47 protein-coding genes (1 of these 47 running past the window's edge) are annotated in these 57671 nt (G+C 62.2%); 27 read left to right on the forward strand and 20 right to left on the reverse strand.

The genetic code is table 11. From position 1 onward, the window contains the following. Positions 1 to 5133, reverse strand: partial view of a type I polyketide synthase gene (locus H0482_RS07335; protein WP_193729393.1) — the 5' portion only. It extends 1248 nt beyond the left edge of the window; 5133 of the gene's 6381 nt are visible here — the first part of the coding sequence; it begins with the start codon at positions 5131 to 5133; its stop codon lies beyond the left edge, outside the window. A 304-nt stretch (positions 5134 to 5437) separates the two neighbouring features. On the opposite strand from H0482_RS07335, the gene H0482_RS07340 reads away from it, so the two are divergent. Both H0482_RS07340 and H0482_RS07345 read left to right on the forward strand, forming a co-directional pair. Continuing rightward, on the forward strand, positions 5438 to 10027 hold the full coding sequence (locus H0482_RS07340; RefSeq protein ID WP_230989500.1) for a MupA/Atu3671 family FMN-dependent luciferase-like monooxygenase: 4590 nt from the start codon (positions 5438 to 5440) through the stop codon (positions 10025 to 10027). Positions 10028 to 10037: 10 nt separating this feature from the next. After that, positions 10038 to 10751: a 4'-phosphopantetheinyl transferase family protein gene (locus tag H0482_RS07345; protein WP_193729394.1), complete on the forward strand. Its 714-nt coding sequence runs from the start codon at positions 10038 to 10040 to the stop codon at positions 10749 to 10751. An 8-nt stretch (positions 10752 to 10759) separates the two neighbouring features. Here the strand turns inward: H0482_RS07345 and H0482_RS07350 are convergent, their stop codons facing one another. After that, positions 10760 to 11950 (reverse strand): glycosyltransferase family 2 protein, encoded by a 1191-nt coding sequence (locus H0482_RS07350; RefSeq protein WP_193729395.1) that lies wholly within the window; start codon positions 11948 to 11950, stop codon positions 10760 to 10762. Between the two features lie 195 nt (positions 11951 to 12145). Between H0482_RS07350 and H0482_RS07355 the strand changes: the two genes are divergently transcribed. After that, positions 12146 to 12946, forward strand: coding sequence for a WecB/TagA/CpsF family glycosyltransferase (locus H0482_RS07355; protein WP_193729396.1), 801 nt, complete (start codon positions 12146 to 12148; stop codon positions 12944 to 12946). Here the strand turns inward: H0482_RS07355 and H0482_RS07360 are convergent. Then, a complete protein-coding gene (locus tag H0482_RS07360; protein ID WP_193729397.1) occupies positions 12943 to 15675 on the reverse strand; it encodes a glycoside hydrolase family 9 protein in 2733 nt (910 codons plus the stop codon). The two genes, H0482_RS07355 and H0482_RS07360, sit on opposite strands and share 4 nt — an antisense overlap. A gap of 85 nt (positions 15676 to 15760) precedes the next feature. Here H0482_RS07360 and H0482_RS16885 point away from each other — a divergent pair, with 85 nt between their 5' ends. The 4 genes from H0482_RS16885 (at position 15761) to H0482_RS07380 (ending at position 21293) form a co-directional block, all read left to right on the forward strand. After that, entirely contained in the window at positions 15761 to 17152 is a 1392-nt protein-coding gene (locus tag H0482_RS16885; protein ID WP_193729398.1) for an O-antigen ligase family protein, read from the forward strand. A 122-nt stretch (positions 17153 to 17274) separates the two neighbouring features. Continuing rightward, positions 17275 to 18510, forward strand: a complete 1236-nt coding sequence (locus H0482_RS07370) for a polysaccharide biosynthesis/export family protein (RefSeq protein WP_193729399.1) — start codon at positions 17275 to 17277, stop codon at positions 18508 to 18510. Positions 18511 to 18532: 22 nt separating this feature from the next. Continuing rightward, complete coding sequence (locus H0482_RS07375) at positions 18533 to 20083, forward strand: tyrosine-protein kinase domain-containing protein (RefSeq protein ID WP_193729400.1); 1551 nt, start codon at positions 18533 to 18535, stop codon at positions 20081 to 20083. A 4-nt stretch (positions 20084 to 20087) separates the two neighbouring features. After that, on the forward strand, positions 20088 to 21293 hold the full coding sequence (locus H0482_RS07380) for a glycosyltransferase family 4 protein (protein WP_193729401.1): 1206 nt from the start codon (positions 20088 to 20090) through the stop codon (positions 21291 to 21293). A gap of 5 nt (positions 21294 to 21298) precedes the next feature. On the opposite strand, the gene H0482_RS07385 is transcribed toward H0482_RS07380, so the two are convergent. Then, a complete protein-coding gene (locus H0482_RS07385) occupies positions 21299 to 22279 on the reverse strand; it encodes a glycosyltransferase (RefSeq protein WP_193729402.1) in 981 nt (326 codons plus the stop codon). 237 nt (positions 22280 to 22516) lie between these two features. Between H0482_RS07385 and H0482_RS07390 the strand changes: the two genes are divergently transcribed. Continuing rightward, positions 22517 to 23563 (forward strand): hypothetical protein, encoded by a 1047-nt coding sequence (locus H0482_RS07390; protein WP_193729403.1) that lies wholly within the window; start codon positions 22517 to 22519, stop codon positions 23561 to 23563. Between the two features lie 137 nt (positions 23564 to 23700). Here the strand turns inward: H0482_RS07390 and H0482_RS07395 are convergent, their stop codons facing one another. Genes H0482_RS07395 through H0482_RS07410 form a run of 4 tightly spaced genes read right to left on the reverse strand, consistent with a single transcriptional unit; the run spans position 23701 to position 27033 of the window. Next, a complete protein-coding gene (locus H0482_RS07395; RefSeq protein WP_193729404.1) occupies positions 23701 to 24462 on the reverse strand; it encodes an ABC transporter permease in 762 nt (253 codons plus the stop codon). Further along, positions 24462 to 25259, reverse strand: coding sequence for an ABC transporter ATP-binding protein (locus tag H0482_RS07400; protein ID WP_193729405.1), 798 nt, complete (start codon positions 25257 to 25259; stop codon positions 24462 to 24464). Before H0482_RS07400 ends, H0482_RS07395 begins: the two co-directional genes overlap by 1 nt. Continuing rightward, on the reverse strand, positions 25256 to 26071 hold the full coding sequence (locus H0482_RS07405) for an ABC transporter permease (RefSeq protein ID WP_193729406.1): 816 nt from the start codon (positions 26069 to 26071) through the stop codon (positions 25256 to 25258). Before H0482_RS07405 ends, H0482_RS07400 begins: the two co-directional genes overlap by 4 nt. After that, on the reverse strand, positions 26071 to 27033 hold the full coding sequence (locus tag H0482_RS07410) for an ABC transporter substrate-binding protein (protein WP_193729407.1): 963 nt from the start codon (positions 27031 to 27033) through the stop codon (positions 26071 to 26073). The genes H0482_RS07405 and H0482_RS07410 overlap by 1 nt, the downstream gene beginning before the upstream one ends. 185 nt (positions 27034 to 27218) lie before the next feature. On the opposite strand from H0482_RS07410, the gene H0482_RS07415 reads away from it, so the two are divergent. Beyond that, a complete protein-coding gene (locus tag H0482_RS07415; protein WP_193729408.1) occupies positions 27219 to 27896 on the forward strand; it encodes a GntR family transcriptional regulator in 678 nt (225 codons plus the stop codon). Positions 27897 to 28037: 141 nt separating this feature from the next. Here the strand turns inward: H0482_RS07415 and H0482_RS07420 are convergent, their stop codons facing one another. From H0482_RS07420 to H0482_RS07470, 11 genes are all read right to left on the reverse strand, one after another. Next, positions 28038 to 28361, reverse strand: coding sequence for a cupin domain-containing protein (locus H0482_RS07420; protein WP_210319107.1), 324 nt, complete (start codon positions 28359 to 28361; stop codon positions 28038 to 28040). A gap of 4 nt (positions 28362 to 28365) precedes the next feature. Beyond that, positions 28366 to 29337 (reverse strand): amidohydrolase family protein, encoded by a 972-nt coding sequence (locus H0482_RS07425; RefSeq protein WP_193729409.1) that lies wholly within the window; start codon positions 29335 to 29337, stop codon positions 28366 to 28368. Then, complete coding sequence (locus tag H0482_RS07430; protein ID WP_193729410.1) at positions 29337 to 30908, reverse strand: FAD-dependent monooxygenase; 1572 nt, start codon at positions 30906 to 30908, stop codon at positions 29337 to 29339. The genes H0482_RS07425 and H0482_RS07430 overlap by 1 nt, the downstream gene beginning before the upstream one ends. 2 nt (positions 30909 to 30910) lie before the next feature. Next, positions 30911 to 31654 (reverse strand): SDR family NAD(P)-dependent oxidoreductase, encoded by a 744-nt coding sequence (locus H0482_RS07435; RefSeq protein ID WP_193729411.1) that lies wholly within the window; start codon positions 31652 to 31654, stop codon positions 30911 to 30913. Then, positions 31651 to 32559 carry a fumarylacetoacetate hydrolase family protein gene (locus H0482_RS07440; RefSeq protein WP_193729412.1) on the reverse strand — a complete coding sequence of 303 codons (909 nt, stop codon included), beginning with the start codon at positions 32557 to 32559 and terminating at the stop codon, positions 31651 to 31653. Before H0482_RS07440 ends, H0482_RS07435 begins: the two co-directional genes overlap by 4 nt. 7 nt (positions 32560 to 32566) lie before the next feature. Then, positions 32567 to 32965 (reverse strand): RidA family protein, encoded by a 399-nt coding sequence (locus H0482_RS07445; RefSeq protein ID WP_193729413.1) that lies wholly within the window; start codon positions 32963 to 32965, stop codon positions 32567 to 32569. A 13-nt stretch (positions 32966 to 32978) separates the two neighbouring features. Next, positions 32979 to 34034, reverse strand: coding sequence for an Ldh family oxidoreductase (locus H0482_RS07450; protein WP_193729414.1), 1056 nt, complete (start codon positions 34032 to 34034; stop codon positions 32979 to 32981). After that, entirely contained in the window at positions 34034 to 34444 is a 411-nt protein-coding gene (locus H0482_RS07455) for a cupin domain-containing protein (RefSeq protein WP_193729415.1), read from the reverse strand. Before H0482_RS07455 ends, H0482_RS07450 begins: the two co-directional genes overlap by 1 nt. A 312-nt stretch (positions 34445 to 34756) precedes the next feature. Then, the gene (locus tag H0482_RS07460; RefSeq protein WP_193729416.1) at positions 34757 to 35482 is read right to left on the reverse strand and encodes a GntR family transcriptional regulator; all 726 of its coding nucleotides are present in this window, start codon (positions 35480 to 35482) and stop codon (positions 34757 to 34759) included. Between the two features lie 97 nt (positions 35483 to 35579). Then, complete coding sequence (locus H0482_RS07465; protein ID WP_193729417.1) at positions 35580 to 36347, reverse strand: ABC transporter permease; 768 nt, start codon at positions 36345 to 36347, stop codon at positions 35580 to 35582. A 1-nt stretch (position 36348) separates the two neighbouring features. Further along, positions 36349 to 37110 (reverse strand): ABC transporter ATP-binding protein, encoded by a 762-nt coding sequence (locus H0482_RS07470; RefSeq protein WP_193729418.1) that lies wholly within the window; start codon positions 37108 to 37110, stop codon positions 36349 to 36351. Positions 37111 to 37261: 151 nt separating this feature from the next. Between H0482_RS07470 and H0482_RS07475 the strand changes: the two genes are divergently transcribed. The 5 genes from H0482_RS07475 to H0482_RS07495 all read left to right on the forward strand — a co-directional run bounded on the left by H0482_RS07475 (position 37262) and on the right by H0482_RS07495 (position 42944). Then, positions 37262 to 38260: an ABC transporter substrate-binding protein gene (locus tag H0482_RS07475; RefSeq protein WP_193729419.1), complete on the forward strand. Its 999-nt coding sequence runs from the start codon at positions 37262 to 37264 to the stop codon at positions 38258 to 38260. Between the two features lie 301 nt (positions 38261 to 38561). Further along, complete coding sequence (locus H0482_RS07480) at positions 38562 to 39560, forward strand: TRAP transporter substrate-binding protein (protein ID WP_193729420.1); 999 nt, start codon at positions 38562 to 38564, stop codon at positions 39558 to 39560. Positions 39561 to 39626: 66 nt separating this feature from the next. Then, positions 39627 to 40115, forward strand: coding sequence for a TRAP transporter small permease (locus H0482_RS07485; RefSeq protein WP_193729421.1), 489 nt, complete (start codon positions 39627 to 39629; stop codon positions 40113 to 40115). Then, entirely contained in the window at positions 40112 to 41398 is a 1287-nt protein-coding gene (locus tag H0482_RS07490) for a TRAP transporter large permease (protein ID WP_193729422.1), read from the forward strand. Before H0482_RS07485 ends, H0482_RS07490 begins: the two co-directional genes overlap by 4 nt. 49 nt (positions 41399 to 41447) lie before the next feature. Beyond that, on the forward strand, positions 41448 to 42944 hold the full coding sequence (locus H0482_RS07495; protein ID WP_193729423.1) for a 3-hydroxyacyl-CoA dehydrogenase: 1497 nt from the start codon (positions 41448 to 41450) through the stop codon (positions 42942 to 42944). Between the two features lie 117 nt (positions 42945 to 43061). Here H0482_RS07495 and H0482_RS07500 read toward each other — a convergent pair whose 3' ends face one another. Beyond that, positions 43062 to 43811, reverse strand: a complete 750-nt coding sequence (locus H0482_RS07500; RefSeq protein ID WP_193729424.1) for an IclR family transcriptional regulator — start codon at positions 43809 to 43811, stop codon at positions 43062 to 43064. A 164-nt stretch (positions 43812 to 43975) separates the two neighbouring features. Between H0482_RS07500 and H0482_RS07505 the strand changes: the two genes are divergently transcribed. From H0482_RS07505 to H0482_RS07565, 13 genes are all read left to right on the forward strand, one after another. Continuing rightward, positions 43976 to 45502, forward strand: coding sequence for a class I adenylate-forming enzyme family protein (locus H0482_RS07505; protein ID WP_193729425.1), 1527 nt, complete (start codon positions 43976 to 43978; stop codon positions 45500 to 45502). Next, positions 45499 to 46308: an enoyl-CoA hydratase/isomerase family protein gene (locus H0482_RS07510; RefSeq protein ID WP_193729426.1), complete on the forward strand. Its 810-nt coding sequence runs from the start codon at positions 45499 to 45501 to the stop codon at positions 46306 to 46308. The genes H0482_RS07505 and H0482_RS07510 overlap by 4 nt, the downstream gene beginning before the upstream one ends. 2 nt (positions 46309 to 46310) lie before the next feature. Then, complete coding sequence (gene pcaF, locus H0482_RS07515) at positions 46311 to 47516, forward strand: 3-oxoadipyl-CoA thiolase (RefSeq protein WP_193729427.1); 1206 nt, start codon at positions 46311 to 46313, stop codon at positions 47514 to 47516. After that, positions 47513 to 48283, forward strand: coding sequence for an enoyl-CoA hydratase-related protein (locus H0482_RS07520; RefSeq protein ID WP_193729428.1), 771 nt, complete (start codon positions 47513 to 47515; stop codon positions 48281 to 48283). The genes pcaF and H0482_RS07520 overlap by 4 nt, the downstream gene beginning before the upstream one ends. A 2-nt stretch (positions 48284 to 48285) precedes the next feature. Further along, on the forward strand, positions 48286 to 49062 hold the full coding sequence (locus H0482_RS07525) for an enoyl-CoA hydratase/isomerase family protein (protein WP_193729429.1): 777 nt from the start codon (positions 48286 to 48288) through the stop codon (positions 49060 to 49062). Positions 49063 to 49391: 329 nt separating this feature from the next. Beyond that, positions 49392 to 50606, forward strand: a complete 1215-nt coding sequence (locus H0482_RS07530) for an ROK family transcriptional regulator (RefSeq protein WP_193729430.1) — start codon at positions 49392 to 49394, stop codon at positions 50604 to 50606. Between the two features lie 72 nt (positions 50607 to 50678). Continuing rightward, the gene (locus H0482_RS07535) at positions 50679 to 51473 is read left to right on the forward strand and encodes an ABC transporter permease (RefSeq protein WP_193729431.1); all 795 of its coding nucleotides are present in this window, start codon (positions 50679 to 50681) and stop codon (positions 51471 to 51473) included. Between the two features lie 3 nt (positions 51474 to 51476). Then, positions 51477 to 52277 (forward strand): ABC transporter ATP-binding protein, encoded by an 801-nt coding sequence (locus H0482_RS07540; protein WP_193729432.1) that lies wholly within the window; start codon positions 51477 to 51479, stop codon positions 52275 to 52277. 6 nt (positions 52278 to 52283) lie between these two features. After that, positions 52284 to 53249 (forward strand): aliphatic sulfonate ABC transporter substrate-binding protein, encoded by a 966-nt coding sequence (locus H0482_RS07545; RefSeq protein ID WP_193729433.1) that lies wholly within the window; start codon positions 52284 to 52286, stop codon positions 53247 to 53249. A 74-nt stretch (positions 53250 to 53323) separates the two neighbouring features. After that, on the forward strand, positions 53324 to 54886 hold the full coding sequence (locus H0482_RS07550) for a sulfatase family protein (RefSeq protein ID WP_193729434.1): 1563 nt from the start codon (positions 53324 to 53326) through the stop codon (positions 54884 to 54886). 4 nt (positions 54887 to 54890) lie between these two features. After that, positions 54891 to 55853, forward strand: coding sequence for a formylglycine-generating enzyme family protein (locus H0482_RS07555; protein WP_193729435.1), 963 nt, complete (start codon positions 54891 to 54893; stop codon positions 55851 to 55853). Positions 55854 to 55911: 58 nt separating this feature from the next. Next, a complete protein-coding gene (locus tag H0482_RS07560) occupies positions 55912 to 56847 on the forward strand; it encodes a sulfite exporter TauE/SafE family protein (RefSeq protein ID WP_193729436.1) in 936 nt (311 codons plus the stop codon). Next, a complete protein-coding gene (locus H0482_RS07565; RefSeq protein ID WP_193729437.1) occupies positions 56847 to 57605 on the forward strand; it encodes a TIGR02186 family protein in 759 nt (252 codons plus the stop codon). The genes H0482_RS07560 and H0482_RS07565 overlap by 1 nt, the downstream gene beginning before the upstream one ends. Positions 57606 to 57671 lie beyond the last annotated feature (66 nt).

The following is a 57671-nucleotide window of genomic DNA, read 5'->3' on the forward strand; positions in this document are numbered from 1 at the left end:
CATGGCGTCGAAGCCGTCCTGTGGGCCGATGCCATTGCGCACCAGGGCAGCCAATTGCTGGGACGCCGGGCTGGACGTGGCCTCGTGCGGTTCGGCATGGCGCGCGCGCTGGGGGGCGGGAGCGGCGAAGCCGCCATCGAGGCGCTTCATGACGAAGCGGTCGGCCTCGAGCACGATTTTTCCCGCAGAATCGGTGATGGTGATGTCAAACGCGGCATAGCCATCTGCCGTGCCATTTGCGTCGAGCCGGACATGGCTCAGGATCGCCTCCGGCAAAGTGTCATGGACGCGGATGGCGCCATAGGACATGGGCACCCAAAGCGTGTCGGAAGAAGCATATTCGGGCACAAGGCCCATGGCGAAGCCGGTGGCGATATCGAGCAATGCCGGATGGAGCTGGACGCCGTTCTCAAGATCGGCGCGGAATGTCTCGGCGAGGCGGAGTTCGGCGGCGGCTTCGCTTGTGCCGATGGCTTGGGCGCGCAGCACCTGCCAGCGCGGGCCGAACTGGATTTTTCCATCCTGAACCGATTTCAACGCCGCCGACAATGGCGAGCGGATAATCGCACCGCCGGAAATTCCGGCGAGGTCGATCTTGGTGCTGCGCTCAGGCGCGATTCTGGTATCGAGGCGGGCCTCGGCATGGGTGACAAAAGCGCCTGCGCCGCTCCTGGCTTCGATCGCGACATCGTAGCCGGAGCCATTGCCGGTCATGCGCAGCCGCAGATTTGCGCTCTCGCCGTCGGCAATGGCCAGGGGCGCGAGGAAGACCAGATCGCTGATGACGAAGCCGGAGCCCAGGTCGCATTCATTGGCCGCCTGTGCGATCATCTCGATATAGCCGGTGCCCGGAATGACGGCCTGACCCGATGCGGTGCGATGTTCCGCCAGAAGCCAATGGGTCCGGGGGCTGATCTCGACTTCAAGCGCGGGAGCCGCGCCGCTGTCGCGCACCCAATGGGTAAAGAATGGCCCTTTGGCGGGCCAGCTTGTCGGCGCATTTTGCCGTGAGGTGTCCAGATTGGTGGCGCGGGCGGCAAGGCCGATCTCGTTCCAGATGCCCCAATGGATGGAAAGGATCTGACGATCCGTGCGGTGCGCCTGTGCCTCTGCATAGGCGTTGAGATAGGCGTTGGCGGCGACATAATCGACCTGGCCAGCCGGAGCGGTGTCAGTACTGGTCGAGGAGAAGAGCACGAAAAGATCGAGCGGAACGTCACGGAACAATTGGTCCAAAACCATGGTGCCGTGGAGCTTGGGGGTGAGCACGTTTTCGATCTGCGGCAGCGATTTCACCGCCATGAGCGCGTCATCGACGAGGCCGGCGGCGTGCAGGACGCCATTGATCGGGCCAAAAGAGGCATTGGCCGCCGCGACTACCCCGGCCATGTCCTCGGGATTGCCGACATCGCCAGACACATAAAGAACTTTATGGCCGGCTTGTTCCATCGCCTCGATCTGCTCGATGGCGCGGTAGCGCCGATCATTGCTGCCATGGGTCAGCTGATAGAGCGGCCAATCCGCCCGCTCGGGCAGGGTGGCACGTCCGGTCAGGACCACGTTCGCAGCGAAGCGTTCGGTCAAATGCCGGGCCATGGTCAGGGCGAGATCTCCGAGGCCACCGGTGATGAGATAGACGCCGTTGCGACGGAAGAGGGGATTTTGCGAGGACGGCTCTGGAAGGGCGAGCTTTTCGTGGTGCAGCGTCCAGCGCCGCCCCTGCCGATAGGTGAGCACTTCGGAGCCGTGCGGGGCCAGAAGGTCTTCCTCCAATTGCTCGATAAGGGCCGACTTTTGCTCTCTAAACTTGGAGAACGCAGTTTTTGTCTCGGCAAGGCCGAGGTCGATCAGGCGCACCGAAAGGCCGGCCATCTCCTTGGGAATGGTCAGGCCGGGGCCCAGAATCGTGGCTTTTTCCGGATAGGGCAGGGGCTCATCGCCGACCCGCTGCATGCCGTTGGTGACCACGTGCAGCTGGGTTTCCTCCGGCCTGCCGGCTTCATCGAGCGCCTGGGCGAGAAAGAGCAGGCTATAAAAGCCCTGTTCCTGCAGGCGATTGAAGAAAGTCGAGCCGGGGCGGTGGCTTTCCTCCCCAGTATTGAGCCAGAGATGGACTATGTTGGTCGGGAACTCGCCTTCGGCACCAATGGCGGCGATGAGCGCATCATAACCGGCGCGGCCGTCTTCGGGGCAGAGAACGTAATCTTCTGCCGAGTGCTGGGCGAATGTATCGCCGGGAGTGACGCTGATCACCTTATGGCCGTTGCGCCGCAGGCTGGCGATCAGTTCCGCACCAAGGCCAGTGTCGTCGCAAAAAATCAGGAAGGATCTTGGTTCGCTATGGGCATCGATAGCGATATCGGCCACCGAGCGTCGCCAGACCGGCCTGAATCCCCAATCGGCAATGTCCTTGATGCGGGCGATGTCGGTTTCGGTCGCCTGGTCATTGCCTGACGCTTGGCCGGGCGCGATGAAGAAGCGCTGATGGTTGAAGGCATAGGCAGGAAGCGACACGCGTCTTGCCCCGCTGCCCTGCCAGAGGGTGTCGAGCTCGGGTGAAAGGCCAAGTGCCCAGGCCCGGCCCAGCGCCGTCAGCAGATGGAGGCGGTCATCGGTGTCGTCATCAGCATGCGGCAGGCTGTTGAAAACCTGGTTGGCAGCGATGGCTGGCTGCAGCTTGACCAGCGAGGACAATGTCCGCCCCGGCCCAACTTCGATGAAGACACGATCGGGCTGTTGCGCCAGCAGCGCCGCGCCGCGCCCGAACTCCACAGTCGAGCGCAGATGGCGCGCCCAATAGGCCGGATCGCGCGCCTCTTTTTCCGTCAGCCAGTCGCCGGTCAGGTTGGAGATGATGGGGATCTTTGGCGCATTGAGCCTGATGCTGCGCAGGAAAGCTTCGAAGCGCGGCAGGATAGCGTCGAGCATACGCGAATGGGCTGCGATGTCGATCGGTACGCGAACGGCTTCGATACTCCGCTGTTCGAGGGAGAGCCGGAATGCGTCCAGATCCTCGTTTCGGCCCGAAACCACGCAGAGCTTGGGGGCATTGACCGAGGCGATGTCGAGGCTCGGGGGCAGCATGGCGCGCAGGGCGTCGGGCGCGAGGGCAATGCTCAGCATGCCGCCGGGGGGAATAGTGTCGAACAATTCGCCTCGTAGCCGCAGCAATTGCACTGCGTCGCGCAGGCTGATGACTCCGGCAACGCAGGCGGCGGCGTTCTCGCCCATGGAATGGCCCATCAGGGCATTGGGCATGATGCCGTGTCGCATCCAATGGCGGGCCACGGCCACTTCAACGATGAAGATGGCAGGCAATTGGATGGAGGGCTTGAGAAAACGCGCCGCCGCTTCGCCTTCGTCCAGTTGATCGTCAAGCCAGACATGGCGGATTTCAGCAGCGGCCGCCGGATCGAGGCCGGATAGGGCCTCTTCGACGATGGCGCGGAACTGGGCATCCTCTTTGTAGAGGCTGCGGGCCATGCCGGGATGCTGCGCGCCGCCGCCGGGAAACAGAAAGACCGCGCCGGCAGGGGCTTCGAGGGCCTGATGGGTGAATGCCCGCCTCGTCTCGGGCGTGGCCAGCAACGCTATCGCCTCGTCCCGATCCCGCGCCGCCAGTACCCGCCGGTGCTCGAAATGCTTGCGGCCGGAATAAAGCGTGTAACTGGCATCGGATATTTGCAGCGCCGGATCGGCGGCAAGGGCGGATGACAGGCGGACCATGCCCTGATCGAGCGGCTTGCGGTGCTTGGCGGAGAACATGAAAAGGTGCGGCCGATCGTCCGCCGTGGCGGCGCGGGCTGCGGGAAGAGGCGCTGCCTCGATCACCACATGGGCATTGGTGCCGCCCACGCCCAGCGAATTGACGGCGGCACGGCGGGGCGCAGAGGTTTGTGGCCATGGGGTGAGGCGATCATTCACCACGAAAGGAGTGTCGGCGAATTTAACCGCCGGATTGGGTTTTTCGAAGCCCAGCGTTGCGGGGATTTCCCCGTGCTTGAGTGCGAGCGTGGTCTTGATCAGGCTGACCACGCCGGCAGCGGTGTCGAGATGACCGATATTGGATTTGACCGAGCCGACGCGGCAGAACCCGCGCTTGTCGGTGCTCTGGCGAAACGCCTGGGTCAGGGCTTCAATCTCGATGGGGTCGCCCAGATATGTGCCGGTGCCGTGGCATTCGACATATTGGATACTGTCGGCGCTGACGCCGGCCAGACCCTGTGCTTCCAGGATCGCCTCGGCCTGTCCGGTGACGCTGGGCGCCAGATAGGTGGCTTTGCTGGCGCCGTCATTGTTGACGGCGGTGCCGCGCACGATGGCGTGAATGATGTCCCCGTTGTCCAGCGCATCGGACAGGCGCTTCAGCACGACGACGCCGACGCCGCTGCCAAAGACCGTCCCGGCGGCGCGATGGTCGAAGGCACGGCAATGACCGTCGGGGGAGAGGATTTCGCCCTCCTGGAACAGATAGCCCCGGCGATGCGGCAATTCGATGGTGACGCCGCCGGCAATTGCAGTCTCGCACTCACCGGCCAGAAGGCTCTGGCAGGCCATGTGCACCGCCACCAGCGAGGTCGAGCAGGCGGTCTGCACATTGACGCTGGGTCCGTGCAGGTCGAAGAGAAAGGAGGCGCGGGTCGCGAGAAAATCCTTGTCATTGCCGGTATGGCGCAACAGGAACATGCCGACCTGATCAACGAGCTGACGATTGCTGCAGACGTTGAAATAGAAATAGCTGCCCATGCCGCAGCCGGCAAAGACACCGACCGGCCCACGATCTTCATCCGCGGTGCAATTGGCGTCTTCCATGGCCTCCCAGGTGCATTCGAGGAATTGGCGATGCTGGGGGTCCATGATCGCCGCTTCCTTAGGGCTGAGCCCAAAAAAGTCGGCGTCGAACATTTCCATGGCCGGCAATTCAGCGGCGCGACGGACATAATTGGGGTGGTGCAGACGGGTGGCGGATTCGCCGGCGTCCAGCAATTCTTCTTCCGTCAGGTCACGGATGGATTCCACGCCATTGCGCAGATTGCTCCAGAACTCGTCCACATTGCGCGCGCCCGGCACGCGCAGGGCCATGCCGACGATGGCGATGTCGCTGGGGGAATATTGCTCTGAAGACGCGACCATGACCTGCCTTTATCCTTAGGTCTGGTCCAGATGATTTGCCGCTACGGAAAGAATATCGGTGCAGGCCAGACGCATCAGAGCAAATATCATCGCTGCCCGAGGCTTGCCGGAAAAACTCCGAATGTCGTTAAATTTTCCGGCTGCGCTGCAACGTGAGCAGAGAGTTAACCCTGTTGTCGCTCCGGGCACCCGGCTTAACCAAAGATTACATTGGCTCGCGCAATTCCCTTTCAAAAGATCATGATGGGCTAATCGCGGGGCCCTAGGGTGATGCGATGCGCCGCGCTGCTTTGGGGAGACGATCTTGGCAATAGGTTTGAACCACGTTCTCATTGGCGATGAATCCCTGCTGGTCCAGTGCGCGGAAATTCTTCGCGAGCGCGAGCACAATGTCGCTGCCATCGTCACGCAGAACCAGAACATTGCCGATTATGCGAGACAGAACGGGATCGTCGTGCTGGATTGGGACGAGCAGCTGGAGACGCGCCTTGGCAATATCGGTTTCGACTGGCTGTTCAGCATCGCCAATCTGCGCATCATTCCCGAAAAGCTGCTCGAACTCGCGCGTTCCGGAGCGATCAATTTTCATGATGGCCCCCTGCCGCGCTATGCGGGATTGAACGCGCCCGCCTGGGCACTCATCGAAGGCCAGAGCCAGCATGGCGTGACCTGGCATGGAATGGAAAAGGGCGTCGACGAAGGCGTCATCCATGCGCAAAAGCTTTTCGACATCAGCCCCGGCGAGACGGCGCTGACGCTCAACAGCAAGTGCTTTGAGGCTGGCATGGCGAGCTTTGCCGGGCTCATCGAGCGGATCGAAGCAGGCGCGTTGGAAGGACGAAGCCAAGATCTCGGCCAGCGCAGCTATTACGCCAAGGCCAAGCGTCCCGCAGCTGCCGGCACGCTGGCTTGGCACCAAAGCGCAGAAACTCTACTGCGTCTCGTCAATGGTCTCAATTTCGGCGCCGGCTATGCCAATCCGCTGGTGACGCCCAAATTGCGAGCGTCGGATGGACTTTATCGGATTACCGATTTCAAGATCGAGCCAATGATGTCGGGCGCAATGCCCGGAACCGTCTTGGCCATATCCTCAGATGGCGTCAGCGTCGCGACGGGCGACGCCAGTGTAATCGTCAGCGGCCAGCGGCTGGGCGACGATGCTCCGCTATTTGCGGCACTGATGATCGGTGTCATCTTGCCGACCCTGACAGCCGAGGACGATGCCGCGCTTTCGGCGCAGGTCGAACAGGCGGCGCGCCATGAAGGCACGTTCCGCAAGCGCTTGGTGGCGGCGCAGGATATCGACCTCATGGACATCGAACCGTTCTCGGAGGCACGGCCAGCTGATGTCGCCAGTGTGCCTCTCGCCTTGCCGGAGGCGGTTTCCAGCGACGAAAAGCTTCAGGCACTGGCCGTGCTGCTGGCGCGGTTGAGCGGCCAGGAGACCTTTTCGCTCGCCTATCGCTCGGCGAAGACGGCGCATTGCAATGTGCAATTCCCGGGCTATTTCGCTGGGGCGGCACCGCTTAATGTGGTGGTGCGGGACGGTCAGAGCCTGGGCGCCTTTGTCGCGGAATTGCAGGATGAGCTGGATAGGCTGCGCCAGCAAGGTCCGTATCTGTCGGACCTGCAATACCGCTTTGCCGACATCACTGCGCCACGATTGAGCGTGGGACTTCTCGATGGCGAACAGGCGCTTGTTCTGCCCGATGGCTGCGCCTTTGCCCTGGCGATCATGCCGGGCGGCGACCATCTGCTCTTCGACCGCAATCGCATCGATGGCGCCACGATGGAAGTGCTGGCAATTCGGCTTGGCCTCGTCGCGGCGGCCTTTGCCGATCGCTCGCAGGCGCTGGCCGAGGTCGCGGTGATGTCCGGTTCCGAACAGGACCAGGTGCTGCAGGGCTGGAACGATACGGCATTGGCCTATGAGCCGGCCTGCATGCATCAGCTGTTCGAGCGCCAGGCCGATCGCACGCCGGACGCCATTGCCATTGCCGCTGGCGGCGTTGAATTGAGCTATCGCCAACTCGAGCAGCGCGCCAATGTCCTCGCCAATAAGCTTGTTGCCGCCGGGGTGGGGCCAGACGTGCTGGTCGGTCTGCATGTCACCCGTTCCGTCGACCTGTTGGCCGGCGCCCTGGGCATTCTCAAAGCCGGTGGGGCCTATGTGCCGCTCGACCCAACTTTCCCCTCGGATCGCCTGGCCCTGATGGTGGACGATAGCGCCGCGCCCATCGTTCTGGCGGAGCGGGCATTGGCCGGGAGCCTAGACGTGCAAGGCGCACGCATGGTGGTGATCGAGGATCTGCTCGCGGGCGGTGGCTCTGACGCCCGCCCCGCCGTCGCCGCCGCACCCGATAATCTCGCCTATGTCATCTATACGTCAGGCTCCACCGGCCGGCCCAAGGGGGTGATGCTCGAGCATCGCAACGTGGCCAATTTCTTTGCCGGCATGGATCAGCGCATTGCGGTGCCGGAAACCGGCCAGCCGGTCTGGCTGGCGGTTACCAGCCTCTCCTTCGACATTTCCGTTCTGGAGCTGTTCTGGACGCTGGCTCGCGGCTTCAAGGTGGTGATCCACAATAGCGAATTGCAGGCGAACCGCGCTGTCACCCCCGCCGCGCCAATGGATTTTGGTCTGTTCTACTGGGGCAATGACGATGGTGTCGGTTCGGGGAAATATCGCCTGCTGCTGGAAGGCGCCAAATTTGCCGATCAGAACGGCTTTACGGCCATTTGGACGCCGGAGCGGCATTTTCATGCCTTCGGCGGGCCCTATCCTAATGCGGCGGTGACCGGAGCGGCGGTGGCCTCGATCACCAAAAACCTCTCTATCCGCGCCGGCAGTTGCGTTTTGCCCCTGCACCACCCGGCGCGCGTCGCCGAGGATTGGGCGGTTCTCGACAATCTCAGCGATGGCAGGGTGGGACTGGCAGTGGCGTCGGGTTGGATGCCGGAAGATTTCGTGCTGCGCCCAGAAAACGCGCCACCGAACAACAAGGCGGCGATGCTGCGCGACGTGGAAACGCTGCGGCAGCTATGGCGCGGCGAAAAGGTCGATTTCGCCTTTGGCGAGCGCAATGTCGGGGTGGTGACGCAACCGCGCCCGGTGCAGAAGGAATTGCCGATCTGGGTGACTACGGCCGGCAATCCCGAAACCTATCGCGACGCGGCGCGGCTCGGCGCCAATGTGCTGACCCATCTGTTGGGCCAGTCCATTGCCGAGCTCAAGGACAAAATCCAGATCTATCGCGACACGTTGGTGGAAGTCGGGCGCGATCCGGCCGATTACAAGGTCACGCTGATGCTGCACACGCTGCTCGGCGCCGATCGGGACGAAGTGCGGGAGCGCGCCCGCGAGCCGATGAAGGATTATCTGCGCAGCGCCACGGCGCTGATCAAGCAATATGCCTGGGCCTTCCCGGCATTCAAGAAGCCGCAGGGCCTTGCCAATCCCATGGACATCGACCTCCAGGGCCTGGCCCAGGAGGAGCTGGACGCCATCCTTGACTTCGCGTTCCAGCGCTATTTCGACGATAGCGGCCTGTTCGGAACGGTGGACGATGCGGCCAGCCGCATCAATGAAATTGCCGCTATCGGGGTCGACGAAGTGGCCTGCCTGATCGATTTCGGCGTCGCCACCGACCTCGTGCTAGAACGCATGGATGTGCTGGCCGAACTCGTCGCCCGGTGCAAGCCCGCTGCCGCGACCGGCGCGGAGACTGCACCTGCCAGTCTGGCGGATCAGATCGTCGACAATGGCGTCACCCATCTGCAATTTACGCCCTCGATGGCACGAATGTTCCTGATGGGGGAAGCCGACCGCAGGGCGCTGGCGCAGGTCAAGCATCTGTTCATCGGCGGCGAAGCCTTGCCGGGAAGCCTAGTCGCGGAATTGCGCGCGGCAACGCCGGCGACCATCGAGAACATGTATGGCCCGACCGAGACCACGATCTGGTCCTCGACCGTGGCGGTTGCGGCCTCCGAACCTGGCGTGGTGCCCTTGGGGCGGCCGATTGCCAATACGCAGCTCTATGTGCTGGACCAGCATCAGCGTCCCGTGCCGCCAGGCGTTCCGGGCGAGCTCTATATCGGTGGCGACGGGGTGGGCCGGGGCTATCACAACAGGCCTGATCTCACTGAAGAACGGTTTCTGAATAACCCCTTTGCCGGTGGGCGTATGTATCGCACCGGCGATTTGACTCGCTTCCTGCCGGACGGGCGACTGCAATTTCTCGGGCGGACCGACCATCAGGTCAAGGTGCGCGGCTATCGTATCGAACTGGGTGAGATCGAGGCGCGCATCTCCGAATTTCCGGGCGTGGCCGAGGCCGTGGTCGTGGCACGCGAGGATCGGGCCGATGACACGCGCCTCGTGGCCTATCTGCGCCAATCGGGCGCGGTCGATGAAGCCCTGCTGCGGGCGCATCTGGGCGAGAGCCTGCCGGGACATATGATTCCGGCGCATTTCGTTACCCTGCAAAGCTTCCCCCTGACCCCCAATGCCAAGGTGGACCGCAAGGCGCTGCCGGCGCCTGAACCGGTCCGGCTCGAGGCCGAAACCCTCGACTATGTGCAGCCGGACAATTCGATGGAGCGGGGAATAGCGGCAGTGTTCCAGCGCATTCTGGGGGTGGAGCGGGTGGGGCTGTCCGACAGTTTCTTCGCCCTTGGCGGACATTCCCTGCTCGCCGTCCAGGCCCACAGGGATCTCAAGGCCTCAATCGCGCCGAACATGGCCATAACCGACCTTTTCCGTTTCCCCACCGTTGGTGCCCTTGCGGCCCATCTGAGCGATGCCAGCGCCTCATCGGACCGGCTGAGCAAGGTGGCTGACCGCGCAGCGGCGCGGCGTGCCGCCCTGGGCAATCGACCGTTGCGGGCCTCCTGAGGCAAGCGCGGTGCTGGACGGCCTGTTTGAGCCGAATATTGCTGTGGCCTATGGCGATCCAAGGGCGAATTGGCCCCTGGCTCTGCCGCAGGAGGAAGCCTCGATCCGCCATGCGGTGGTGAAACGGCAAGGGGAATTCCGGGCTGGGCGGGCTCTGGCCCGTGAGGCGATGGCGAAACTAGACTTGGGGCCCGCGCCGATACTCTCCGCCGAAGATCGTGTGCCGATCTGGCCCGATGGCATGGTCGGCAGCATTAGTCATTGTGACGATTTCTGCGTGGCGGCAGTAGGTAGACGTGCTGACGGCCTGATGGCCATCGGGGTGGATGTGGAGCCGGCGGAGGCTTTGCCCGAGGGCGTGGCGGATGAGATTTGCCTTGCGGACGAAAAGATCTGGCTGGGCAAACTTGATGATCGCGAGAGGCCGATTTTTGAACGGCTGATCTTTTGCGCCAAGGAAAGTGCCTATAAGTGCCAATATGGTGTGACGGGGCAGCTATTTGGCTTTGATGCCCTTTGTGTGCATTTCGACCACGCCCGGTTTCAGTACGAGGCCCGGTTCATGCGCGCTATTGGCCCCTTCCGTATCGGCCAGACCCTCTTTGGCCGCTATGTCATGACTGAAAAGCATCTGGTGACCGGCATGGCTCTTGGCTCTGACGCTTTTTCCCGTGCTGGCCAATCGGAAATCGGGCGCAGCGGCCGAGATTGGCCACTGGCCTGAATGGTTCCTCAGGGCCTGGGCCCGTGGCGGTCGGTGCGGATCCAGCCCTTGCTGCCCTTGCCACGCGCCAGGGCAGCGTAGAGGCCCAGCTTGCCACCGATATAGGGAATGATGCCCAACAGCGCTCTCGCCGGCAGAACTCTGCGGCCATGGGTGAGCCAGGCCAACGCCACGCCGCCGCCAAGCAGCGCGGCATTGGCAAGTGCCAGTCCGATGGCAAGGGGTGGCAGGCCCAACAGCATTGTTAGACTCAGCGTCGAAACCAGGGCCGCGCCCACCAGTACCAACAACATGGTCAGGGGCGGCACCAGCAGGTCGAGGATGAGCGTCAGAGCATCGAGGCGGCGCGTCTTGATGGCGGCAGGCACCAGGCGCAAGGCCTGTCCGATCATGCCCAGATGTCCCTGTTCCCATCGCTGGCGTTGCGTGGCGGCGCCGGTGCTGGAAAGCGGAAAGATGCTGTCTATCCGCGCTTCGGCGACGAAAAGCGGCGGCGTGCCGGCAAGGGCAAGCTCGACCCCGAGCTTCATGTCTTCGACAAGGCTGGCATGGGCCAGGTCGGCATCGCGAATGATGGCCCAGGGAAATGCCATCCCGGTGCCGGTCAATTGGCAGGGCAGGTTCAACCGGGCCAGTCCCCGGGGGCGCAGGTGGTTTTTGACGCGAAAGGCGAAGGCGGCTACGGCCAGTTTCAGATCGTCATTGTGAGGGGCATGCATCAGGTAGAGCCCTTGCGTGGGCCGCCCATGGTCCATGGCCTGGCGCGCCAGGACATCGATGCAGCCAGGCTTCAGGGTGCAATCCGCATCAACGATGATGACGATTTGGGGCGGTGCTGCCTCAAGGTACCTTATTCCATAATCGAGCGCATAGCCCTTGCCGCGACGGGCGCTGTCGTGCCGCTCGATGACCTCGGCGCCCGCCCGTCGCGCCAGATCCGCCGTTGCATCCGTGCAATTGTCGGCAATGACGATCAGCCGGTCCTTCGGGGTGAGCTGCGCACGCAGATTGTCCAGAGTGGCGGCGATGCCGGCCTCTTCCTGATGCGCCGGCACGAGGATGGCCAGATCGGGGCGGCTTGCCGTTTGGACACTTCGACGCGGCGGCAACAGGCCAGCCACGATTTCGACCGCAAAGGTGAGAACCGGAACCAGGAGAACGAAATTGATCAAAATCAGCAGGGCAGACGCGACGGGCATCGACATGTCACCAGGTTTTGCGCGGGGCCTATGCGTCCTGCATCACTGAGCAAAGATCAATCTCTGCTGCTTCGCATTGTTAATGATAGCGCTCGCGCTCATTAACGCTGTTTCATCCTTTATAGGACGCCATCATAGGTTTGCGTGGCCGTCCTCCCTATAATGAAGGTGATGTTGTGAAATAGTCGCGTGATAATGACCGAACTTCTGCTCGCCGATTACGATATCCGTCCCCAAGCCCGCATCAAAAGGCATAATTTCGTAGGGGCATTTTTCGACCACATCGAATTTGCGGACGTTTTGGTTTCCATCGAGCAGGCGCGCACCAGTCCCGGCTTCCGCTATGTGGTGACGCCCAATGTCGATCATGTGGTGCGCCTCGCCCAGCAACCCGAATATGCGCACTTTTATGAAAAGGCATGGCTCAGCCTGTGCGACAGCATGCCGATCAAGCTGGCGGCGCGTCTCAAGAGGCTCGACCTGCCAAGGGTCACCGGCTCCGATCTGACCGTGCAATTGTTCAAGCAGGTCATCAAAGCCGGCGATCGGCTGACGCTTATCGCGCCCTCTTTGGCAGTGGTGGAGGAACTTCAGATCCAATATCCCATGCTCAAGATTCGCGCGCATGTGCCTGCGCTGGGGGTGCTCGACAAGCCGGACGAGCTTGAGCGCTGCGTGAAATTTGTAGTGGCCGAGCCGGCCGATTTCGTATTTCTGGCCATCGGCTCTCCGCAATCGGAGGCCATAGCGTTCCGGCTGTCCCAAAATGCGCGCGCCACTGGCACCTGCCTATGTATCGGCGCGGCTCTGGAATTCATGACCGGCATGAAGCAGCGCGCGCCCCGGTGGATGTCCAATCTTGGCGTTGAATGGCTGCACCGGCTGGCATCCGATCCCAAGCGGCTGTGGCGCCGCTATATTCTTTCCATTCCCACTTTCGCCACGCTGATTGTCCAGGAGCTGTCGAAAAAAGATGGAAGCAAACCACGCGCCTAGCGGCCGTGGATATAGAGCGCCAGAGCCGCCATGGTGGCGATGGATTGGTGCACGGTATATTCCTGCTGCATGATCAGGGCGGGGTGCTCGACCAGATATTCGAAATAGGGCAAGGCAAAACGGGGCGGGTCGATGCGCCGATCGGCAGCATGTTCGTCGGTGCCGCTTTCGGGCAGCGGTGACCAGGGCGGGCCGAATATCCAGCCATAAGCCGTCTCGGCTTGCCCGGCCCAGCCATAGATGACGATACCCGGCGGCGGGGCGACGCCCATGGCCAGCCGATCCTCATGCAGCGGATTGTTGACCGAACGCAGACCCAGCCCGGTGACGAGGCTGCGGCCCAGTTGATTGGCCCCGAGCATGGAATGATACCCATGCTCGAGGGCACGCAGAATGGCGGGATCGGCTGAAATTTGATGGGCGCGGATCAGCGTCTGCAATTCATGATAGCCGGGCGCACCGCCCTGCCCCCAGCCGGCGGGGGCGTCGGGATGCTTGAGGCTGGGATAGGCGAAGTGCTCCTGCGCTTCCACCACAAGTGTTGCCTCGGCCAAGATACGCGCGGTGATCTCGGCCCTGATCTTTGCATCGCCCCCCTCGGCCTGCAGATAGTCCCAGGCTGCGTCGCCCTTTTGGGTGAATATGCCCGGATCGGCGCGCCAGCCTGCCTCGAACAGGGCTGCAAAGGATGGCTCGCCGGTCAGCCGAAAGAGGGCAGCGGCGGCCGCGCTGCGATAGGGTGCGGTTTCATCAGCCAGGGCGTCGCGGCGCAGCGGCCAGGATATGTCGTCGAACAAACCGGTTCTGGTGCCGATGGCGATGGCGTCGGCGTAATAGGTGTCGGGATCGGCAAAGCCGCGCTCGCCGGCGGCCCAGGCGTCGACCGCGCTATCGGCATAGAGATTGGCCCATTGGTCATGGTCCAGCTCTTTCAATATCCGGGCCATGCTGGCGGCGCTGGCGGCATATTGGTAGCTCGACAGATGGTCGGGGGCATAGGCGAAGACGGTCTGGTGTTCAAGAAAGCTCGGCTCGCCGCGCAACGGGTGTTCGGCGCTTTCGATGCCGCCCCTGACACTGCCGTCCGCTGACTGCAGACGCCGGAAGAAGTCGAGCCCCCAGAGCGCCTCGTGCAGGATGTCGGGCAGGGAGTTTAGATCGGCATAGAGCGGATTTCGCAGCGCCTCGGCGGATTTCGGCAGACCCGTATCGTTGAGTTCGCGCCCGGCCGGGGTGGTTTCGTGCACCGCAAGCATCAGCCTTGTGACGTCGAGATGCTGCGTACGGCGATCCCAATCGCCGGCATCCATATAGCCGCCCCAATAGGTTTGAGGGACGGGGATTTCGGTCAGCCAGTCGGGAGCCGCCGCCGCTGAAAAGGGCACGAAACCATTGGTGGACATATTTGACCAGGAGAATGGCAGGCGCGTCTCGAATATGGTGAGGTCGGCGCCGGGCCGGAACGCTTCAGTGCGGCTATAGCCAAACCGGCCATCGAGTTCGACGCCGCTGCGATGGTTGTAAAGACCCCCCAGAGTGGTGCGTGCGGCCTCGGCCCAGACCCTGTCGGCGATGACCAGCGGGTCAGAGACGCCGAGGCCCCGGATGAGCAGGTGGTAGCGGCCGTCGCGCTCCGGCGTCCAATTGGCATAGTCGAGCGCAAAGACGAAGGTGCCAGAACGATTGGCGCGGTGCGCGGGGGTGGCGATGGCTCCCGGCGCGAACGAGGGCGGCAAGGGCGCGGATAAGTTGCCGAGCGACATGCCGGTCGCATTTGCCGCCATGACATCGGCGAATATGGCGCTGGCGTCCTGATCGCCGCCGAGCCGTTCCAGCGCGATGCGTTGGCCCGGGGCAAAGTCATGCGGACCTGCCATCGAGACGTCGGTGCCGGAAATGCCGGTCAGCGCCACGGGCTCCGCCGCGCCGTCACGGTAGTCGAGCAGCAGGTTCGCGAGGCCATTGCCGGGCTCCTCGCTGTCGGGCGCCGAGCGCAGCGTGATCACGCCTGAAAAGACGGTCTCGCCGTGCTCATCGACAATCTCGAAACGGTCGAGACCATAGGTGCGAAAATCGATGGCGCCCTGATCAGGGCCGCCCGGCAGCCAGAGTGAGAGAAATCCCAATTTTCCCAGGTCGCCCCGCCTGTGACCATTCTGGGTGAGGTGGATGGCGGAGGCACGTATGCGCTTCTCATCGACTTCGAACGCGGCGTCGGGCAGCAATCCTTGCGGCCAAGAAATGCTATAGGAGCCTGCCGGCAAAGACCCGTCGAGCTTGAGATAAAGGTCGTGGCGGAAGCTGGCGCCGGACCGTGTATCGCCATGGGACGACGGAAATATGCCGGCGTCATATGGCATGGATTTGCGATAAACGGCCAGTACCTCCCGGTCACCAATCGGCGGATAGGCAGAGGCATCGTCAATGGTTTTACGGTCGAGATAAATCGAAGGCGGCTTGTCGGCGAGGCGAAGGTGATCCCGCTGTGGGCCGATGACCATGCCGCGCCCCGCGGCAAAATCGATCCAGGCGCCGTTGCGTTCGGGGCGGGGGGCCTCAAGGCCGATAATTTCGCCACGAATGAAGGGTGGGTCTTCGAGGATTACATGCACGATGTCGGGGGCGGCCAAGGCGATTTCGACGACACGCACAACTTGACCTTGGGCATGGCCGGGCGCGCCGAACCAGAAGAGAGCGGCCTGCAGCAGCCCGATCATCAGGGCGCGCATCGGCAGACTTCCGTTAACCCCGTGTCGGCATTTCCGGTCATGTTAACCCCTGATCGCGTCCCCCATGGTATCAAAATGAGGGGATGTGCCAAAGGTATCGCAGTTGAAATTCCTGGCTTTGTACATAGCTGCGCTGGCGGCGTTCCCGCTCAGTCTGCTTTTGCGAAGCAATAGCGGTTTTCATCAGATTTTCTGGACCATTTTCGGGGCGCTGCCGTTTCTGGCTGTGGCGCTACCGATTTTTGTGACCGGGATTGTGATCTTCGAAGGCTGGATCGGCTTTGTCTATAGCCTTGAAATCGCGCTGCTCGATATTCTGGCTATTGCCGGGCTGATGAGCCTGGGCGCCAGGAGTATTGCCATACCGCTTCGATATACGCTGCCGGTGATTTTTTTCGTCTTTACCGCCGTCCTTTCCATCTTTCAGGCCGATGAGCCGCTGGCAGCGACATTTGGCGCCTGGCAGTTCGCGCGCATGGGCCTAATCATGATCGTCGTGGCCAAGCTCTGCTATGAGCCAAAGCTGGCCCTCAGCCTGTTGCGCGGCATGGCCATCGGCATGACCATGCACCTTGTTGCGGTTATCTATCAGCGATTTGGCCTGCACCTGACGCAGACGCCGGGATTGTTCATTCATCAGAACACTTTGGGCATGACTGCACACCTGGTCCTGTTCCCCTGCCTTGCCTTGCTCCTATATGGCTATCCGGGCCTGCGCTCGCAGTTGGCGACAGCCATGGCGACCATCGTGGTGGTGGTGTTTACCGCCTCCCGCGCCGCCGTCGGGTTTTCCGCCTTTGGCATTGGCCTCATCTATTTGTTGTCCGCCCTGACCGGGCTCACCGGACGCAAGATGCTCTTTGCCGCTCTAGGAGTGTTGGGCCTGGCCGTGATCGGGCCGGTGGTGATTTTCTCATTCGAGCAGCGGTTCGAGGCCGCCCCCCTCACTGAGGATCAATATGACGAGCGCGCGGCGTTCAACCGGGCGGCGACCTATATTATCGAAGACCACCCCTTCGGCGTCGGTTCGAACCATTATGTGCATGTGGCGAAAAATGAAGGTTATTCCGAACGCGCCGGGGTCGCACCCTTTGAGGGGAACCGCAACAATATCGTCCATAACGCCTATCTGCTGGCCGCGGCCGAGACCGGTTATCTCGGGCTGTTGAGCTTCGCCATCGTGCTGCTGGTTCCGCTTTTTGTTACGGTGCGCGCGGGCTGGCGCTACCGGGACAGCGCGGAGGGACATCTCCTGCTCGGCTTCGGCGTGGCGATGGCGGTGATCTATGTGCACTCGTTCTTTGAATGGGTGATCTTCGCCAGGGAAGTTCAATACCTTTTGTTCATGACCATGGGCATGTCCTATGGGATCGTGCTGCGATTGAGGACCAGTGCGCCGGTGCGCCGGAATCGTGGCTCTGGCCTCGGTCTGGACCGGGTGATGGTCCGGCCTGTCGAGACGCCGCAATCCAGGTAGTCTGGTAACCATGAAATGAGGAAGGCCGCTGCTTTGACCTTTCCGGGGCTGGATCGCGCTGGGTGTTCAAACGCTGTTAGGGCTCCAATCCTAGAACGGACCCAAAGCGGAGTATTGGGCCTATGATGAACATCTCAAGGCAGTTTGTGGCGCTGGGCGCAACGATAATGACCATGCTGTGCCTCGGCCTGGCGGCGTCGCCCGCCAGGGCCGAGGATTATCTGCTCGGTGTGCAGGACCGCTTGCGCGTCCAAGTCGCGGAATGGCCGACGCTCAGTGGGGACGTGGTCGTGGGGGCGGCCGGAGAGATTGCGCTGCCGGTTGTCGGCCGGGTCAATGCCGACGGCCTCACTGCCAGCGAACTGGGTCACCAGATCGCCACGCGCCTCCAGGAAGCGGCGGGGCTGCGAGACCTGCCGGATGCGCTGGTGGAAGTGGTGGCCTATCGCCCATTCTACATTACCGGCAATGTCACAAATCCCGGCGAGTATAATTATCGCCCCGGCATGATCGTGCTCAACGCCGTGAGTATTGCGGGGGGCATGTATCGTTCCGACCAGCGCTCGGCCTGGGATATCGAACGGGTGGCGATCAGCAGCCTCGGCGAAGTTTCGGTCCTCGATCTGCGCATGCGCGATCTCAAGGCCCAGCAGATCAGGCTCAAGGCCCAGATCGATGGGCTCGAAGCCTTTCCCATGCCGGAGGCGCAATCCGATATTGAAATGACGCAGGCGCTGGATGAGCAGCAGCGTCTCTTCGAGGACAGCCGGCAACGGCGCAATGCCGCGCGCGCCAATCTCAGCGCCTCCATCGCGAGCCTCGAAAAAGAGCTCGATGCCATCAATATATCGCTCCGCGACAGCGCCGCCCGGCGCGAAGCCACCGAGACCGAACTGGCCCAGGTCCGCGAACTGGTCAAACAGAACCTGGCGGTGCAGCGGTTGGCGCCGCTCGAAGCCAGCCTCGCCCAGACGACCCGCGATCAGCAGGACCTTGAAATCAGCCGCCTTCGCGCCGAACAGCGCATACTCGAAGTGCGCAGCGAATTGACCCAATATGACGAATTGCGCCGCGCCGAGGCCATGGGCGAATTGCAGCGGGTGAATGCGCATTTGCGTGAGGTCGAGGAACAGCGTGTGGCGCTCGCCAAGCTTTTGAACGGGGCAAGCTATTATTCCGGTGAAGCGGCGCTTGCCCTCGAAGAAGACGACGCCGAGCCGCAATATCTGATCGTTCGTGTCGATGGTGACAGCGTCACCGAAACGGCGGCGACCGAGCAGACGCGCGTCATGCCCGGCGATATCGTCAAGGTGATCCGCCGGTTGAGCGGCGCCCCGGCGCCGCTGCTGGCGAACTGAACCCGGTCATGAGGATGCTGTGATGCTCGAAGCCAAGATTGGTGCAGCCGAGATGGCCCCCCTTGCGCCCACGACGGTCTATGACTGGAAATGGATGCTGAAAACGCTGTTGCGTTATCGTCTGCCTATCCTGATCCTGCCGCTGGTCTGCCTGGTCGCCGCGGTGTTCTACGTGCAGACACGGCCCCCCCAATATACGGCGGCGGCGACGCTCAATGTCACCAATCTGCGCCTGTCCTCGAGCGACCGTGATACGTTCTATGCCGAGGCCCTGTTTGATCCGACCTTTATCGAAACCCAGATCCAGGTGATTGCATCGACCCCAATTGCCTATGCTGTGATTGCAGACCAGGGGATTGCCGCGGAAGCGGCGGACGAGGTTGACGGCGCCCTGAGGGCGTTTCGCGCAGGCCTCAATGTGCAGCGGCTCGGCCAGAGCAGCCTGGTGCAGATCGCCTTCACCGCCACCGATGCGCAGCGCGCCGCGGATGTCGCCAATGCGGTGGTCGAGGCCTATGTGGAAAAACTCCTGGTCGACCGGGAGGAAACAGTCGAAGCGGCCAGCAGCTGGCTGCGCGACCGCCTGCGCGGGGTGGGCGCACAGGCGCATGTGGTTTCCCCGGCAACTGCTCCGCTCGACAAGAGCGGAATGGGTGGTACGACCATTGTCGCCCTGGCGGTGATCGGCGGTGGCTTTACCGGCATGGTGCTGTCGCTGCTCCTCGGTTTCCTCGATCGGCGCATCCGCGAGCCAGAGCAGATAGTGGCCGCCATTGGCGAAATCTGCCTCGGCATTGTGCCCAGGCTCAAGCAGAAGCGGCCCAAAGGCGGCGGGCAACCGGCTCCGGGCTCGTTTTCGTTTGACGCGGCTTCCTCGTTGCTCTCGGAAGTCAGTTCGCATCCGTCCGGCGCCATGGGACAGAGCGTTCGCGCCGCCGCCATTGCGCCATCGCGCCGTCAGCGCATCGCCGTCACCTCGACCTTTGCCGGAGAGGGCAAGACGACGATTGCCAGCAATCTCGCCCTGATGGCGGTGCGGACGGGATCACGCGTACTCCTGGTCGATGCCAATGGCTATAATTCGGGCCTGTCGCGCCAACTAGCGCCGCAGGCCGAGCGGGGTATCTTCCACTTCCTCGCCGGTTCCGAAACACTTCTGTCCGACGTCGTGCTGCGCGACACCAGGACTGGCCTTCACCTCCTGCCCATCGGCAGCGGCGATACGGTCGGTCCGGAAATGCTGTGGTCGGATCGCATGTCCCGGCTGTTCGAGCAGGCCGAGGACTATGACCTCATCGTTTTCGACATGCCGCCGCTCATTGCCAGTGGCGATCTGCGCGCGGCGGCCAGTTTCGTTGATAACATTCTGCTGGTGATTGCCTGGAATCGGGTCAGCGATACGCAATTGCATGCAGCGCTCAATCTGGCCGGAACCGTTCACGCCCGCCTCAAGGGGGCAGTCCTCAACCTGGCCTCATTGACCGCGCTGGAGCGCTGGGCTTCGCCGGAGGCGTCGATCATCGCCCAGCAGCGCTCGCTCACCCGTTCCGGCAAGCCGGCAAAAAAAGTCTGATTCCATGTCTCTGGGCTATCTGCTCAACACCTATCCCGCCCCCAGCGGAACCTTCATCCGCAATGAGATCGAGGCGTTGGAAGCGCGTGGGTTGGAGGTGCGCAGGCTGGCTGTCCGCCGTTTTGCCGGCCAGCTGGTCGATCAGGCCGACCGGGCCGAGCAGGATAAGACCCATTATCTCCTCGATGGCAATGGCGCGCAAATGGTGCTGGCGGGCCTTTGGCACGCGCTGACCCATCCGCTCGATTTCGCGCGGGCGCTGCCCGCCTGGTATGGCTTGCTGCGTGAGGCGGGCGGCGGGGTCGTGCGCCATAGTGCCTATCTGGTGCAGGCGGCCTATCTGACTCAATTGGCCGAGCGTGATGGCATCACCCATATCCACAGCCATTTCAGCAATAATGCGCCGGCGGTGGCGATGCTCTCGCATAGAATGGGTGGGCCGAGCTTCAGCTTTACCGCCCATGGCCCGGACGAGTTCGTCGACGCGCCAAAACTGAGTTTTGCAGCCAAGATCGCCGATGCGGCCTTTGTCATCGCCATTTCCGGCTATTGTCGCGAATTGCTGAGCGGGCTCGCTGCGAACCGGACGGATGCAAAAAAAATCCATATCGCCCGCTGCGGGCTCGACCTCGACAAGTTCGACCCGGCCCCGCCAGTCGCGTCGCATAATCAGACATTGGTCTGTGTCGGGCGGTTATGCCCGCAAAAGGGGCAGGTGCATATTCCAGCGGCGGTCGCCGCGCTCAGGCCACGATTTCCCGATCTCAAGGTAATTCTCGTAGGTGACGGGGAGAGCCGCGCCCTGATCGAAGCCGAAATCGAAAAATATGGTGTGGGGGATGCGGTGCACCTCCATGGCTGGGCCGACAATGGGACGGTGCGGGAGCTTATCGCGAAGAGCCGCGCATTGCTGCTGCCCAGCTATGCCGAAGGCCTGCCGGTGGTGATCATGGAGGCTTTTGCCCTGGGGCGGCCGGTGATTTCAACGACGATTGCCGGCATTCCCGAACTGGTGGACGAGCAATGCGGCTGGTTGATCGCACCCGGCGACCATGAGCAATTGGTCGCCTCCATCCGTTCGGCGCTCACCGCCAGCCCGGAACGCCTGGCGGAGATGGGCCAGGAAGGGCGCGCCCGGATCGAACGCCAGCACGACCGCCGCCTGCTGGCGCAGACGCTCGAGACCCTGTTCCGCCAAAACGGGGCTTGAGGGGCTTACTTATATTCGATGAGACCGGCGTGGCGCTTCAATCTGGCATTGGCAAAATATTGCAGCGCGCCGAGCATTTCGGGGAATTTTCCTAATACCAGAAAAAACGCGCGCGCCCAGCCAAAGCGGCCTTCGCCGCGATAGCGGATACCAAGCCGGGCGACTTGCAGAGGATAAATCAGCAATAGCACCAGAGCGGCCGGATGGATCAGCGCCAGCAGGGGAATGGCCAGGGGCAGCACAAGACCCCAGAGCAATATGCTTTTGGTCTGCCGGTCCCAGATGCCGAAGGGCGATCCGGCATGGCGCCGCGACACTTCGGCAAAGGCATGGCCGCCGCGCTGGGCGCGCCGCCAATATTGCCCGAAGCGGGTAATATTGGCGTCGTGCAGCGTCATTTCCGCGTCCAGCCGCCAGATGCGCCAGCCGGTCTGCCGCAGGCGCACGCAAAGCTCCGGCTCTTCACCGGCGATCAGATCGTCTGAATAGCCGCCGACCGCATCGAAGGCGGTGCTGCGCACCAGAATATCGCCGCCGCATTCGTTGGCCTCGCCAATGGGCGTGTTCCATTCGGCATCGCAGAGCCGATTGTAGATGGAGCGTTCGGGAAATTGTTCGCGCCGTCTGCCGCTGACAATGGCTATGCCCGGTTCCGCCCGGAGAAAGGGCGCGGCCTTGCCGATCCAATCGGCATCAAGGGTGCAGTCGCCGTCGACGAACTGGATGAATTCGAGGTCTGGAAACTGAATGGCCAGCGCGCGGCGACCAGCATTGCGGGCTCTTGCGGCGGTGAAGGGGATGTCTGGAGTCAGCACGATGGTCTTGGCACCGAGGCGCTCGGCCGCATCGGCACTGCCGTCCGTCGAACCGGAATCGACATAGATGCAGGCGTGAACAAGCGTGCCCAAGGAGTTCAGACAGGCAATGAGGCGCTCGCCCTCGTTTCGCCCGATGACCACGATGCCGATACCAGCTTGTTCACTCATGGCAATACGTTTCCATCAAAGGGCGTTCTCAAGCCCGCCAGATAGCCGAAGCCCGTGTCAAACGAAACGCGGCAGATGCCGATTTTCGCCGCCAGAGCTGAGTAGCGTCGTTTGGATTGGCCGCAGACTAATTGTATCGGCTTAACGCTTTGCAAGTGCCGGTGCGGAGATAAACTTCGCAGGAAAGCCTGACCGACCCGACTGCGTTGTTCCGACGCGATCATGACGCGGGGGGGCATGGATGAAAAGGCCGGTGGACGGATAATGAGTGAATTGGGGCGGATTGCGCTGGCGTTTGCCGGTCTGGTGCTCTTGGGCGCCCTGGGGAGCAGCGCTCATTTTGGCCCGATTGCGTCTCTGCCATCCGAGACGAGTGCAGATCAAGGCCGGCCCCTCGATCTGCGCATCATTCAATCCGGGCATAGTTTGACAGATCCCATTCCGCCGCTGCTTCGCGATCTGGCGATTGCCGCTGGGGCCCCGGTCGATATCCAAATAGAGCGCTCCACCAGTCCAGGGAGCACGATGGACTATCGTTGGAGCCACGGGCCAGATCCGGGGATGCAAGATGCGCGGCATGACATTGGGGGCTACGATTTATTGGTGCTGACCGAGCGGGTGCCGCTGCCTGACGCCATGCGCCGACACAATTCTGTGGGAAGGGCGCTGGAATGGCTGCGCCATGCGCATCGATATGGAGATGAGGGCAAGGGCGCGCCTACCATGCTTTATGCCAGCTGGGTCGATATCAGCAGCGGACCCGGCTACGCCAATCCTTACAATGATCCGGAGGGGAACATTCCCTGGCGGCAGCGGCTGGAACTGGAATTTGCGCGTTGGATCGAGATCGCAGAGATTGTAAATCGGCATCGCACCCCCGGTGCCGCGCCCATGGACATCATTCCCGCGACCTTGGTGATGGCTGCGGCCTACGACGCCATCGCGGGGGGCGGCGCCGTCGGCATCGATGATCTCGGTCAGCTTTTTTCAGATGACATTCATCTCAGCGGCGCCGGCGCCTATCTTGTTGCGCTGACGCAATTCGCGTCGATCTATGATCGAGACCCGCGCGGCCTGCCCGTCCCGTCCGGAATTGAGGCAGAGGTCAAGCCGGCAACGGCGCGATGGATGCAGGACCTGGTCTGGAACGTGGTCCAGAACTACCAGGCAAGCGTCGTCCGCTATCGCAGCGATTATGCGAGCTTCACCGCTGGGGACTTGCAGACCTGCCTCTGGGCGGACTTGACCGGCCAGAGGCAGGTCTGTCTGGCCGATCAACAATAAGGCAGCTTTGCAGGTGGCGCAGAGGCATGTCCATTGCTGCCGGTATTGGGTTTGGCTTTTCAGGCCGCAAGCGATAGGGCTTCGGCAAAGGATTGCCCGGCCAAGCGCCGGGCAATGAAAGCGGGAATGGCGAGCCGTTACTGGCTCTCTTCGGTGACGATCAACCGGCTCAGCAAGGACACGAGGCCCACGGCGATGGCGGCATAGAGGACGATCAAAAGAATGACCGCATAGAGCTGATCCATGGAGAATACGGTCCCATATTTCTTCACCAGGCCGCCGAGGCCAATAATGGCGATCAGCACTTCGCCATTGATGAGACCCTTGACCCCGCGCGCCACGCCCAGCCGGAGACCGGCGAGGAAGTAGGGTGCGCCGGCCGGTAGCCGCACGTCGCGGAAGGTGGCCCAGCGGCTGGCGCCGAAGGAATGCGCCATCTCGATGAGGCGAGGATCGCTCGAGCGCATGGCGGTAGCCGCATTGGTGGCGACAATGAAGACCGAGAAGGCGACCACCGTGGCGATGCGCGTCGCCGGGCCGATGCCGAAGATCATCAGGAAAACCGGCACGAACGCGATCAGCGGCGCCGAAAGGCCGGCCTTGACGTAGGGGCCGATGGCCACATCGACAAAACGCGACAGGCCCATGCCGATGCCGATCAGGCTGCCGAAGACCAGCGAGATCACCAGCCCGTAGATCAGCGCCAGGGTGCTGTCGAGCAGCGGCGCGGTGACATCGCCGCTGGCCCAAAGCTTGTAGAAGGCGGCGAGAACGTCCGACAAGGGTGGTAGGGTCAGCAGGTCGGTGCTGCGGCCACCGATTTCCCAGATTGCGGCAAGCACCAAGAGCGAGATGAGGAAGGGGCCCTTGCGTTGGACCAGATCTGCAATATTGGCCATCACGCCGCCTGCCCATCATCCTGGATCATGCCGCGCAGCCGGTCCCAGACAAAGCCGGTGAGTTCGACGAAGCGCGGATCGCGACGGGTCTCCTCGGTGCGTGGCCGCGGCAGGTCGACGTCGATGACATCGGTGACGTGACCGGGGCGCGCGCCCATGATCACCACCTTGTCGGAAAGGAACACGGCTTCATCCATCGCATGGGTGATGAAGAGCACCGACAGGTCAGTCTTGGCCCAAATGTCAAGCAGATCGGTCTGGAGGATCAGCCGGGTCTGCGCGTCGATGGCGGAAAAGGGCTCATCCATCAACAGCAATTGCGGCGACACCGCCAGCGCCCGTGCCAGGCCCACGCGCTGCTGCATGCCGCCTGAAAGCTGGCGGGGATAGGAATTCTCGAAATCTTCCAGTCCGACCGATTTCAGCAAGGTGCGGGCAATGGCATAGCGCTCCGGCTTGGCCATGCCACGCACCTTGAGGCCGAAGGACACATTGTCGATAATGGTCATCCAGGGGAGGAGGGCGAAGGATTGAAAGACGGTGGCGCGCTCGGGGCCGGGGCCGCTGACGGGCTTGCCGAGCACTTCAACGCTGCCTTCGTCCCAGCCCAGAATGCCGCCGACCATTTTCAGCATCGTCGTCTTGCCGCAGCCGCTGGGGCCGATAATCGAGACGAATTCGCCGCGTCCCACGGTGAGGTTGACGCTTTCCAGCGCCTTCATGCGCTGTCCGCCTGACGGGCCGTAATACTTGGTGAGGTTACGGATGGAAATGGCGGGGCTTTGTAGATCGGTCATGATTGACTCCAGCGACCGAGGCGACGCTCGATCCATTCAACGATGCTCATCAGCAGCACACCCTCGAGAACGATGGTGACGGCGACGGCGAGCACCGGGGCAACACGGAAACGGCCTTGCAGGTCGGCGATCAGGCTGCCGACACCCGCCCCCACGATGGTGAGTTCTGCGACGACCATGCCGATCAGTGCCTGGCCCAGGGCGATGCGAATGCCAGCCATGATGCCGGGGACGGCGGCAGGCAGGATAATGTCGCGCATGATCAGCCAGCGCGACGCGCCGAAGCTGGTGGCCATTTCGGTCAGCACCGGATCGACCCGGCGCACGGCGACCGCCGTGTTGATGATGACATAGGGGATGCCGAACAGGGTGACGACCGCAACGCGGGCGGCGAAGGTCAGGCCAAGCAAGGCCTGGATCACCGGAATAAGCGCGATGATCGGGATGGCGACGAGAAAGTTCAGATAGGGCGAGACGATGAGGTCGACCAGCCGCACCCGTGCGGTGAAAACGCCGATGGGTACGCCGATCAGCACGATCAGGGCAAAACCGGCCACCAGCGTCTGATTGGTGATCAGCAGCGCCAATTGCAGGGTGCCGTCGCTCACCAGCGACCAGAAAGCGGCCAGCGTGCGCCCGAAAGTGGGAAACAGCAGGCCAATCGTGTCATTGCCTGCCATTTGCCAGGCGCCCAGGAAGGCCATGAGCATGCCGATGCGCACAACAATGCGCCCGGCGCTGGTGTCGACCAGGCTGTCCAGGGTCAGGCGGGGCTTGTGTGCCCCGCCTTTGTTTGGTTCGGTTGCGCGCATTACTCGGCCAGGACTTTGTCCAGCGGCCCACGATTGGCAACGTCGGCAGGCGTCTTGATATTCTCGAAGGGCTCGCCGTCATTGTTGAAGAAGTTGATGGTGTCCATCACTTCACGATCGCTCAGGCCGCCGTCGAGCGGCCAGACCTGTGCCGCCAGGAAGGCCTCCACGATGGACGGCATGGCGTCGGGGTCGATTTCACCGAGCAGATCGCGACCCTTCTCGACCAGCAGGTCGGGATTGGCGTAGCTTTCACGGTAGACGTCCAGATGGACGCGGATCCAGTCCTCGATCAATTGCGGATTGTCGGCGATGAAGCTCTGCTGGGCCGCGAACGCCGCTCGCATGATCGGCATCATCTTGGTGAAATCGCCGGTGATGATGAATTCGTCGGGCCGGGCGCGCTGCAGCAGCGTCCAGTCCTGCAGGTCGACGACGCTGGAATCGAGCTGGTTGGCCAGGAGGGCGGCCAAGCGGTTGTCCGACCCTTCGATAACGGTCAGGTTGGCCTTGGTGTCGGGGCAGGTCTGTGCCAGCCACTGGATGGCAAGCTGGCCCACAAAAGAGCCGGTGGATTGAATGCCGACGGTCTTGCCATCGAGCGATTCACAATTGGGCAGGTCGGCCTTGGACACCAGCAGGAATTCGTTGGTATTGGCGCCCATGAAGAAACGGCTGTCGAGGCCCTGATCGATCGCGTCCATCACCTGGGCGATGGCGGTGATCTGCACCGCGCCGGTTGCCGCGGCCTGCAATTGGTTGCTGTTGCCGCCCAGCTCGGCCACTTCGATATCGTAACCCATATCGGTCAGGCGATCGATCGCTACGGCGGTCGGCAAATAGCCTACGGCCCAGCCCGAAAAGCCGAACACCGCATCGGCCGATGCCGCCGGTGCTGCGCCCAGCAGCACTGCCGCGATGGCCGCGACGCTTGTTCTTGTCCAATTTCCTGAAATACGCATTCGGATCGTCCTCCACTTCCGATGATGAAGCTTACTAAAAAGCGCGACGGCAAAACCGTCAAGCGATTTTCGAAAATATATATCTATTTCGGTTTTATAATTGCTTATCCAAAATCCCGTTGCGTGGGATGGTTGGCGGGCCTACTAATCACGAGGCGAGTGGGAGATTTGTTGCCGACATGACCATGAACGAACAGCCAACCCTGAATGCCACCGTGTTCAATCTGCTGCGGCAGGACATTCTGACGGGCCGCCTGCTTCCGGGGGAGCGTCTGCGCGCCGAAACGCTGCGCCAGCGCTATGATGTCGGTGGCAGTCCTGTTCGCGAGGCGCTGATGCGCCTTGAGGCCGAGGACTTCGTCGTGCTCGAGCAGAACAAAGGCTTTCGAGTTGCCGGCGTTTCGGCGGCGCACCTGCAAGATCTGTCCCGCACACGCGTGGAAATCGAGGCAATTGCGCTCAGATGGTCGATTGCAAGGGGCGGTGTGGACTGGGAATCGGCCATTATTGCCTCCATGCACCGCCTGGCCAGCGTTCCCAAGCGGCTCGATGCAGAGGGGCTGGAGCGCAATGTGGATTGGTTGCGATACCATCGCGAATTCCATGCTGCGCTGGTGGCGGCCTGCGATTCTCCTGTTCTGGTCGGCATGCGCAATCACCTCTTTGATCAGGCTGAGCGCTATGTCGCACTTTCGATTTCGGTGAGCGGCGAGCTGCGCGACGATGTCTCCGAGCATCAGGGCATCATGGATGCGGCGCTGGCTAGGGACATTGATCTCACCCTTGCCCTCAACCGCCGTCACATCGAAAGAACCACGAAGAAGCTGCTGACGGCCATCGAACACTATGAATCGGCTGCCTAAGTATTTTCGATAATTGTATGAATAATCGAAAATATGTGCTTATTGGTCGCGAAGGGTGTCGATTGGACACCATTCGCGCGCCTCTGGCGTTCCAGTGTTTTTTGCATGCTAGGCGGGCTTAGGGCGCCATCCCGGCAATGTTCAGGCTTTGCCCTTGAGCTCGACCAGAATGTTGGAATAACGGGCGGTGCCGACATTCTCCAATTCGTGCGGGGTGCCGGGTTCTCGCCACAGCACGTCACCGGGAGCCTCTGATGTCGGGCGCTCGCGGCCATCAGCAAAACGCATGACATTGTCGCCATCGGTCAGGGGTACGACGAGGTAAGGCAGGTCGTGACGGTGCCAGGCCTGGATCTCGCCCGGGTCCAGATCGAGCCTCCAGACACGCACAATGTCGTTCTCGAAGATGATGGTGTCGCCGATAGTGCCCAGTTCCGTGTCCTCGGGCATGGTCTTCGCAGCCATGGATCTATTCCTCAGAAAGTTTGCGCTTCAACAGATTTGGATTGGTCGTCACATAGGCAAGGCGCCGTTCTGGAGCAAAGATTGCCAATTGCTCGGCTGGTTCGATGATCCCCATGGGAAAGGGCCAGTCAGAACCAAAAACCACCTTGTCGGCGCCGAACGTGGCTTCAGCATGAATTGCCGCCGCCTCGCTATGACAGATGCAGTCGACATAGACATTGGGATGGGCGGCGATGGGCGAAGCGGCGTTTTCGAGGCCGGGACGCGCAGTGTCGGCGCCGCGTTGAAAGCGGCCGGCGACCATGGGCAGCAAGCCCCCGCCATGGGCGAAGCAGGTGGTCATGCCTGGATAGCGATCGAGAATGCCTTCAAACATCAGATGCGCAAGAGCGACGGCGGATTCGTAGGGATTGCCCAATAGATTGGTGAGGTAGAAGGATTTCAGCCGCCCATCGGCGCATTCTCCGGGATGGAAGAAGACGAAGCTCCTGGCGTTGTCCAAGGCCTCCCAGAGCGGGGTGAAGGCCGGATCGCCCAGGGTACGGTTATCGCCTGTGCCCGCTGGCATGGCAAAAAAACGGTGACCGCGGGCCGCAGCCTCCCGAACGATATCTACCGCCAGCGCCGGATGTTCGGTGGGCAGATGCAGCAAGGCCGTCAGCTTGCCATTGGCAGCGTCGCAGACCCGCATGAGGCCATCGTTGAGATAACGAAACCATGCCGAAGCCGCCTCGCCCTGCAATTGCTGGCGATATGCCGGCGGCGGGGCGGAGACATAGGCGTGTTCGACCTGATTGGAGTCCATCCACTTGAGCAGCGCGGCGGGGTCATAGATCGTCTTGATCCCGACCTTGTGGCCGTCAATGGTCATGACCCGGCTGGCGTCGCTCCAGCTCACATCGGCGATATTGGCCAGACCGGCTTCATCCACCGGGATCAGATGCGCATGAACGTCGAGGACTATGGGTTCAGTCATCATGCGCGTCCCAGAATCTTCTTGTAGATCGTCGAAATGTCGGCGCCGTTCATCGGCAGGATGGCAGCGACGTGATCGTCGGGGCGAACCAGCACGACCATGTCCTCGCCGATGCCCAGTTTGGTGCGGAGGCGGTTGCCCGAATCGAAGAGGGCGCGGTCGCGCAGCCCGCTGTCCATAGGCGCGTCCCAGCGAGACACGACATAACTCTTGAGGCCCGGCAGATCGTCGGGAGGAAGGACGGGGCGGCGGCGCGCATCGGTGAAATAGAGTGCGACAAAGCTGTCGTCGCACAGATCATGGACATGAAGGCGGCGGCCGGCGCCGTCGAAGATCGGCATGTCGGCAATACGGTCGCCAATGCGCAAGGCATGCCGTCCGGATTTGACGATCGACCAGTCTCCCGCGCCCTCCGGATCCACACGGGCGCTGAGTAGGGTGCGGGTCATGGCCGTGGCCCAGTCCGCATCGTCCTCCGCGCCTGGTGTCGTCGCCAATGCGTTGGCGCCGCCGCCGGTTCCCATCAGCTTGCGCGCGGCCTCAGCCATTTCGCCCGAGCCATGTGCGGCCAGCGGGCGCTGCTCGCGCTCGTAGCCATCGAGCAGGCTGTCATCGGCCCAACCACGCAGCACCCAGGCCAGACGCCAGGGCAGGTTGATGGCGTCGAGCACGCCGGTATTGAGCCCGAGCGCCCACATCGGGGTGATGAGATGGGCCGCGTCACCGGCGAGAAACACCCTGTTGGTCCGCCATTTCGTGGCGATGCGATGGTGGACGCGATAGATAACGGTATTGAGCACTTCGAGCGAGGACACTTCGCCGATGAAGTGCCTTGCCTTGGCCTCTAATTCCTCACGACTGGCTTCCTCGGCGCCCGGCGCCAGCGGGAACAGGAAGCGCCAGCAATGGGGCTGGCGCACCAGGATCATCCATTCCTGCGGGTCGGCGAAATAGGCAAGATAGGGATAGTCGCGCGGATTGTCCTTATCGAGATCGACCTTGATGTCCACCAGCATGTAACGGACGTCGAGCGAGATGCCTTCGACCTCGACGCCGAGCTGGGCGCGAATGGTGGAGCGGCCGCCATCACAGGCGATGAGATAGGAACCCTCCACCTCGATGATCCCCTCGGGCGTCTCGAAACGGGCAACCACACCGTCTTCGACTTCTCGGAAATCGAGCAATTTGTGGCGGAGATTGACCCAGCCTTCCGGCAGGTTATCGAGCCCGCGCGCCAGGATGGGTTCGAGATGGTGCTGCGGAATATTAAGAACGAAGGGGAAGCGGGTGTCGTCAACGAGCTTGTCGAGCTGCACCGACTTGCGGCGCATATTGGTAGCGCGCTCAATGTCGCCGATCTCGTCAACCCGCAGAGCGTCGGCGAGGACGGCCTCGTCCATGCCATAGCGCCGGAAGGCCTCAAGCGTGCGGGTCAGAATGGTGCCGGCCTTGGTGTCAGAGGAGTAGGAACTGTCCTCTTCGAAGGAGCGGAACTCGACATTATAGAATTTGAGGGCGAGCGCCGTCATTAAACCAACGGGACCAGCGCCGACGACGAGAACAGGCTTCATTTTCAGGTATCCATATCCCTGGAATAGGCCATTTCGCGGGTAAGAGCGGACGCGGTCATCGTGGCGGCGTCGGAGAGCAGGAACATCAGCGGGCCAACCACGTCTTCGGCGGAGCCGACGCCCAGCGTGCTCTTCCAACTCTCGCCATCCTGCCCCGGATTGGCATTGCGATATTGCGGGGTGTCGATAACGCCGGGCCAGATAACGTTGACGCGCACCCGATGCTCGGCAACTTCCTTGGCAGCGCTCTTGAGGAAGGCGATCAGCCCGGCCTTGCTGGTGGCATAGGCAGAGGCCTTGGCCCAGCCCTGATTGGCGAGGCCGGAGGAGAAGGCGATGACGGAGCCGCGACGGCGGGCGATCATGCCGGGAATAGCCGCCTGATAGCACCAGACGACGCCATTGAGATTGACGCCGATGACGCGCTCCCATTCAGCCGGATCCATGTCGTGGATAGCGGTGCGTGGCTGGATGGCGGCGCCACAGACCAGACCGTCGATGGCGCCGTGCTCGGCTTCGATGGCGCCGAACATGGCCTGGACCTCGGCGCGGTTCGAGACGTCCAGCCGGCGGGTGTCGATCCGGGCGTCGAGGCCCCGGAGTTCGGCCATGGCCATCTCGTCCCGGTCACAGACGACGGCCTGGGCCCCGGCGGCGGACACCGCCAGCGCCAAGGCGCGACCAATGCCGTTGGCGCCGCCGGTGATGACGATCACATCGCCCTTGCCGTCGAAGTGAGCTTTCATTCAGGTGCACTCATTGATGCGATGTCAGAACTGCCGTGCAGGTCGGTAAGGACCATACGGTTGCGCAATTCGCCCAGCCCGGTGGCTGCCACGACCATTTCGTCACCGTCCTTAAGGCGGACCGCCGGCTCGCGGGCATTGCCGATGCCGGCGGGGGTGCCGGTGATGATGACGTCGCCCACTTCGAGCGTCATGCCGAAGGACAATTCGGCCACCAGTTCGGCAATCGGAAAGGCCATCTGCTTGAGCTTGGCGCTCTGCATGGTCTGTCCGTTAAGGGTCAGAGACAGGGTCATTTCGGGGATGTCGAGTTCGTCGCCGGTGACGATATAGGGGCCGAGCGGCATCGTATTGTCGATGCTCTTGCCCTTGAGCCATTGCCCGCCATGGCGGCGCTGCAAGTCGCGCTGCGAGATGTCGTTGGCGAGGAAATAGCCAAAGACATAATCCAGCGCTTCGGCCTTGGACACCGAACGGCAGCGCTTGCCGATGACGATGGCGACTTCGGCCTCGTAATCCCATTTGGCCGAAATATGAGGATCGTAGGCGACGTCATCATAGGGACCGATAACGGTGTTCGGGCCCTTAGTGAAAAAGGTCGGCGCCTTGGGTGCGTCGACGTCCTGACCTTCGCGCTTGCCCTTGCTCTCTTCGAAATGATCCCAGTAGTTCCAGCCGGTGCACAGAATGTCGCGCGAGAAACGCTGGATCGGGGCCATGAATCTGGCATCGGCCAGCGGCACCTGAACGAGGGTGGGATCGGCTGAAAGAGCCTTGATCGCTTCGGCGCCCTTGCCGATCAGAGTCACCGCGTCGCCGGCATCAGCGAGCAGAACGCGAACGAAAGCGGCTTCGACCAGCCCCACGCGGGGCTGGCCATCCAATTGAATCGTACAGAGTTTCATTTTTTGCCTAGCCGTTCGGCAGCACAGCGATGGCGCTGATTTCGATCAGATAGTCGGGGTTCACCATCTTGGAGACTTCCACCATGGTGGAGGCCGGCATCGGCGCGGCGAAATATTCAGCGCGAATCTTCTGGATGATGGCGAAGTGCTCGATATTGCGGACATAGACGTCGACGCGCACCACGTCGTCGAGGGTGCCGCCGGCCGCTTCAACGGCAGCCTGAACGTTCTGGCAGACCTGGTGGGTCTGCTTTTCGATGCTGCCGATGCCGGCGACGGTGCCGTCAACGGTGCGCGCCGTCATGCCGGAGACGAAGACGAGCTTGCCGCGTGCTTCGATGGCGGTGGCCTGGGAGAAGTGGCCGTTGGGCTTGGCAAGCTTGTCGCTGGTGATGTTGGTCTTCATGACTGCCTCGTAATTAGATGAAAGAACGAAGATCAAGGCCAAGCGCAGTGCCGGCTTCGATCAGGGAATCATAGGCAGCGGCGCTCAGCTTGACGCGGCCGCCTGCGCGCTGACGCGCGGCATGGGCGAATTCGCCCGGTGCATAGACACGATCGACGCCGGGGGCGAGGCGCGATGCGGAAACACGGTCCTGCTCGGACTTGGCGCGCTGCTCATATTCGGGACGCGCCACGAAGTGGCCGACATCGATAGCGATGAAGACATTCGAGCATTGATAGGGGTCGTCGAGCTTGCCATAGAGCGGGCGCACATTGGCGCCCATGGCGCCGCCCGAGAGGCCGCCACTCAACAGGTCGATGATGAAGGCCAGGCCGAAACCCTTGGGGCCTGCCGCCGGCAGCAGCATGCCGTCGATGGCGGCCTTGGGATCGGTGGTGGGGGTGCCTTGGCGGTCGGCAGCCCAGCCTTCGGGAATGGATTGACCGGCCGCGGCCGCATTGCGGATTTTGCCCATGGCCGCAGCGCTCATCGCCATATCCACTTCGGGCGCGAATTCACCGGCACTGGGCACTGCGATGGCGATCGGATTGTTGCCGACCAAGGCTTCGGCGCCACCGGTGACCGGCATCAGCGGACGGGTATTGGACATGACCATGCCGACGCAGCCCTGGTCCGCCAACATGCGCGCATAGCGCCCCGCCGTGCCGAAATGGAAGGCATTGCGGACGGCGATCGTGGCCATCCCGTATTTTCGGGCACGCTCAACGGCCAGATCGACGGCCTGGCGTGCGGTCAACTGGCCGAGGGCGTGGCCTGCGTCCAGAACGACGGCAGCCTCGCGATCACTCAGGATTTCGCCCTTGGAGCGCCTCGATACCGAGCCGGACTTGATGCGGTCCAGATACATGGGAACCAGCATGGCGCCATGGGAGGCAACGCCTTCCAGGTCCGCCGCCACCAGATCTTCGGCGACAATCAGGGCATCGTCGCCGGCAATGCCAAGTGCGGTGAAGCAATCGGCGATGGCCTTGATCAGCGCATCGGCGGCGAGATCATGAGCGGCAGACATCAGCGCGCATCCTCGTCGTTATCATACCAGTCCGGGCGCACCGGATAATGCGGGCCGTCATAGATTTCCACCACGACGGTTTCTTCATGGGCAATCGTGGGGCCATGAACATTGCCCTTGGGATTGCAATAGAAGGCGCCCGGCTTCAGCGTCACGCCGGTCTTGGTGTATTCGTAATGCCCGGAGAGGCAGAACATCATCTGGTTGGATGCATGCAGGTGCGGTGAGGGGATGCCCACGCCCTTCTCGAACTTGATCAGCGCGACGGAAGCGCCAGTCTCGTCATCCCGCCAGAGCATTTTCTCATGCACGCCCTTCAGCGATTTGGGGCGCCAAGGCATCTCGTCGGTCTTGAGCAGCAGCTCCTCGAGGCCCGGGCGCTCGCCACCGATCTTATTCGCATCGCCCATCACGAGCCTCCTGAATTCCATTCGCTTTTCATATGATATTTCAAGTGAAGTGAAAAGCAAGTTCTTTTTGCCAAACACAATAGGTTTCAGGCGTTTAGTTGGGGATGTTGCTGGCGCTGTGCGATGTGTTTTCCACCAAGCACGCCATATTGGATGCGCCCAAGGTCGGCGGCTTTGCTTTGGAGGCGGCGGGGTCTCGTTGTGCCCCGCTACGCACCCTCCGGAATGGCGAGGCATGAAAATTCTCACGCCACGCGGATGTTCCAATGACGCGGCCGGCGCCCCCAAGGGGAGCCGCCCGGCGGAACCGGGCTAGCCGCCGATATGGGGAAAGCGCCCCAGTTTGGGAGCTTGGGCCTGAAGGTGATCGAGCCGTTCATGCAGCGCCCTGATATGGTCGGCCATGGCGTCTCCGGCGGCTTGGTCGTCGCCGGCCGCAATAGCCTGAGCGATCAGCAGGTGCTGCTCATTGCTCTTCGGGACGTCGATAGTCTGCCACAGGTTCAGGTACCAGAACCGGGTGGAGCGCTCGTGCAGCATGCGTCCGAAATCGCCCATCATGCTATTGCCGGACATGCGTCCGATTTCCCGATGGAACCAGCGGTCATTGCTGGTGAAGGCGGGAATGTCGGGAGGATCGACATTGGCGTCGGTCGCGGTGGCTATGGCAAGCAGCTGAGTGACATCGTCGGACGAAAGTTCGCCCGTCTTGACGTTGATGGCGCAATTGCGGGCCAGTTCGGGCTCGACGGTGAGGCGCGCTTCCAGGATCTTGATGATTTCGGCAAGGCTGTCCGGCTGGACAATGATGCCCTTGCGGGGAAGAACTTCTATCAATCCTTCCAGGTGCAGTCGTTGCAGGGCCTGGTGAACAGGTGTGCGGCCAATATTGAGCTGGGCGCAGATCGCGGCCTCATTGAGGTATTGTCCCGGCAGGAAGTGCAGAGCAATCACCTTTTCCTTGATCGCCTCATAGGCCTGATCAACGAGCGACAGCTCGTCGCCACGCGATGTGCTTTTCTCCTTCCTCGAGACCATGTCGTTCCTTTGACTTTCTACGTTTTATACAGGATACAGCGCCGCCCGAAACATCCTAGGCCATTTCGGGCGGCGCCGTAATCTTTTGATCGCCTAACTAGTGCCCGTGGCTTTTGGGCGGCAACCAGCGCGACAGGGCAACTTCGACCAGCTCGATCAGCCCGTAAACGCCCAGGCCCATGAAAGACAAGGCGAAAAGGGCGGCAAAGGCCAGCGGCGTGTTCAATTGCGATGTCGCCGAGAGCAGCAGATAGCCCAGACCGGAGGAGGCGCCCATGAACTCTCCGATAACGGCACCAATGACGGCCAGGGTAATGGCGACCTTGGCCCCGGTCAGCACGTGAGGCAATGCCGCGGGGAACTGCACCTTGGCGAACATCTGCCAGGGCGATGCCTTCATGCTGCGCGCCAGTTCGATCAGTTCACGCGGGGTGGCCCGCAATCCTGCCGCGGTGTCGATGATGATCGGGAAAAAGGCCACCAGCCAGACAATCGCCAGCTTCGATTCAAGGCCCGTGCCCAACCAGACCAGGATCATCGGAGCGAGGGCGACCTTGGGCACCGATTGCAAGGCGACCAGCAGTGGATAGAACATCAGATTGAGCGCCCGCGAATTGGCGATGGCGACGGCTAGGGGGATGCCAATCACCAATGCCAGCAGGAAGCCAAGCAGTGTCTCCTGCAGCGTCACCCAGCTTTCGCGCATGATCAGCGGAAAGCGGTTGATGAAGGCCCAGAACACATCTTCTGGCGCGGGAAGCAGGACCGGGGAGACCTTGATTATTTCGGTCGCGACAATCCATAGGCCCAGAATGAGCAGGAGACCGAGTGTCGGATAGACGAAGCGTTGTAGAGTCGGCGTCATCTCAGTGCCCCTTAATGATGCCAAGTGCCTCGCTGGCGTGGCGCTCTGCTTTGATAAATTCTGGCATGAATCGCATTTCCTGGGTGCGATGTGCCGGGAGTTCGACCGGAATTTCGAGCTGAACGCGGGCGGGACGCCGCGAGAAGACTACGATCCGGTCGGCCAGATAGACCGACTCGGCGACCGAATGGGTAACAAAGAGCACTGCTGCATTGGTCTCGTGCTTTACCTTGAGCAGCAGGTCGTTCATCTCGAGCCGAGTAAACTCATCGAGGGCCCCGAAGGGTTCATCCATCAGCAGCAATTTAGGCTTGTGAATAAGGGCGCGGCACAATGAAACGCGCTGCTGCATGCCGCCGGAAAGTTCATGGGGGCGCGCATGGGCAAAGCCAGCCAGTCCGGTCAGTTCCAGCAATTCATCGGCCCGATCCAGGGCTGAATCGCGCCTGCGCAGGATCTCCATGGGGAAGAGCACATTCTCGCGCACCGTGCGCCACGGCATCAAGCTGGCCTGCTGGAAGACGAAGCCGTAATCCGAATAGGGGCCGTTGACCGGTTTGTCATCCACGACAACCGTCCCGGAAGTGAGCGGCAAGAGGCCCGAAACAATTTTCAGCAATGTCGTCTTGCCGCAGCCGCTCGGTCCGAGCAGCGAGATAAACTCATTCTTTTCGACAGTCAGATTGGCTTCTTCAAGGGCGACGATCTGCCGTTCACCCTCGCCGAACACCTTTCGGACGTTTCTGATTTCTACAAACGACAATCGTCACTACCTCGTCTCTTGCCCTTGGCCGATGCAACAGACACGCCTCAACGCCCTGCGCAAGCACTTGCACTTCACCTGAAATATCTTATGATATGGAAACGGTCAACGCTTCGTGGGACGTGGCCGGTAAAATCACAAGGGAACAACGATGCTTAATAAAATTCTTGGAGTAGCAGCGGCCATTGCCGGCCTTGCTGTGGCGCCAGCGATCGCGCAGGACACCAAATTGACGTTCATTCTCGACTTCATCAGCCTGGGTCGCCACGCGCCATGGTATGTGGCGCTCGAAAAGGGATATTTCGCCGAGGAAGGCCTTGACGTCGAGATACTGCCCTCCAAGGGAACCGCCGACGCCATTCGTGGTGTGGTGACCGGGCTTGCTCCAGTCGGCTTCATCGACGTGCCGAGCCTGGTGGCCGCGGGTCCGAGCGCCGCCGAGATCAAGATCGTCGCCAGTGCCTATGTTGAAGCACCCTATTGTGTGTATTCGCTCAATCCCGGCGCCAATATCACCTCCGCCGAACAGCTGGTCGGCCTGAAGTTCGGGTCGAGCTCCGCTTCGTTCCTGCCGCAGATCTGGCGTGCCGTCATGAACATGAACGGCCTGGATCCCTCGACGCTGGAAGTGGTCAATGTGGACGCCGGTGCGCGCGTGCCGATGCTGGCGGCTGGCCAGATCGACGGCGTCGATCAGTTCCTCATGGCAGCTCCGGCGATCAAGCGCGCCGCGCCCGACAAGGAGCCGGTCTGCCTTTTCGCGCCCGATCTCGGTCTTGATATCTATTCGAACTCCATCGGCTTCAACAAAGCCTTCCTCGAAGCCAATCCCGATACCGCCAAGGCTTTCGTCCGTGCTGCCCTCAAGGGCTGGCAGTACACGATGGCCAATCGCGACGAAGCCGCAGACATCATGGTCGGCCGCGTTGAAACGCTCGACCGGGATATTGTGCGAGAAGAGATCGACCTGCTTGAGCGCATCGCCATGAACGATGACGTTGCTGAAAATGGCTTTGGCTATATCGATATTGAGAAGATGGCTCGTACCGTGGCCTTTATCAACGACAATGTTGAAATTGAGGGTGCGAAGCTGACTGCCGAAGACGTCTATGTCCCCGGCTATCTGCCGGAGGAGCCCGTCCGTCCGTAGGCGGACCAATGGCCTGATTTGCGCCGCCCTTCGGGGCGGCGCATTTGTTTTTACGGCAGACAAGGCTCGAAGCCGCTGCGCATGAGCTGTGCCTGCCGGTCTGACCGGCGCTTCGTCGCAGCCGCCAGCCCCGGTCCTTCCTTCAGGCGATATGTCGGGGCGCTGGGATCAGGCGGCATGAGTCAACATTAATTGCAGAAAAAGATTTCGCACAGCGGAACAAACTTGCTCGACAGCGGGGAAAATAGCGACTTAGGCTTCGACTAGAATGCATTTGGTTCGAATACCTCTGGAGGGGGCAATGAAACTTCCCACTTGGCTAGCTCTGTCGGCATTGCTGATGTCGTCCGTTGCGGTTCAGGCACAGGACTATACGATCAAGGTCGCGTCTTCGACGGCGAATGACGTCATCCAGGTCTGGATGGACGCCTTCAAGGCCGGCATCGAGGCGCAATCCGCTGGGCGCATTGTGGTTGAACTCTATCCGGCCAATCAGCTGGGGCAGGTGCCTGCCACCATCGAGGGTGTGTCGTTCGGCACGATCGAAGTGACCGTGCCGGCCTCCGGCTTCTTCATTCCGATGGATTCGCGCTTCGAGGTTCTCGACGTGCCGAGCCTGTTCAGCGACATGGACCATGCCGCGCGCGTGCTTGCCGATCCGGAAGTGGTGGAGCGGATCTCGACCTATGGCAATGATCGTGGATTGGTGCCGATCGCGGTATTCCCGCATAGCCCGATGGGCGTGCTGACCATCAATGGCGTGCCGACCATGGAATCCTTGACCGGGCAGCGCATCCGCGCGGTCGGTCCTACGGCTCTGCATATCGAGCCGCTGACCAGCCTGGGCGCCTTGCCGACGGCAATGCCGCTGGGCGAGGTGATGCCAGCGATGCAGAACAAGATGGTGGACGGGCTGATGGCCGGCGTGTCGGTATTCCCGTCGCTGCGCTTCTATGACATCGCCAAGGACATCACCCTGTTGCCCAACAGCTACGCCTTCGCGGCCGCCGTGGCCAGCCAGGACTTCCTGGCACGGCTTGATGACGAATTGGGCGCCATGGTTCGCCAGGAGGCGCTCAACGCCACCGCAGTGGCCAATCAATGGAACGTAGAAGCCGTCAGCAAGGCCATGGCCACCTGGCGCGAAAATGGCGGTACGGTGGTGAGCTGGACCGCCGAAGAGGATCAGAGCTATCTCGCCAATATCGAGGCGCATCTGCCAAAGATTCTCGAATCGAACCCGGCTCTTGGGCCTGAGATCGATTTCATGCGGGAAGCAGCTGCGCGTCTTGCGCAATAGTTCCAACAATAGTCCCGTCCGCTGGCCCTGATGCCAGCGGACGGTTCACTTTGCCCGGGGGAAAGCGTGAAATTCATCCAGACGGCCAGCGGTCTGCTCAAGACGGTGCTGGCGTTGGCGCTGATCGGCCTGGTGCTGATGAGCTGCGTCAATATCGTGTTGCGCTACCTGTTCAACGTGAACTGGATCGCCGCCGACGAGATTCAGGTCTTCATCATGATCGCCATCGCTTTCATCGGTGCCATCGTGGTGAGCGCCGAGGGCCGGCAATTGCGGGTCGATGTGCTGGGGCAAATGGCAACACCCATCGTGCAGAAAATGCTCGGTTTGCTCGAGGCGCTGGTGACCACGCTGGTCAGCGGCTTTGTCGCCTATCATTCCTGGGCCTTCCTCGCCCGGGCCTTTGCCATGGGGCAGCGCGGCGGCTCGTCGGGCATTCCCATGTGGATCCCCCATGCCAGCGTCACTTTGTGCTTTGCCGCCCTGACCCTGCTGGGCCTGCTGAAAATCGTCGAGGCTATAAGGTCTCTGAGCGCCGGGGAGCGCGCCGCATGATCTGGACCCTGGCTTTTGTTCCCGTCGCGCTGCTGGTGCTGGGATTTCCGATTTTTCTGGTACTGCTGAGCGGAGTGACGCTCAGCCTCGTTTTGTTCATGAACATGCCGATGGCGGTATTGCAGCAGACACTGTTCGCCTCGGTCAACGCCTATACGCTTTTGGCGCTGCCCTTCTTCATCTTCGCCGGCGAATTGATGGACCGTGGCGGCATTGCCTCGCGGCTGGTCAATCTCGTTCAGGCCAGCATGGGCCGTGTGCCTGGCAAGCTGCCGCTGACTGCGGTGGGCACCGGCGCCATTTTCGGCGCTATTACCGGCGTCGGTGCTGCCTCGGTCGCCACTGTGGGCAAGGTCACCTATCCGCCGCTGCGTAAGGCCGGCTATGGCGAAGAATTCTCCGCCGGCCTGTTGGTCTCTGTGGGCGCGGTCGGCGTTATCCTGCCGCCCTCGATCCCGATGATCATCTATGGCGCCTCGGCCGAACAGTCGATTCCGCGGCTTTACGCGGCCGGCATCGGTCCAGGTCTTTTGATCCTGCTGCTGCTGGCCCTCTATAGCATGTGGGTCGGTCGCACGGTCGATGGCCCCTCCGAGCGCTTCAGCCTTGCCCGTTTCGGGTCAGCGCTCAAGGATGGCATCTGGGCACTGGGCGTGCCGGTCGTCATCCTCGGCGGCATTTACGGCGGTATATTCTCGCCTACCGAGGCGGCGGCAGTAGCCTGCCTTTACGCCATGGTGGTGACGGTGTTCGTCATGCGCGAACTCGATTTTTCCGGCGTTTTGGCAGCAGCGCGCAATACGGTGGTGTTCACCGCGCAAATCCTTTTGATCGTGGCCTGTGCCGGTGTGTTCTCCTGGATCATTACCGTCAATCAGGTGCCGGCCAACATCGTGGGCTGGATGCAGAGCCTTAATATCGAGTCCTGGGTGTTGATGATCGTCATCAACATCCTATTGCTGGCGGTGGGCTGCGTGCTCGATCCGCTTTCGGCAATTCTTCTGCTGACGCCGCTGCTGCTGCCGGTGATTGTCGCCATCGGTGTCGATCCCATCCATTTCGGCATGATCATCACGGTCAACCTCGCCATAGGCCTGTTTACGCCACCGATGGGAATGAACCTGTTCGTACTGCAATCGATGTTCGGCACCAAGCTGTCGGTGGCGTTCCGCGGCACCATTCCTTTCCTCGGCATCTACCTCCTCGCCCTGGCGCTGGTGACCTTCGTGCCGGCGATCTCGGAATTCGGGGTGAACCTGTTCATGCCGACGCAAGGCAATTGATGTGACGGGCAGGGCGGCGGTCGCCGCCCCTGCATCAGGAGATAATTCAATGACTATTCTGACCGGCAGCGACCTCATCATTGGGGTCGCAGGTGCGGGAGCAATGGGGGCGGGGATCGCCCAGGTCGCGGCAGCCTCGGGTCGCATGGTGCTGGTGTTCGACAGTCGGCCCGGCGCGGCGGCTGCGGCGCGGGAGGGGGTGCTGGCTCGCTTCGCCCGCCGGGTCGCCGACGGCAAGGAAGACGCCAGGGCGCTGGACATGCTGGCCAGCAATCTGCGGGCGGTGGACGAGCTGAGCGCGCTGGCGCCCTGCGGTCTGGTCATCGAAGCCATTATTGAGGACGTGGAGGCCAAGCGCGCGCTATTTGCCGAACTGGCCGGACTGGTGAGCGCCGACGCGGTGCTGGCCTCCAATACCTCCTCGATCCCGATCGGGGTGCTGGCCGCCCGGCTGCCAAATCCCGAACGGGTCGTGGGGCTGCATTTCTTCAATCCCGTGCCGGTCATGAGGCTGGTCGAGGTGATCCGCACCCCCGGCACTGCCGATTGGGTGATCGAGGGGCTGCTGGCGCTGGCCCGCGCCATGGGACGGACGCCAGTGGAAGTGCGCGACACGCCGGGCTTTCTGGTCAATTTCGGCGGCCGCGCCTATACGACCGAGGCGCTGGCAATCGTCCAGGAAAACGTCGCCACGCCGGCCCAGATTGATGCCATCATGCGCGATTGCTGTGGCTTCCGCATGGGGCCGTTTGAGCTGATGGACCTGACCGGCATGGACGTCAACTACCCGGTCACCGCCTTCGTGCATCAGAACCATTTCGCCGATCCCCGGCTGCGCTCGACGCCGCAGCATCGCTATCTCTTCGATGTCGGCCAGCTTGGCCGCAAGACCGGGCGCGGCTTTTTCGATTATGGCGAGGGCGCCGTCCGGCCCGATGCCGATACGCGCAGTGACGTCGCGCCGGCCAGTGTCGTGGTGGTGCCGGAGCCAAATGCGGCACTCCTGGCGCTGCTGGGCGAGATCGGCGTACCGGTGCTGGCGCAGGACGACGGGCGCGCGCCGATCCTTGTAGCGCTGACGGGAGAGGATGGCTCGAGCTTCTGCGCTCGAACCGGCGCCGACCATCGCCGGCTGGTGGCGCTGGACCTGGCGTTCAATGTGTCCAAGCGAGTGACGCTGATGACCCCGCCGCAGGTCGATAAGGACGTGCTCGCCTCGGTCGTGGCGCTGTTTGTCGCCACACGTGCGGTCACGGTGATCGCCGACTCCGCCGGCTTCGTTGCGCAGCGTATTTGCGGCATGGTGGCCAATCTGGGCTGCGAAATGGCGCAGATCGGGCTGGCGCGTCCGACCGACATCGATATTGCGATGCAGCTTGGCCTCAATTACCCGCTGGGGCCGCTGGCTCTGGCTGACCGCATGGGCACGGATGTGCTGTTCGAAGTGATGAGCCAATTGCAGCGGCAGAGCGGCGATGACCGCTACCGGCCGAGCCAATGGTTGCGCCGTCGGGCCCAATTGGGCCTGTCGGCCCTGGCCGAATAGGGCTGCTGGGAGCACTGGATCATCTCATCGTTTCGTTGAAACGGCGAGGTGATCCAAGCCCTTGTTTTGGTCGCGTTTCCGAGCCGCAAATCCATTGCCACTTTTGCTGGAAGCGCTCTAAACCTGTTCGAGGCGTTGAGCGACCGTGCGGATCGCTTCGGTCAAGGGACCGCGCATGATTGTCTCCGAGACGCTGCCGGTGGAGATGGGGATGGTCAGCGCCGCCACTTCATTGGCCGTGCGCACGGCCACCGAGACGCCGCCGATACCTGGCCGCCAGGCGTCGCGGATCATGGCGATGCCGTCCGCCGTGGCCTGTTCGTAGCAACGATCGAAAACCGCCATATCGCCCTGACGCGCGGTGATATAGCTGCGTACCCGGGTCGCCAGCGTGCGGCGTTCCCGTTCGGGCAGGGCGGCCATGAGGGCAATGCCGGCGGCGGAGACGGCGATGGGCAAACGGCCGCCCATTGCCAGGCGAACCGCCACCATATTGGTTCCGGGAACCACTTCCACGAAGGTGATATGCAAGCCATCCCGCACGGCCAGCGCTGCGGTTTCGCCGGTCATTTCGGCCAGATGCTTGAGCAGGGGCCGGGCGCGCTCGATCAGCGACATGCCCGCTAGGATCGGATAGCCCAGCGCCAGATTTTTCGGCGTCAGTTCATAGGCGCGCCCACCGGGGGCGAGCCGGGTATAACCGAGCGCGGTGAGGGTGTGGGTGAGGCGCGACACGGTCGACGGTGCCAATTGCGTCGCCTTGGACAATTCGCCATTGCTGAGCGGCCGCTGGGCCCGCGACAAAGCCTCCAGCAGGCCCAGGCCGCGCGCGAGGGCATCCACGAATTGCCGGTCGGCAGCCGCCATTCTTCTCTCCAAATCTTTCCGCTGTGCAAAAAGAATTTTCGCAGTTATCGGTTGCGATTAGCATGGCTATCGCCGATTGTCGAGCATGACGGGTCCGCCAAAACGGGCTGCGATTGCGTATTTCCCCTGGCGTTCGCGCCAAAATGCCGAGGTAAATCAGTCCGATGCTGACCGGCGATATCCTGCGGCGCTCCGCCGAGCGCTTTCCGAACAAACCGGCCGTGCTGTGGCAGGGGACGTCCCTGACCTACGCCGATCTCAACGCCAATGCCAATCGTCTCGCCAATGCCTTGCATGGCTTGGGCGTGAGCAAGGGCGCCAAGGTGGGGATCGTCAGCCGTAACCGCGCCGACTACGCCATTGCCTTTTTCGGTGTGGCAAGGTCCGGGGCGGTGCTGGTCAATGTGTCGGTGCTCTATGCTCCCGAGGAGCTGCATTTCGTCCTCGACAAGGCCGATGTCGAGGTGCTGCTGATAGAGGATGTGTTCCTCGACAAGCTCCAATCCATCCGCGGGCGGCTCGACAAGGTCAAGTCGGTCTGGGTGATCGGCGGCGCCGGGGCGGATCGCTTTGAGAGCCTGCTGGCGCAAGGTGGCGAGGACTATCCGGCGGTGGAGATCGGCGAGGACGATCCCTTCTGCATGACCTATACCGGCGGCACGACCGGGCGGCCCAAGGGCGTGTTGTGCAGCCATCGCAATCGGGTGATCACCGCGCATACCGTGGCCGTTGAAGAGGCGCTCGACGAGCGCGATGTGGTCGGCATTGTCACGCCGATGTTCCATGTCGCCGCGCTCAATATCATGTTCCAACCGGCCATGCTGGTGGGCGCTACCGTCACCTTCCTTTCCAAATGGGGCGTGGCCGATTTCGCCGCCATGGCGCGCGAGACCAGGATGACGGCGGCCTTCATGGTGCCGACCCAGGTGGCGATGATGCTCACCGATCCCGGCTTCGATCCGGCCAATTTCACCACTTTCGGCAAGCTCACCTTTGCCGGTGCACCCATGCCCGATTGGGTGCAGCGCGAGCTGATGGAAAAGCTGCCGGCAGTGAAGATGACCCAGATTTACGGCCAGTCCGAAGTGGGCGTGCTGACGGCGCTGCGGCATTGGTATCTGCCCGAGAAACTGTCCTCCATCGGGCGGCAGGCATTCAACGTCGACGTCGCGGTGGTTGATCCCGACGGTCGGCCGGTCGCGCCGGGCGAGATCGGCGAAATCGTCTCGCGCGGCCACAATGTGATGCTCGAATATTATAACGAACCCGAGCAGACCAAGGCGTTTTTCCGCCATGGCTGGGGCTGGACCGGCGATGTCGGCACCATCGATGAAGCCGGCTTCATCACGCTGGTGGACCGATCCAAGGACATGATCATTTCGGGGGGCGAAAACGTCTATCCCAAGGAAATCGAGAATGTCATCTACGAACTGCCCGAAGTGAGCGAATGCGCTGTTTTCGGCATTCCCGACGACAAATGGGGCGAAGTTCCAGCGGCCTATGTGGTGCTCAAAAAGGGCGCCGTTTTGGCCGAAGATAGATTGGTCGAGCATTGCGCCGGGAAGCTGGCCCGCTTCAAGCGGCCCCGCATCGTCAAATTCCTTGAGGCTTTCCCCAAGACCTCGATGGGCAAGATTCAGAAAAACGTCCTGCGCGAAAGCTACTGGCAGGGACGGGAGAAGAAGATATGACTGATCGCTACGCCGACTATAAGCGGCTCCGTTTCGATTGGCCGGAGGAGCGCATCCTGCGCATCACCATGGACAATCCGGGCCGGCTCAATTCCGCCGACGCTGTCATGCATGGCGAATTGGTGCGCGTCTGGCGCGACATTGACGCCGATTCTAAGGTCAATGCGGTGATCATTCGCGGCGCCGGCGAGGCCTTTTCCTCTGGCGGCGATCTCGATCTGGTGAAGGAAATGACCGAGGATTTCGGCACCCTGACCCGGGTGTGGAAGGAGGCGCGCGACCTCGTCTACAATATCATCAACTGCTCCAAGCCGTTGGTATCGGCGATGCAGGGCCCTGCCGTCGGCGCCGGGCTCGTCGCGGGTCTGTTGGCGGATGTGTCGATTGCCGGGCGCAATGCCCGCATCATCGACGGCCATACCCGGCTGGGCGTGGCTGCGGGCGATCATGCCGCCATCGTCTGGCCGCTGCTATGCGGCCTGGCCAAGGCGAAATATTACCTCTTGCTGTGCGAGGCGCTGAGCGGGGAAGAAGCCGAACGGATCGGGCTGGTTTCGCTCTGCGTCGATGACGATCAGGTGCACGAGAAGGCCCTGGAAGTGGCGCGCAAGCTGGCCAAGGGTTCGCCCTCGGCGCTGCGCTGGACCAAATATGCGCTCAACAATTGGTTGCGCATGGCCGGGCCCACTTTCGATACGTCGCTGGCGCTCGAATTCATGGGCTTCACCGGTCCGGATGCCCGCGAGGGTCTGGCTTCGCTCAAGGAAAAGCGCCGCCCCAATTTCAATCCCGACTCGGCGCTCTGAGCATGACCCAGGCCTATATCTGTGCCGGCGTCCGCACGCCGATCGGCCGCTATGGCGGCGCGCTGGCCGGCTTCCGTCCCGATGACCTGGCCGCCCATGTCATCAAGGCGCTGCTGGAGCGGGTGCCCAATCTCGCCGATGCGCCCATCGACGATGTCTATATGGGCTGCGCCAACCAGGCCGGCGAGGACAATCGCAATGTCGCGCGCATGGCTGGATTGCTGGCCGGGCTGGCGGTCGATGTGCCGGGGCTGACGTTGAACCGGCTCTGCGGTTCGGGGCTCGATGCGGTCGGACTGGCGGCGCGCAGCATCCGCGCCGGAGAGGCCGACCTGATCATTGCCGGGGGCGTCGAATCGATGTCGCGCGCGCCCTTCGTCATGGGCAAGGCCGAAACCGCCTATGCGCGGCAGGCCGAGCTTCATGACACCACCATTGGCTGGCGCTTCGTCAATCCGCTGCTGGAACGGCAATATGGCATCGATTCCATGCCGGAAACCGCCGAGAACGTGGCCGAACAATTTGGCATTTCCCGCGCCGATCAGGACGCCTTTGCGCTGCGCTCGCAGGAGCGTACGGCGCGGGCGCAGGAGAGCGGCCGCCTTGCCGAGGAAATCGTGGCGTTGCAGCAGGTGCAGCGCAAGGGGCCGGCTTTGACCATCGAGCGCGACGAACATCCGCGCGCGACCACGTTGGAGCAATTGAGCCAGTTGCGCACACCGTTCCGCGCCAATGGCACGGTGACGGCCGGCAATGCCTCGGGGGTCAATGATGGGGCGGCGGCGCTGCTGATCGCTTCGGAACGGGCGGTCGAGCGTTATGGGCTGACGCCGCTGGCGCGGATCACCGGGCTGGCGACAGCCGGGGTTGAGCCGCGCATCATGGGGATCGGACCCGCACCGGCGACGCGCAAGCTGCTGGCGCGGCTGGGCCTGTCCATCGGCGACATGGATGTTGTGGAGCTGAACGAGGCTTTTGCCGCCCAAGCGTTGGCGGTGCTCCGCGACCTGGGGCTGCCCGACGCGGCCGAACACGTCAATCCCAATGGCGGCGCCATTGCGCTTGGCCATCCCCTGGGCATGTCGGGGGCCAGGCTGGCGCTGACGGCGGCGCTAGAATTGAAACATCGCCAGACCCGGAATGCCCTCTGCACAATGTGTGTCGGCGTCGGACAGGGCATTGCCCTCACGCTGGAGGCGGTGGCATGAGTGAAGTGCTTCTGGAGCGTCCTTCGTCGGCAGTGGCCATTGTGCGGCTCAACCGGCCCGAAGTGCGCAATGCGCTCAACCTGTCGATACGCCAGCAATTGGCCGAGACCTTCAAGGCGCTGGCGGGTGACCAGCAATTGCGCTGCGTGGTCCTCACCGGCAACGAGCAGGCCTTTGCCGCCGGCGCCGATATTGCCGACATGTCGCGTATCGACGCCATCGAAATGTATCATCGCCACACCGAGCGCCTATGGGGCGCGGTCGGCGAATGCGCGGTGCCGGTCATTGCGGCGGTCAATGGCTTTGCCCTCGGTGGCGGGCTCGAACTGGCCATGCATGCCGACATCATCATCGCAGGCAAGGGCGCCCGGCTCGGGCAGCCCGAAGTCAATGTCGGCATCATGCCGGGCGCGGGCGGCACGCAGCGCCTTACCCGTGCCGTCGGCAAATTCCGCGCCATGCTGATGTGCTTGTCGGGAGAAATCGTCACGGCGGACGAGGCCTTTGCCATGGGCCTGGTCAGCCGCGTGGTCGACGATGCCGAAGTGCTCGACAATGCGCTGGCCTTGGCCGAGAAAATCGCCCGCATGCCGCCGATTGCCGTGGCGCAGATAAAGGAAGTCATCCTTCTGGGGGCCGATGCGCCGCTGGCGACAGCGCTGGCGCTGGAGCGCAAGGCGGTGCAATTATTGTTCGCCAGCCGCGACAAGGCGGAAGGCATGACGGCGTTCCTGGAAAAGCGCCGGCCCAACTATAGCGGGCAATGAGCATGGATGAGCTCGTGCGCCTGCGCATCGAGTCGGGCGTGGCCTATCTGACGCTGAACCGGCCCGCCAAGCTCAATGCCATTTCCATCCCGCTGCGTGACGCGCTGCTGGAAGCGCTGGCCAGTATCCGCGCCGACAAAACCATCGGCTGCGTGGTGCTGGACGCCGAAGGGCGTGCCTTTTGCGCCGGTCAGGATCTCGAGGAACGGGCGCCGATTCTGGACGGCGAGGACATGGATCTGGGGCAGGCACTGAGCGAGGGCATCAATCGTGTCATTGCCGAACTCGTCGCCTTGCCGCAGCCGAGTATCGCCGCCGTGCAGGGGGTGGCATTGGGAGCAGGAGCCAGTCTGGCGCTGGCCTGTGACCTCGTGGTCATGACTCCGGCCGCGGCGCTGGATTTCGGCTTCGTGCGCCTGGGCCTCGTGCCCGATAGCGGCGCCAGCTGGCTGCTACCGCGCAAGGTTGGTTCGGCGCGGGCCTCCATGTGCCTGTTGACCGGCGCCCGTATCGGGTCGACGCAATCGCTGGCATGGGGATTGGCCAGCGCCGTGGCCGAAACCGAGCCGGAACTGCGCGCCATGGTGGAAGAAATGGCCGCCAATATTGCCCGATTGCCCCCAAGCGCCGTCCAGGCGACCAAGACCCTGCTGGAGCACAGTGGCGGTCAGACCCTGGGCGGGCAATTGCGGCGCGAGGCCGAGGCGCAGGCTCTACGGGGCCGTAGCCAGGACTACAAGAAAGCGCTCGCCCGCTTCCTGAAGCGCTCTGATGGTTGAGTGCAGCCGTCCCTAGCCGATTGGAGGATTTCATGCAGATTGCTCCTCCTCTGGCACTGCCCTTCACTGGGTGAAGGCAGGCTCCCGCCTCGGCTTTTCCACCATAAGGGCGGACCCGATGACATGTCGGCACAAGCGGCGGTAATCCCAAGCCAAGTCTATCCAATATAATGCAATTCCAGCCTCAGTTGCACGCCAAGTCGCAGCGCTGACGGCGCTGGCGGGAACCAATTGGTCTCGGATTGCGCCGTGCGATCGAGATAGCCGGTTGACTCTTTTCGTGCTCCATAGAATAGTTCGTCTAGTTGCCGAACTAATTGGATCGCGCCTTGAGTGAATCGCTTCGCCTCTCCCGCCAGTTCTCCCTGCGCTCCGTCGTGGAAGCCATTGTCCAGGGTGGCGCGATCTCGCGTGCCTCCATCGCCAAGCAGACCGGCCTGTCCAAGCAGACCATTTCGGAAGTGATGCGCCAGCTTGAAGACGAAGGCTGGGTGCGCGAAACCGGACGCACCAGCGGCCATGTGGGGCGCACGGCGGTCACCTATGAGATCGTTCCTACCGCGGCCTATATCGGAGCCGTCGATCTGGGCGGCACCAAGGTGCGTGTCGCGATCTGCAACCTTGCCTGTCAGGTGATCGGCGAAGTGATGGAGCCGACCCATAAGGATGGCGGCGCCGCCATCATCGCCCAGATTGCCCGATTGATGCAAAATGCCGCCGAAAACTGCGGCATCGAGATGGCGAAGCTGCGCATCGCGGTGATCGGCGTGCCGGGCGCGCCCCAGGCCGATAGCGGCAAGGTTCTGCTCGCCCCCAATATTGCCGGCTTCGACCAGATGGACGTGGCCTCCGAACTGGAGTCGGCGCTCGGTTGCGATGTCATGCTGGAAAATGACGTCAACCTCGCCGTGCTCGGGGAAAGCTGGCTGGGCGTCGGGCAGGGGCACGACAATCTGGCCTATATCGCCCTGGGCACGGGCGTTGGCAGCGGCTTGATGCTCAATGGCCAATTGGTTCGCGGCGCCAACAATGCGGCGGGCGAGCTGGGCTTTCTGCCTTTCGGCGCCGATCCGTTCGAGCCGGAATCGCTACGGGCAGGTGCCTTCGAGCGGTTGGCGGCGTCCTATGGAATCCTGGCGCGCTATCGCAGCCTTGCCGGATCCGATGCGAGCGTCCCCGCCATCTTCGACAAGGCCAATGCTGGCGAGGCCCATGCCGTTGCCGTGCTCGACGAGACCGCGCGGCTTCTGGCCCGAGGCATTGGCGCGATTGCCGCCATTGCCAATCCCGACAAGGTCATTCTCGGCGGCTCGATCGGCACAAGAGAGGAATTGGTGGCGCGCGTCAAAGCGATGCTGCCCATCTGCTTTCCCTATTCGGTCGCGGTGGAAGCCAGCGAATTGGGGGAGCATGCGGCTCTGGTTGGCGCGACCGCCATTGGCCTCAATCATCTGCATAATACGCTTTTTGGCGCCGATGCGCCCGAATCCCGCATTTCGCTGCCCCCGGCCAATGCCGTTTCGATACGCGAGGCGCTCAATTGATCCCTGCATGCCGGCCCATGCGTGACGCCTGCTCCGCCCCTGCGCCAGAAACCGTCTTTGAAGGATAGCAACATGGCACAATCCGAAGCCGTATCATTGCCCGCAAAGACGGGGCCCCGGATCGACAAGACCGCCCTCGTTCTCGCTCCGATCTCCATCCTAGGCGGGATTGGCCTGTGGTGGCTCGCTACCACGCTCACCGCGACGCCGCTGCCCGGGCCGGTGGAAGTGCTGGAGCGGTTCGTAAAATCCTTTGCCAGCGGGCAATGGTGGTCCGATACGCGCGCCTCGCTGACCCGCGTCTTGACCGGCTTTGCGCTCGGGGTGCTGCTGGCCATTCCGGTTGGCTTTCTCATGGGCTGGTACAAGGTCGCGCGAGGGCTGATCGATCCCTGGATTCAGTTCTTCCGCGTCATCCCGCCGCTGGCCATCATTCCGCTGGCCATCGTCACCATGGGGATCGATGAGACGCCCAAGATCTTCGTGATCTTTCTCGCCTCCTTCTTGTCCTCCGTCGTCGCGGCCTATCAGGGCGTCGTCAGCGTGGACAAGACCTTCATCAATGCCGCCCGCGTGTTGGGCGCTTCGGACTGGGTGATCTTCACCCGCGTCGTCATCCCTGCTTCGACCCCGTTCATCCTTGTCGGCTTCCGTATCGGACTGGGTTCGGCCTGGGCGACCGTGGTGGCCGCCGAACTCATCGCCGCGCAGGGCGGGCTCGGTTTCCGCATGCAGCAGGGCCAGCTCTATTACGATCTTCCCATCATCTTCGTGTCGCTCATTTCCATCGGTGTCCTGGGCCTGCTGATGGATCGGGTCGTCGTCCTGGCGGAGCGCAAGCTCACTGCCTGGCAGGAAAGGATCTGAACCATGACCATTTCCTCCGAGGTCAAAATCCGCTTCGAGAATGTCGGACGGGTTTTCGGTTCCGCCAGCGGCACGTTTACGGCGCTGGAGAACTTCAATCTCGACGTCTATGACGGCGAATTCATCACCGTTGTCGGCCCCTCGGGCTGCGGCAAGTCCACGGCGATGAACATCGTGGCCGGCCTGCTCGAGGTCAGCAATGGGCGCTGCCTCGTCGATGGCGAGGCCGTGTCCGGCCCCGGCCCCGACCGCGGCGTCATCTTCCAGCAATATGCCCTGTTCCCGTGGCTGAGCGTGCGCGACAATGTCGAATTCGGGCTCAAGCTCAAGGGGCTTGGCCGCGAGGAGCGCCGGCGGATCGCGGCGCATTACATCGATCTGGTCGGCCTGTCGGATTTCGCCGATGCCCTGCCCAAAATGCTCTCGGGCGGCATGAAGCAGCGTTGCGCCATTGCCCGCGCCTATGCCGTCAATCCCAAGGTCCTGCTGATGGACGAACCGTTCGGCGCGCTCGATGCGCTGACCCGCGTTCGCATGCAGGAGCAATTGCTGGAAACCTGGTCGAAAGAGCGTCGCACCGTGATGTTCATCACCCATGACGTGGATGAGGCCGTGTACCTCGCCAATCGGGTGATCGTCATGGCGGCCCGCCCCGGCCGGCTCCAGGAAGTGATCAATGTGGATCTGCCCTATCCACGCACCGAGGACATTCGTCTCTCGCCCGAATTTGCGGAAATCCGCAATAAAGTCTGGCACGCCGTCTATACGAGACCTGGCCAGCAATCCAACCCGCAGGAGGAGTAGGTTAAAATGCACAAGCGCAATCTGATCAAACTGGTCGCCGGCCTGGCGCTGAGCGGGGTATTTCTCGGCCCGGTCATGGCGCAGGAGCCCACCACCATTCGCATGGGCTATATCGCCGACTATTTCGGCTCGAGCATGGCCGCGATCGCCACCAAGCAGGATCTGTGGTCCAAGCACGGGCTCAAGGCCGAACTCAGCGTCTTCACCAATGGCCCGATCCAGGTTCAGGCCCTGGGCGCGGGATCGCTGGACTTCGCCTATATCGGACCGGGTGCCCTGTGGCTGCCGGCTTCGGGGCAGGCCAAGGTGATCGCGATCAATGCCCTGGGCGCCACTGACCGCGTCATTGCCCAGCCGGGCATCGAATCGCTGGAGGATCTGCGCGGCAAGCGGGTTGCGGTGCCCGAAGGCACGTCCGGCGACATGCTGCTGCGCCTAGCGCTCGAGGAAGCCGGGATGAGCCTTGACGACGTGGAAACCATCATGATGGACCCCAGCACCATCGTCACGGCCTTCTCCGCAGGTCAGGTCGATGCCGCCGGCATCTGGTATCCGTTCGTCGACATCATTCGCCAGCGCATCCCCGGGCTCAACGAATTGTCCAAGAACGAGGACTTCTTCCCCGAAGTGGCCTTTCCGAGCTCGTTCATCGTTTCCAACGCCATGGCCGAGGACGAGGACACGATCCGCAAGGTCAATGCCGTCATCAAGGACGCGCTCGACTATCGCCGCGACAATCTCGATGAAGCGGTGGCCATCACCGCCGAATTCCTCGGCGTGCCCGCCGAGCCACTGGCGGCCGAAGCGGTGCAGGCCCGCCTGCCCAGCTCCGAGGAGCTGGAAGCGCTGACCCTTGATGGCAGCGTCCAGGGCTGGCTCGATACGCTGGCAGGGCTCTATGTGGCGTTCGGCCGTATCGAAAATCCGCAGCCGGCATCCGAATTCTATCTGGGCGATTTCTTCGCCAAGTAGTTCGTTGCGTCCCGAACCTCCGCGCCGCAGGGTGCGGAGGTTCACCACATTCTTGCATCATGGATAGACTGGCTATGACGACAACCCGGCCCAATATCGTGTTCATCATGGCCGATGACCACGCCGCGAACGCGATTTCCTGCTATGGCTCGGGTCTCAACGCCACGCCCCATATCGATCGGCTGGCGCATGAGGGCATGCGGCTCGATCATTGCTATGTCACCAATTCCATCTGTACGCCCAGCCGGGCGTCGATCCTGACCGGCACCTATAATCACGTGAACGGGGTGACGACGCTGGCGACGCATCTCGACAATCGCCTGCCCAATGTCGCCCGCCATCTGCGCGCCTCCGGCTATCAGACCGGCATGTTCGGCAAATGGCATCTGGGCGAAGGCAAGGAACATGAGCCTTCGGGGTTCGATGCCTGGTCGGTTCTGCCCGGACAGGGGGATTATTTCGACCCGGTGATGATCGATGCCGAGGGGCCGAAGGTCGAGCCGGGCTATGCCAGCGACATCATCACCGACAAGACCATCGATTTCCTCGAGGCGCGCGATCCGGATCGTCCCTTCTTCGTGATGTGCCACCACAAGGCGCCGCACCGCCCCTTCGTGCCGCATCCGCGCTACCGTGATCTCTATGTCGAGGATCTGCCGGTGCCGGATACCTATGACGACGATTACAGCAATCGCGCCTCGGCGGCCGAACTGGCCAAGATGCGGATTCGCCGCGACATGACCTATGAGGATCTCGGCCTGATCCAGCCCGAAGGCGGGGACGAGATCGGCGAAGCCCAGCGCAGCGAAAACGGGTTCGTCGGCCGCAAGGTGCCCGATCCCGAAGATGTCAGCGGGCTGGTCCTCATCGACAAGGACACCGGAGAGAACTTCACCTTCGCCACGCGGCGGGAACTCGACCTCTTCAAGTATCAGCGCTATATCAAGCGCTATCTGCGCACAATTGCCGGTATTGACGACAATGTGGGGCGGCTGCTCGATTATCTCGACGCCAATGGGCTGAGCCAGGACACCATCGTCATCTATACGTCCGATCAGGGCTTTTTCCTGGGCGAGCACGGCTGGTTCGACAAGCGCTTCATGTATGAAGAATCGCTGCAAATGCCCTTCGTCATCCGCTATCCGCGCGCCATCAAGGCCGGCGCCATTTCCAAGCGCATCGCCAGCAATGTCGATTTCGCGCCGACCTTCCTCGACTATGCCGGACTGCCCATGCCCAGCTATATGCAGGGGGTGAGCCTGCGTCCGCTCCTTGAAGACAAGGCGGGCGAGGATTGGCAGGAAGTCGCCTATCACCGCTACTGGATGCACAAGGATTATTATCACAATGCCTTTGCCCATTACGGGGTGCGCGACAGCCGCTACAAGCTGATCTACTGGTATAATGAAGCCTTGGACCAGCCCGGCGCGTTCGACGGCGACGAGCCGCCCGAATGGGAATTGTTCGATTGCCTCGAAGACCCCAGCGAAATGTTCAACCTTTCCAATGATCCCGCCTATCGCGAAGTGTTCCTCGCCATGCTGACCAAGCTCGATGCCAAGATGGCGGAGGTCGGCGATGTGCCCGAGCACGACAGCGCGGCATTGCGCGCCGGCCTCGAGGCATCCTCCCGGTGACGAGATGAACGGATGCTGCCTGCCCAAGCCCGTGCCGGAGCGGTCAGCGCCAGAAAAGGTGCCGGGCGGGCTCGCGGTCGCTTCCGGCCCCGGGCATGATCGCGTAGCGGCCCGGCCCATAGCGGGGGGCGCATCCTTTGTCGGCACCAATGACCCAGCCATCCCGCAGGATGGCGAAGGCCCCGAGCGGGCTGTGACCCTTGCCGATTTCCTGCTGTCGCCGACGAGCGTGACCAATCGGCAATTCGAAATCTTTGTCGAAGAGACCGGCTATGTCACCGAGGCCGAGCGGCTTGGCTGGTCGCCGGTTTTCGATGGCAGCGAGCGTCCTGCTTTCGCGAATGCGCCGGTGGGGGACGGGCTGCCGTGGTGGCATATAGTCAATGGAGCGAATTGGAAGTGCCCCGAGGGGCCGGACAGCACCATTGCCGGGCGCATGGATCATCCCGTGGTGCAGGTGTCGTGGAACGATGCCAATGCCTATGCAAATTGGGCGGGGGGGCGGCTGCCGCGGGAGGCGGAATGGGAGCATGCAGCGCGCGGTGGCGCGATCCGCAAGCGCTTTCCCTGGGGCGATGAGGAGCCGGATGACGACAAGGCTTTGTGCAATATCTGGCAGGGAAATTTCCCTCACCACAACAGCCTGCGCGACGGCTATCTGCGCACCGCGCCGGCGCGCAGCTTCGCGCCCAATGCGCTGGGCCTTTTCAACATGGCCGGTAATGTCTGGGAGTGGAGCGCCGACGCCTTTCGCATCCGCTCCATGGGAATAGGTGCGCAACAGCGCAACGCCCTTGCCGCCCGGCATGGAGAGCGGGTGCTGAAGGGAGGCTCCTTTCTGTGCCACATTTCCTATTGCTATCGCTATCGGATAGCGGCGCGGACCGCCATGTCGCCCGATAGCGCCTCGAGCAATGTCGGCTTCCGCATCGCCTTCGACCCCCTCGAAAGTGGAGCCGTGGCCTGATAATCGAATTGGGCACAGAAGCCCGTGATTCAACCCGGCTGCTTCGCCCAGGTTTCCAATGCCCATTTACCTGCCCATTGCCGAGCTTTCAGTCGATCTGTTCTTCCTGGTCGGCATCGGTACGGCAATCGGCTTCATTTCCGGGCTTTTCGGGGTCGGCGGCGGCTTTCTGCTGACGCCGCTCCTATTGTTTTCCGGCGTGCCAGCGCCGGTCGCGGTCGCCTCGGTCACCGCGCAGGTCGCGGCATCTTCGACTTCGGGCGCCATTTCCCATTTTCGACGCGGCGGCGTCGATCTCAAAATGGCGTTCTATCTGGTCTGTGGCGGCGTTGTTGGGGCGTTCGTCGCCATCTGGCTGCTGTCCGTATTGCGCACGCTGGGCCTGTTCGATCTCTTCATCGCCTTCGGTTATCTGCTGCTGCTGGGCTCGATGGGCGTCTTGATGATGGTCGAATCCGTGCAGGCGCTTCTGGCGTCCCGCCGCAATGCCTTGGTGGTGACGCGGCGCAAGCAGAACCAGCTCACCTGGCTGCAGCGGCTGCCGCTTCGCACGCGGTTCCGGCGATCGCGCCTTTATATCTCCATTCTGCCCATCATCGCCATTGGCTTTCTCGTGGGCATATTGGGGGCGCTGCTTGGCCTGGGGGGCGGCTTTGTGCTCGTCCCGGCGCTGGTCTATCTGATCCGCGTTCCCGGCAACGTGGTTATCGGCACCTCGCTGATCCATCTTCTGGTGGTGATGGCGGTGACCTGCATATTGCAGGCGGTGAACAATCAGTCGGTCGATATTCTTTTGGCGTTTTGCCTGATGGTGGGCGGCGTGGCCGGGGCTCAATTCGGCGCCGCGGCCGGTCAGTCGCTCAAGGGTGAGCAATTGCGCGGCCTGCTGGCCCTGCTTATCCTGGCGGTGGCGACGCGCTTTGGAATTTCCATCATCACCATGCCGGCCGATCCCTTCGCCTTCGAGGTCATCGGTTTCGGTGAGATTCTGTGATGAGACATGTCCTCCTCGTGCTGATCGGCCTTATCGGCTTCTCCCTGACGGCGCTGCCAAATGCATCCGCGCAGGGCGTGGTGCTGGCAAATTCCGATCCCGTGGTCACCATCCATTCCAATTTCGCCGGCCAGGCCTTCAGCCTTTTCGGGGCCATTGACCCGCAGGAAATCGGTGTGCCCGATCGGGCGCAATATGATGCGGTGATCGTCATCGAGGGGCCGCCGCAGGACCAGCGCGTCAGCATGAGCGGGCGGCAGGCGGGTATCGTGCTCACCACGCAGACCGCGACCTATCGGGGTGTGCCGAGCTATTATGCGGTGCTGTCGAGCCGCCCGCTCAATGTCATGCTGTCGCCGGAAATGCAGAATGATCCCGGTTTCGACCCACTCGCCGTCATCGCGGCGGCGCGGGTATCGGGCGATCCCATGTTCGACGAGGAATTGCGGCGCCTGCGCCGCAAGGCCGGCACGCTGATCGAAAGCGGCATGGGCGTGGCGTTTCTCTCGCGCACGGCTTTCGCCGCCCGGATCGACCTGCCCTCCAATGTCGCCAATGGCCTTTATGGCGCCAGGGCCTATATCTTTGTGGATGGCGAAATGATCAGCAGCACCATTACCCGATTTTCGGTGCGCACCGAAGGGTTCGAGCGCTTTGTCGCTACCATGGCGGTGCGCCAACCGCTGCTTTATGGCATCGCCGCGGTGTTGCTGGCGCTGCTGACCGGCTGGCTGGGCGGCCTTTTGTTCAAGCGCTGAGCCGGGCGGCCGCTCGAGCGCTCTAGCACCAATGAAGGGCTGGCGCCCCGGGCTTTGATGGCTTAT

It is taken from the genome of Devosia faecipullorum (genome assembly GCF_015158295.1).
Taxonomy (GTDB): Bacteria; Pseudomonadota; Alphaproteobacteria; order Rhizobiales; family Devosiaceae; genus Devosia; species Devosia faecipullorum.

What these genes read in the sequence shown, in the direction of transcription:
- H0482_RS07450 (WP_193729414.1), bottom strand. Translation starts at nt 34,034, where the DNA reads ATGTCTGCCGCTCATGATCTCGCCGCCGATGCGCTGATCAAGGCCATC.
- H0482_RS07555 (WP_193729435.1), top strand. Translation starts at nt 54,891, where the DNA reads ATGAACGGATGCTGCCTGCCCAAGCCCGTGCCGGAGCGGTCAGCGCCA.
- H0482_RS07565 (WP_193729437.1), top strand. Translation starts at nt 56,847, where the DNA reads ATGAGACATGTCCTCCTCGTGCTGATCGGCCTTATCGGCTTCTCCCTG.
- H0482_RS07445 (WP_193729413.1), bottom strand. Translation starts at nt 32,965, where the DNA reads ATGAAGACCAACATCACCAGCGACAAGCTTGCCAAGCCCAACGGCCAC.
- H0482_RS07550 (WP_193729434.1), top strand. Translation starts at nt 53,324, where the DNA reads ATGACGACAACCCGGCCCAATATCGTGTTCATCATGGCCGATGACCAC.
- H0482_RS07370 (WP_193729399.1), top strand. Translation starts at nt 17,275, where the DNA reads ATGATGAACATCTCAAGGCAGTTTGTGGCGCTGGGCGCAACGATAATG.
- H0482_RS07465 (WP_193729417.1), bottom strand. Translation starts at nt 36,347, where the DNA reads ATGACGCCGACTCTACAACGCTTCGTCTATCCGACACTCGGTCTCCTG.
- H0482_RS07525 (WP_193729429.1), top strand. Translation starts at nt 48,286, where the DNA reads ATGGATGAGCTCGTGCGCCTGCGCATCGAGTCGGGCGTGGCCTATCTG.
- pcaF (WP_193729427.1), top strand. Translation starts at nt 46,311, where the DNA reads ATGACCCAGGCCTATATCTGTGCCGGCGTCCGCACGCCGATCGGCCGC.
- H0482_RS07430 (WP_193729410.1), bottom strand. Translation starts at nt 30,908, where the DNA reads ATGAAGCCTGTTCTCGTCGTCGGCGCTGGTCCCGTTGGTTTAATGACG.
- H0482_RS07400 (WP_193729405.1), bottom strand. Translation starts at nt 25,259, where the DNA reads ATGACCGATCTACAAAGCCCCGCCATTTCCATCCGTAACCTCACCAAG.
- H0482_RS07360 (WP_193729397.1), bottom strand. Translation starts at nt 15,675, where the DNA reads ATGCGCGCCCTGATGATCGGGCTGCTGCAGGCCGCTCTCTTCTGGTTC.
- H0482_RS07545 (WP_193729433.1), top strand. Translation starts at nt 52,284, where the DNA reads ATGCACAAGCGCAATCTGATCAAACTGGTCGCCGGCCTGGCGCTGAGC.
- H0482_RS07420 (WP_210319107.1), bottom strand. Translation starts at nt 28,361, where the DNA reads ATGGCTGCGAAGACCATGCCCGAGGACACGGAACTGGGCACTATCGGC.
- H0482_RS07410 (WP_193729407.1), bottom strand. Translation starts at nt 27,033, where the DNA reads ATGCGTATTTCAGGAAATTGGACAAGAACAAGCGTCGCGGCCATCGCG.
- H0482_RS07480 (WP_193729420.1), top strand. Translation starts at nt 38,562, where the DNA reads ATGAAACTTCCCACTTGGCTAGCTCTGTCGGCATTGCTGATGTCGTCC.
- H0482_RS07520 (WP_193729428.1), top strand. Translation starts at nt 47,513, where the DNA reads ATGAGTGAAGTGCTTCTGGAGCGTCCTTCGTCGGCAGTGGCCATTGTG.
- H0482_RS07455 (WP_193729415.1), bottom strand. Translation starts at nt 34,444, where the DNA reads ATGGGCGATGCGAATAAGATCGGTGGCGAGCGCCCGGGCCTCGAGGAG.
- H0482_RS07540 (WP_193729432.1), top strand. Translation starts at nt 51,477, where the DNA reads ATGACCATTTCCTCCGAGGTCAAAATCCGCTTCGAGAATGTCGGACGG.
- H0482_RS07460 (WP_193729416.1), bottom strand. Translation starts at nt 35,482, where the DNA reads ATGGTCTCGAGGAAGGAGAAAAGCACATCGCGTGGCGACGAGCTGTCG.
- H0482_RS07500 (WP_193729424.1), bottom strand. Translation starts at nt 43,811, where the DNA reads ATGGCGGCTGCCGACCGGCAATTCGTGGATGCCCTCGCGCGCGGCCTG.
- H0482_RS07385 (WP_193729402.1), bottom strand. Translation starts at nt 22,279, where the DNA reads ATGAGTGAACAAGCTGGTATCGGCATCGTGGTCATCGGGCGAAACGAG.
- H0482_RS07350 (WP_193729395.1), bottom strand. Translation starts at nt 11,950, where the DNA reads ATGCCCGTCGCGTCTGCCCTGCTGATTTTGATCAATTTCGTTCTCCTG.
- H0482_RS07380 (WP_193729401.1), top strand. Translation starts at nt 20,088, where the DNA reads ATGTCTCTGGGCTATCTGCTCAACACCTATCCCGCCCCCAGCGGAACC.
- H0482_RS07425 (WP_193729409.1), bottom strand. Translation starts at nt 29,337, where the DNA reads ATGACTGAACCCATAGTCCTCGACGTTCATGCGCATCTGATCCCGGTG.
- H0482_RS07560 (WP_193729436.1), top strand. Translation starts at nt 55,912, where the DNA reads ATGCCCATTTACCTGCCCATTGCCGAGCTTTCAGTCGATCTGTTCTTC.
- H0482_RS07490 (WP_193729422.1), top strand. Translation starts at nt 40,112, where the DNA reads ATGATCTGGACCCTGGCTTTTGTTCCCGTCGCGCTGCTGGTGCTGGGA.
- H0482_RS07505 (WP_193729425.1), top strand. Translation starts at nt 43,976, where the DNA reads ATGCTGACCGGCGATATCCTGCGGCGCTCCGCCGAGCGCTTTCCGAAC.
- H0482_RS07405 (WP_193729406.1), bottom strand. Translation starts at nt 26,071, where the DNA reads ATGCGCGCAACCGAACCAAACAAAGGCGGGGCACACAAGCCCCGCCTG.
- H0482_RS07375 (WP_193729400.1), top strand. Translation starts at nt 18,533, where the DNA reads ATGCTCGAAGCCAAGATTGGTGCAGCCGAGATGGCCCCCCTTGCGCCC.
- H0482_RS07395 (WP_193729404.1), bottom strand. Translation starts at nt 24,462, where the DNA reads ATGGCCAATATTGCAGATCTGGTCCAACGCAAGGGCCCCTTCCTCATC.
- H0482_RS07475 (WP_193729419.1), top strand. Translation starts at nt 37,262, where the DNA reads ATGCTTAATAAAATTCTTGGAGTAGCAGCGGCCATTGCCGGCCTTGCT.
- H0482_RS07435 (WP_193729411.1), bottom strand. Translation starts at nt 31,654, where the DNA reads ATGAAAGCTCACTTCGACGGCAAGGGCGATGTGATCGTCATCACCGGC.
- H0482_RS07440 (WP_193729412.1), bottom strand. Translation starts at nt 32,559, where the DNA reads ATGAAACTCTGTACGATTCAATTGGATGGCCAGCCCCGCGTGGGGCTG.
- H0482_RS07390 (WP_193729403.1), top strand. Translation starts at nt 22,517, where the DNA reads ATGGATGAAAAGGCCGGTGGACGGATAATGAGTGAATTGGGGCGGATT.
- H0482_RS07510 (WP_193729426.1), top strand. Translation starts at nt 45,499, where the DNA reads ATGACTGATCGCTACGCCGACTATAAGCGGCTCCGTTTCGATTGGCCG.
- H0482_RS07495 (WP_193729423.1), top strand. Translation starts at nt 41,448, where the DNA reads ATGACTATTCTGACCGGCAGCGACCTCATCATTGGGGTCGCAGGTGCG.
- H0482_RS07415 (WP_193729408.1), top strand. Translation starts at nt 27,219, where the DNA reads ATGAACGAACAGCCAACCCTGAATGCCACCGTGTTCAATCTGCTGCGG.
- H0482_RS07355 (WP_193729396.1), top strand. Translation starts at nt 12,146, where the DNA reads ATGACCGAACTTCTGCTCGCCGATTACGATATCCGTCCCCAAGCCCGC.
- H0482_RS07535 (WP_193729431.1), top strand. Translation starts at nt 50,679, where the DNA reads ATGGCACAATCCGAAGCCGTATCATTGCCCGCAAAGACGGGGCCCCGG.